Genomic DNA, 57,671 nt, shown 5'->3' with positions numbered 1-57,671 from the left:
TCATTCTTTTTTATATAATAAAAGACCAACTTTTTAATTCATAGAACTAACAGTTACAAAGATAATACCATAATACCAGTAACAACACCTAAAAAAATCATAAATGAAGAAGAAATAATCAATAATAACGAACTAGCAATTAATATTAATTTATTAGATTTTTAATTTTTAAAATGGTAGTAAAGTAAAAGACTATAAATAGTAGAAACAAACCATATTGTTAGACCGTAAGGAGTCGTTATTTTCTCCCAATCGAAGATCCAAAAGTAAAAGATGACTATATGGCAAGTTAATAGTAGAAATATTGATAGAAGCGTTATTTTTTTATTATTTGTTTTACCTCGCTTATGTAAACATTTCCAAAAGAGTGCGAAGTTTAACATATAATAAGGAAGAAATACATTTTTAATTAAGTTATTAAACGGAAAAATCCCTTATAGAAAAATCTATTTCTACAAGGGATAATCATGTTTTTATTAGAAAGACTGATTTTGCGCAGGTTTAATAAATTGTTCAGGGTTTTCAACAAGTCCGCATACAGCACATTGGACACGGTATGTAGGTCCTTGATAGGCCATATGAAAAGCATTCATCGTTTCATTTGTGTATTCTTCTTCTACTTGACCAGTTTGTGGATTTATTTTGACTGGTTTTACTTGTTGCTCAAGAATATTAAAGCGAGTACGATTCGTTTTACAGCTTGGACATAGCATTGGTTCCATATGTATACACCTCCATTTGTATCATTTCTTAAAATCTTTAATTTTATGCAAGCAAAAAACTTTCTCAATATAAATAGGTGTTTAATGTATTTAAAATTCAGAAAAAATAAAATATAATAAAAGTACGAACTGGTTATGTCCAAACCAAATCTCCTGTTTTATGCCAATAAGCTGGGGGGCCGAGAAATCGGCCTCATTTTTTTTGCTCATTACTACAAGGAACAAGGTTTTTGTGAGACTTTTGTCGAAATTTTAGGGATAGATACAAAGGGGGATGTAAAATGGATTTGAAAATGAAGTACATCATTTTATATGTAGAAAAGTTTGAGGAATGTTTAAAATTCTATAAAGATATTTTACAGTTACCTATAAAAGCAGAGCACGGTACATATATTGAATTTAATACTGGAACTACCATTTTAGCGATGAATACGCGGCAAGATGTGAAAGAATTAACAGGACTACCGCTTACAGAAGGTAAATTACAGTCTTCTCATTTCGAATTAGGATTCGTTGTTGAGAATGTATTAGAAACGATTGAGCAATTTAGAGGACAAGGTATTAAGGTTTTAGTTGAACCAATTGTAAAACCGTGGGGGCAAACAATTGCCTACATTGCTGATCCAGATGGAAATTATATTGAAATTTGCAGTTCATTAGAATAGAGGGAGAAAGAGAGATGGGATTTCCGAAACTAGAAACAGAACGTTTACGATTAAGAGAACTTACACTATTAGATGCAGAAACGATGTTCCAATATTTTTCGAAAGAATCAGTTATACGTTATTTCGGAATGGATTCTTTTGAAAATATTGAGCAAGCGAAAACAACGATTCAAACGTTTAAAAATCGTTATGAAGAGGGCAGTGTATTTCGCTGGGGAATCGAGAAAAAAGGGACGGGCCAATTAATCGGAACGTGCGGATTTCATTTAATTAATAATAATCATAAACGAGCTGAAATTGGTTATGAATTAGATGATACATATTGGGGACAAGGATATGCATCGGAAGCATTACAAGCGATTTTAGCTTACGGATTTGAAATGCTGCAACTAATAAGAATCGCAGCGGTTGTATATGTAGAAAATAAATCTTCTCAAAAATTGTTAATAAAAGCAGGATTTCAAGAAGAAGGATTACTTCGAAAACATATGATTCAAAATGGAGTTGCTCATGATACTATTTTATATTCTTTATTAAAAGAAGAGTGGAAGAAGTAATGAGCACAAACGAACTTATAACGATTATGAAGAAGCATAGGGAAAATAGATTCATTTTAGGTATAGATGGTTTAAGCCGATCTGGAAAAACAACATTCGTAACCAATTTAAAAGAAAATATGAAACAAGAAGGCATTCCGTTTCATATTTTCCATATTGATGATCACATAGTGGAGCGTAATAAACGATATCATACTGGATATGAAGAATGGTACGAGTATTATTATTTACAATGGGACATTGAATGGCTAAGGCAGAAATTTTTTCAAAAGCTACAACATGAAACAAAATTGAAATTACCTTTCTTTCATGAAGAAACAGATATATGTGAAATGGAAAAAGTACAGATTCCTATTGTAGGGGTAATTGTTATTGAAGGAGTTTTTCTGCAGCGAAAAGAATGGAGAGATTTCTTTCATTATATGGTCTATTTGGACTGTCCAAGAGAGACAAGGTTTCTACGTGAGAGTGAGGAGACACAGAAAAACCTTTCAAAATTTGAAAATAGGTATTGGAAAGCAGAGGATTATTACTTAGAAACGGAATTGCCGAGGGATAGGGCGGATTTAGTCATTGAATGATTTGAAAATAGAAGGTGAATAGAATGAATATTTTATGGGATTTTGATGGGACGTTATTTGATACGTATCCTGCATATACAATGATGCTTTCTGAAATATTAGGTGACTCAGTAGAAAAACAAGAAATATACAAAAACTTAAAAATATAATACTCTCATGCAATTCAGTATTATAATATTTCATGCGAGCAGGAAGAAAAAATTAAAGTTTTGAAGGAGAAATTCACGCCAAAAGATATGAAACCTTTTGCAGGTGTCGAAGAGGTTTTGAAATTTGCAGATAAAAATGTGATTATGACCCATAAACATAGGGCAGGGGTTATGAACATTTTAAAATATTACGGCTGGGAAAAATACTTTGTAGATATGGTTACAATTGACGATGGCTTTCCCCGAAAGCCCAACTCTTTAGCTTATAATCATTTACATAAAAAACATAATATTGATTTAGCTATTGGAGATAGAGAATTAGATTTATTACCTGCAAAAGAATTAGGTATTTCAACATGTATGTTTCAAGGTGATTGTGATGTAGCGGATTATTCTTTATCACATTACTCGGAGTTTTTTAAGATAGTGAGTGATAGAGAGTTTTCTTTATAAAAAAAGTTATTAATAAAGACTGAATCTTTCATTTTAAAGGTACAGTCTTTATTTTTTAGAACTCTTTCATTTTATTCCGCAATAACGGGCAGCCTGATTGCTTCAACTAATAATCAGTGGAGGGTGAACAAAACCTCCACTGATTAAAGTTTCACTTTATTTTCTGTATATAATAATTACTAGAGGTTAAAGGATAATCGTCCATCTTTAATAAGGAAGTGGCCAGTTTGTTTTAACCAAATTATGGTTATTCATGTTAATATGAACTCATAGCTATATAGAAGGGGTGGGGTTAGTATGAAAACTGAAATAGTTCCTAAAAAGAAGTATAGTATAATAAGTTATGTATCTTTACTCATCGGCATTTTGTGTTTTCTATTCGTTTTTATAACGCCAACAAGGATAGCCAATGCAGGTAATATAGTTGGAGATTATATTACAATTGCCCTGACAGGTGTAGGTATCATGCTTTCAATAATCACAATGACGAAAAGAACAGAGAAGAAGGGAATTGCTATTCTTTCATTAATACTGTCCTCATCATTTTTTATATTTTGGATCATAGCAATTATCCTATTGTTTACTGGTCAAATTAGTTTTGCGCCGTAATGTGTAATAAAAAGAGTCCTTCTCGTATGATATCGGGTTCAGTTACGGGAGAGAAAATATAAAATAACACACAAATTAGGGATGTAAATCACATATGATTTAGCACCTTTTTTTTATTGTTATTATAGTGTTTAAGCACTTTTATATAGTTAAATAGTGTTCTAAATAAAAAGATAAATGGAAAATTTATGTTAAAATAGTTGTAGAGATTATGAAAAAATGTTCTTAAACTAACAGTCAGGTTACTTTAAGAAGGTTTTTTCAAAGGAAATGGTAAATATCATATTTTGAAGGGGTGATTGCAGTGGAGTAAGTGATTTTTTTAATCTTAGTTAAATACTTTGAAGGAAGGCATTTATAACTATGAATACAAAACTAATAATAGTAGAAGGGTTACCTGGATTTGGAAAATCAACCACTGCAAAGCTAATAAATGAAATTCTAAGCCAAAATAAAATTGAGGTTGAACTATTTTTAGAAGGAAATTTGAACCACCCAGCCGACTATGATGGTGTATCTTGTTTTAATAAATTTGAGTTCGATAGATTATTATCTAACAGTGGGGATTTTAAAGAAGTGCTCCTTAAGAAAGTTCTAAAAAAAGGAAGCAATTATTTATTACCATACAGAAAGATAAAAAATGAGTTTGGTGACCAGTTTTCGGACGAATTATTTAACATTATTTTAAAAAATGATATATACGAATTACCATTCGATAAAAATGTTGAATTAATTGCTGACAAATGGAATGACTTTGCTGAAACCGCTCTAGAAGACAATAAGGTTTATATCTTTGAATGTTGTTTCATACAAAATCCATTAACTATTGGGATGATTAAATATGGTGAACAAAAAGAAAAAATAATAAATTATGTAATGAAAGTTGCAAAAATCATAGAGAATTTAAATCCAATGTTATTGTATGTAGAACAAGATAATCTTGAATTTTCATTTAGGAAGGCGTTAAAAGAAAGAACTCCAGAATGGTCCACAGGAATTATTGACTATTACACTAACCAAGGCTATGGGAAAGAACATAACCATTCAGGTGTAGAAGGAGCGATAAAAGTTCTTGAAGCTAGAAGGAATTTAGAATTAGAAATATTCGATATGTTAAAAATGAAAAAAGAAAAAATCAATAATACAAAATATGAAATTGACTCATATAGGTCAATGTTAAAAGATAAGTTAGCCATACAAATGGTGAAATAGCTTTTTACACTAACTGGTGCTTTAGTTGAAGAAGGAAATAAAAACGCTCAGAATATCTTCTGAGCGTTTTAGTTTGTTATTCCTAATGGTTATTAGCATTTTTCTCTTCCTACACTGAACCCATTACTCATATGAAGGACTCTTTTTACTCGGTATCTTCAGGTTGATATTCTAAAATATCCCCCGGTTGGCATTCTAATGCTTTACATATTGCTTCTAAAGTTGAAAAACGGACTGCTTTTGCTTTTCCATTTTTCAAGATAGAAAGGTTAGCCATTGTAATTCCAATCTTCTCCGAAAGTTCTGTTACACTCATTTTTCTTTTTGCTAACATTACATCAATATTAATAATAATTGCCATATTATTCACCTCAGACCGTTAAATCATTTTCTGATTTTATATCTATAGCATCTTTTAATAGTCTTTGGAGAACGGCAGCAAAGACCGCGATTACCATTGAAGCAAAAATCATAATCATTCCGATAATAATAATGCCAGGGGCGTCATCTCTCTCTGCCACGAGATAGAAAAGTGGCATACCTAATACATATAATACACTAATTGCCAATGCGCTGTACTTAATATTTTTTAAAGCTTGAACAGATAGCTCTGAGAATGCGTTATTTTTATCAATATAGTTTAAAAGCTTAAATGTTTGGTACAGTGCGAAGTAATAAGGTATTGCTGTTGCGTATAAATTGATAAATACAAGATATTTAATATATGCAATATCTGGATATAATTCTGCGGCAAAATTTCCTATTTTAGGGACTAAAAAAATGCACATAGCAAGAACGGGGATTCCGATCAGAATTACAACGGTCTTTAAAAAGAGTGTGGATCCTTGTTTCATAAAAAGCACCTCATTTATTTAATATCTTATTAATTTAACATGAAATTTATTGTTTAACAATAAATCTTTATTTCTTTTAATCGAGGATTTATTGTTAAACAAGTAATTAATGAAAAGGATGTTAAATCTTTTTTATAAGATAAATGATACATATCGATATTTAATTAAAGAAAGAGAAAGTAACTATTGTTAGCTTTATGAGAATTGGGAACTAATAAAACATATGTAGGTTTTGGTATGGAAAAGGAAATAAGGTGTATTGAAATGAATGCAAAGTTTATGGAGGAACAATCATGTTGAATTATGGTGTGAAGATGAAAAAGTTACTATTGGTGGGAGCTATAATAGTAAGCGTATTAAGTATGGAAAGTATGATGAATTATCATGCGGCCAAAGCTAAGGTGAAAAAAGTAGAACACCAGCCTAAAAATATAATTATGATGGTTATGGACGGAACGAGTTCAACGGCGACAACATTGGCTCGCTGGTATAAAGGGGCACCGCTTACGTTAGATCAAATTGTAACAGGAGGTGTTCGTACGTTTTCGGCGGAATCAGCTATTACAGACTCAGCGCCAGCAGCAACAGCTTTAGCAACTGGAAATAAATCGAATTCAGGATATGTAGGTGTATTACCTTCTATTGTAAGTTCGCCTAGCTTACAGCCAATAAAAGAAGAAGAAAAGTTACGGCCGGTCGCAAACGTATTAGAAGGCGCAAAATGTACTGGTCGTGCAACTGGCATTGTTGCTACATCTGAAATTCAGCATGCTACTCCGGCCGGATTCTCCGCTCACCATGTCAATCGCAAACATTTTGACGTAATTGCGAAGCAGCAAGTATATCAAAATATAGATGTCGTATTAGGCGGGGGAAAAGCGGCGCTGTTACCTATGAAAAGTAATGGAATCCGAAAAGATGGTGAAAATTTAGTAAAGGTGATTCAAGACAAAGGATACGATTTCGTTGAAACGAAAGATGCGTTATTGAACTCCAAATCTAATAAAATTTGGGGCTCTTTCTCACATCATGCTCTTGCGTTTGATATGGATCGTATAGCAACAAATCCAGAACAACCAACACTTTCTCAAATGACAGAAAAAGCAATTCAAACATTATCAAAAGATAAAGATGGCTTCTTTTTATTCGTAGAAGGTAGTAAGCCTGATTGGGCAGCTCATGCTAATGATCCAATTGGGATGATTAGTGATGTATTGGCATTTGATGAAGCGGTAGCAAAGGCGTTACAATTTGCGAAGAAAGATGGGGATACGATGCTCATCGCTTTAACTGATCATGGTAACAGCGGCATCTCTATAGGGAATAGGAATACGACAAAAGGATACAATACTACACCGGTTTCTGCATACATTGATCCATTGAAAAAGGCGAAAATGACACTTGAAGGAACTATAAATAAACTGAAATCTGATTTATCAAATGTAGAAGATGTAGCTAAACTATACGGTTTGGATAATCTAACTCATGATGAAAAAGAAAAATTAAAAGTGGCAAAAAAGAAAATGGATGTAGGACGAATTCTTACTACATTGTTGGCTAATCGTGCAAATATCGGCTTTACGACAGGAGGACATACAGGTGAGGATGTATTCTTACATTCTTATGGACCTCAAAAACCAGAAGGCTTAATCCAAAATACAGACATTGCGAAGACGATGGCGAAAGCGATGGGCTTTAACTTAGAAGAAGTAACGAATAAAATATTTTTAGAGAGTGAACAAGCCTTTAAGAAAATCGGTGCAACTGTAACAGCCGACAAAATCGAAGGAGCAAACCCGTTACTCGTAGTAAAACATAATAAAGTAGAAGCACAATTATTTGGTAACAAAAATATAATTCGTATCAATGGTAAAGGGTATGAATTAAGAAGTATTATTGTAGAGAGTAATGGAAAGTGCTATGTACCAGAAGAAGCAATTCAACTATTTGTAAAGCATTCTCGTTAAAAAATTGCCAACCAGTTAAGCTAACTGGTGGCAATTTTTTGTGTTTATTCTAAATGTAAGTGTTCGAATTGTTTTGTAAAGTTTTCCATATGAGACTTGTATAAATGTTAAAGGGAAATTATATTTTTTCTTACATTAAAAAATTTCATTTTGTAGAATAAGAAGTTATACATATAGTAAAGTCTAATGTGTTATCAATTAATATTTACGAAAAATATATTAATACTTTAGAATTTCTTTAATGTTCATTATTTTTTATTTAAGGTTATCCGTTATATTTATAATATGTTTATTTCAATTTATTGTATTGAAGCTCAGTTTTATATAATTATAAAGCAATCATCAAAATAAAATCTCCACTAGAGTAAATTTATTATTTTTTTGCGGAAATTATTATGCAGCTAAGAAAACTGTAGTTTATTGGATTAGAAATATATTAGAATTTACTTGAAGAAAGAGAGAGGGAATAAAATGAATATAGTGCACTTACGTCCTAAACAGCGGTCTAAGTATCGCATTATGCTAGGGAAGTGGTATTACTCTACAAAGAGGTACATTCAGTGGTTGGCAGATGGAAAAACATATGCAAAAAGGTTCCAACAAGAAAAGCTACCTTGTACAGCAATTCAGCACCGAACGATATTACTTCGTAAGCTCAAAGATGTAGATATGTGGTATCAACAGAATAAGGTTGTTAATTTGAAAATTGCTGTTAAAAAACTAAATGGTATCGTCATTAGACCGGGAGAAACATTTTCTTACTGGCGTTTAATAGGTAAGCCAACGAGGAAAAAAGGGTATGTAGAAGGTATGGTATTACATTACGGATCTTTTCAAACAGGTATTGGAGGAGGTCTTTGTCAGCTTTCGAATTTAATATATTGGATGACTTTACATACACCACTGACAGTAACAGAACGATATCGTCATAGCTTTGATGTCTTTCCTGACTCTAGGCGAACTCAACCGTTTGGGAGTGGGGCGACTTGTTCCTATAACTATTTGGATTTACAAATTAAAAATGAAACGGACCAACCGTATCAACTTCACCTTTATATGACAGATGAACATTTAGTTGGTGAATGGAGAACAGTCTATCCGCAACTTTATCAATATGAAGTGTATGAGAAAGAACACTCAATTCAACCGGCATACTGGGGCGGTTATATACGACATAATGTGATTCAACGTAAAGTATATAATCAACAGAAACAGTTAATAGAAGATCAATATGTAACAGAGAATCACGCTATAATGATGTACGAACCACTATTAGCTTGTGATAATGAGAATAGTGAGTAATATGGTAACCTATAGATTAAATAGTATTGAAAATATTTAATTCTTATTTTTATAAAAAAGTATGAATCCCAGATTTACTGGATTTTGATTGTAACTAAGAACATATAAAAGTTCACTGTTATTTATAGGAGAGTCTGTTTGTTTTTATATCTTATGTATTTCACCCTGCATAAAAAAATATTTCTCAACATTTTATTTGTTGAAAAAGATTGAATATTCGTATTATAACGAATATTATGTTGTTATCGGCAAAAAACGATAATTTGCAGGCACTGGGGAGGAAATACATTGAAAAAGAAAAAGAAATTAAAACCATTAGCGGTATTAACAACAGCAGCGGTACTAAGTAGTACGTTTGCTTTTGGAGGTCACGTAGCGTATGCTGAGACACCAACATCATCTCTACCAATAGATGAGCACTTAATACCGGAGGAGCGTTTGGCTGAAGCGCTAAAACTACGGGGGGTAATTGATCAATCTGCATCACAAGCTGAGACTTCAAAGGCTGTCGAAAAATATGTTGAGAAAAAGAAAGGGGAAAATCCTGGGAAAGAAATCTTAACAGGAGATAGTCTTACGCAAGAAGCCTCTGACTTTATGAAAAAAGTAAAAGATGCAAAAATGAGGGAAAATGAACAGGCGCAGCAGCCTGAAGTAGGCCCAGTAGCTGGACAAGGTGCAGTATTGAACCCTGGGAAATTAAATGGAAAAGTACCTACTACATCAGCGAAGCAAGAAGAATACAATGGAGCTGTTCGAAAAGATAAAGTACTTGTTTTACTTGTAGAATTTAGCGATTTTAAGCATAACAATATTGATCAAGAGCCAGGATACATGTATTCTAAGGACTTTAATCGTGAACATTATCAAAAAATGTTATTTGGTGATGAACCATTTACTTTATTTGATGGATCGAAAATTAACACATTTAAGCAATATTATGAAGAACAATCTGGTGGTAGCTATACAGTTGATGGGACTGTAACAGAATGGCTTACTGTTCCAGGAAAAGCATCAGATTATGGTGCTGATGCGGGTACTGGGCATGATAACAAGGGGCCTTTAGGACCAAAAGATTTTGTGAAAGAAGCATTAAAAGCAGCGGTAGCAAAAGGAATCAATTTAGCAGACTATGACCAATTTGATCAATACGATCAAGATGGTGATGGAAATAAAAATGAGCCAGATGGCATTATTGATCATTTAATGGTTGTACATGCTGGCGTTGGTCAAGAAGCTGGCGGCGGTAAATTGAAAGATGATGCGATTTGGTCACATCGTTCAAAACTAGGTTCAAAACCATATGCAATTGATGGCACGAAATCTTCTGTTTCGAACTGGGGCGGAAAGATGGCTGCATATGATTATACAATCGAGCCTGAAGACGGAGCAGTTGGTGTGTTTGCACATGAGTATGGCCATGATTTAGGCTTACCAGATGAATATGATACAAAGTACTCAGGACAAGGTGAACCTGTTGAGTCATGGTCTATTATGAGTGGTGGTAGCTGGGCTGGAAAAATTGCAGGAACAGAGCCAACGAGTTTCTCGCCACAAAATAAAGAGTTTTTCCAAAAGAATATGAAGGGGAACTGGGCGAATATTCTTGAAGTAGATTATGACAAACTTAGCAAAGGAATCGGTGTTGCAACATATGTAGATCAAAGTACTACAAAATCTAAACGACCTGGAATTGTTCGTGTTAACTTGCCGGACAAAGATATAAAAAATATCGAATCAGCGTTTGGTAAGAAGTTCTATTACAGTACAAAAGGAAATGACATTCATACAACACTTGAGACACCAGTATTTGACTTAACAAATGCAAAGGATGCTAAGTTCGATTATAAGGCATTTTACGAACTTGAAGCGAAGTATGATTTCCTTGACGTATATGCGATTGCAGAAGATGGAACGAAGACACGCATTGATAGAATGGGCGAAAAAGATATAAAAGGCGGCGCGGATACAACTGATGGTAAGTGGGTTGATAAATCATACGATTTAAGCCAATTCAAAGGAAAAAAAGTAAAACTGCAATTTGAGTACTTAACAGATATTGCAGTAGCTTATAAAGGATTTGCGTTAGATAATGCAGCCTTAACTGTAGATGGAAAAGTTGTTTTCTCTGATGATGCAGAAGGTCAGCCAGCAATGACGCTAAAAGGCTTTACTGTGTCTAATGGATTTGAACAGAAAAAACATAATTACTATGTAGAGTGGAGAAATTACGCTGGGTCTGACACTGCGTTACAACATGCACGTGGCCCAGTGTTTAATACAGGAATGGTTGTATGGTATGCGGATCAAAGCTTTACAGATAACTGGGTAGGCGTTCATCCAGGTGAAGGGTTCTTAGGAGTAGTAGATTCTCATCCAGAGGCAATTGTAGGGACATTAAACGGACAACCTACTGTGAAGAGCAGTACACGTTATCAAATTGCCGATGCGGCATTCTCATTTGATCAAACGCCAGCATGGAAAGTAAATTCACCAACACGCGGTATCTTCGATTATAAAGGATTACCAGGAGTGGCAAAATTTGATGATTCTAAGCAATACATCAACAGCGTTATTCCTGATGCAGGACGTAAGTTACCGAAGCTAGGACTGAAGTTTGAAGTGGTAGGCCAAGCTGAAGACAAGTCTGCAGGTGCAGTTTGGCTTCATCGATAAAATAAGGTAAAAAGAAGAGAAGCTGCGATAAGTCGGTGAAACTGACTGATTGCAGCTTTTTTCTTCTTGTGAAAAAACTCGCTGTTTTTTATGTACTTATTGGAAAAATACGAAGTTTCTTTGATACATAAAATGTTCCGTCTGTCCAATTATAGAAGCTATTTTGGACGTAAGAAATTTGTAAGTAATGAGTAAGAAAAAAGAGATTTTCATAGTATAAAATATTTATTATAGCTACTTTTAACACCTGATACTAATAGTGTGCTATAATATGAATTAGCAACAAAAAGGAAAGGAATTAGAACAATGACCTTAGAAAATACTAAAAATTTAAAAAAACAAGTTGCTCCTTTTGAAAAATCAACGATTAAAAAAAGTGTTTGGCAACTGATTAACACAATCGTGCCATTTATTATTTTATGGTACCTTGCTTATAAAAGTTTGTCAGTTTCTTATTGGTTAACATTAGTTCCAGCACTGTTAGCCGCTGGATTTATGACAAGGATTTTCATTATTTTTCATGATTGTACCCATTATTCATTCTTTAAAAGTCGACGTGCAAATAGAATAGTTGGAACGTGTATGGGTGTTTTAACATTATTCCCATTTGATCAGTGGGGGCATGAGCATTCTATTCACCACGCTACGAGTGGTAATTTGGATAAGAGGGGTACAGGGGATATTTGGACGCTTACAGTAGATGAATATGTAGCAGCACCATTTAGACTCCGTTTAGCATATCGTTTATATCGCAATCCATTCGTTATGTTTGGGTTAGGCCCGATTTATGTTTTCTTGCTTAAAAATAGATTTAACCGAAAAGGTGCTAGAAAAAAAGAACGTATGAACACTTATTTAACGAATATTTTAATCGTTGCTATTATAGGGATGCTTTGCTGGGCAATTGGATGGCAATCGTTTCTTTTAGTACATGGTTCTATATTTTTAATAGCAGGTTCAATAGGGATTTGGCTGTTTTACGTACAGCACACATTCGAGGATTCTTATTTTGAAGAAGATAAAGAGTGGGAATATGTGAAAGCGGCAGTGGAGGGAAGTTCTTTTTATAAACTTCCAAAAATTTTGCAATTTCTAACGGGTAATATTGGATTTCATCATGTTCACCATTTAAGTCCAAGAGTACCTAACTATAAACTAGAAGAGGCACACAACAATACCCTTCCTTTAAAAAATGTACCAACGATTACGCTTGCTACAAGCTTGCGTTCACTCCGTTTCCGTCTTTGGGATGAGAAAAGTAACAATTTTGTTAGCTTTAAAGATGTCAAAAATATAATTAAAAATAATGTTTCTGTTCGGGTGAAATCTGAACTATAATTGCATCGTATATAAAATTCCCCTTAATCATTTTCGATTTAAGGGGAGTTTTTGTTTCAAAAGTAGATGCCAGATAAGAAGAAAAATTAAATGATTCAAATTATAATTGAAGCAGATTAGGAATTGCTCGTACGTAAGTACAAATGCAAGATGACAATAAATGCATTATGTTAACAAGTGGAGTTATCATGAATTTTCTATTACGATAACTGTTCATAAATCCGACGAAAATTAATAGCAAAAGGGGGATCGTACAACAGTATATCTAAAAAATTAGAAAAGACTTGAACGGAAATTTCATTCATTTTTCTTGGTGTTCCGCATTCCATACACTTAAATAGGATGCATATTCTAATTCATCTGGATTGTCATGTAACATAGAAATGAATTCTAATTTATTTCTATCACAATCTAGAAAGTATACACTTGCAGCGGGCATCCACCTTTGGACAATTGGCTCTTGATTTCCTTTTCCTTGACTTCCTATCACTTCTATTCCACGCTCCTCTAACCACGCTTTAGAAGTCATTAAAAACTCTAAATTTACACCAAAAGCAAAATGTTTCAGCTCAAAGTCTTCGATATTATTTACTTCCCATAGTCCAAGCATTTGTTTTTTATTTTCTCCGACCCAAAAGAAAGCCACTCTTCTTTTGGAGAGTTTTCTTGCTAACGTTAATCCTAGCTTGTTTTGATAGAAATTTATCGCTTTTTCTAAATTTCTTACATGTAAATGAGTCTCGTATATGTTCTGTATCATTATGATCATTCCTTTCTTTCTTGGTAACTACCAGTTGAGTAATGAATGTAATTCTAATAATGTACAGCTATATCTGATATACCTATTTATTATTATATCGAAATTGAAATACGATAAATCCAACTGAGGTAGCAAGTTCAAATGAAATTTTTACTACTTTTGTAGGAGAAGAGAAAAATCCATTAAATTCAGGTGAACTCATATTTAAATAATGAAAAAAAGACCACACATGAAGTGAAACGCCACGTGTTGTCTTTTTTGTATCGTGCAATATTACGAAGTTTCGCTAATTTTAGTTTCACTTTGAGTGTTAGTTGCAATTCTTTTCTTAACTTTAAAGTGATAGTAGGTATAGCAAAAGATGATAAATGGTACAGTACAATAAATGCCTAGTCTTTGATCTGGGATAAAGATAAGACTTACTAATATAATGCCATACAATCCAAAACCAAGAATTGGTACAAGGGGATAGAGTGGAGTTCTGAACTTCAAGTCTTCTAATTTTCCACCTTCAGCTAAATAGTGTTTGCGGAAAAAGAATTGAGAAACACAAATTGACATCCAAACAATGATTGTTATGACTCCAGAAATGGAAATTAACCATAAGTAAACCGTTTCAGCAGCTACGACGCTTGTTAAAAGAGAAAAAGCAGAAATAGCTATTGTCATGATTAAAGCGTTGAGAGGAATCCCACGTGATGATAATTTCTTTAAAAATGCTGGAGCCATTTCGTTTTTTGATAAAGACCAAAGCATTCGAGTAGCAGCGTATAGTCCTGAGTTTGCAACAGAAAGAACAGCAGTAAGAATAACAAAGTTCATAATATCAGCTGCATATGGAATACCGATATTATCAAAAACAGCAACGAATGGGCTCTTTGTGAGTCCTGCTTCTTCCCAAGGAATTAAAGCAACAAGAACAAAGATTGCTAAGACGAAGAAAAACATTGTGCGCCATATAATATTTCTAATAGAACGAGGTAAAGTTTTTGCTGGATCTTCACTTTCACCTGCTGCGATTCCGACAAGCTCTGTACCTTGGAAGGAATAATTGACTGTAACCATTGTTAATAGAATAGCTGCAAGTCCATTCGGAAATAAACCACCATGATTTACGAAATTTGAAAGGAGTGGAGCTGGTTCGTCGCCTTTTAAATCAATAAAGCCGAACATAGCGGCGCCACCAAGAATTATAAAAGCTATAATGGCAGATACTTTTATACTTGAAAACCAAAATTCTGTTTCTGCATAACTACGAGCAGATAATGCGTTAATAGTAAAGATTGTAACGCCAAATATTAAACACCAAACCCAAACAGGAATATCAGGAAACCAGCGCTGCATTGTAATACCGGCAGTTGTAAATTCAAGACCGGTCGTATTCGCCCAGCTTAACCAATACAACCATCCGATTGTAAAGCCAGTTGCAGGATTGATGAATTTAGTGGCATATTCCTGGAAAGAACCCGAAACAGGCATGGCTACAGCGAGTTCACCAAGACATAGCATAACGAAATACATTAATAATCCACCGGCCATAAAGGCAAGTACGGATCCACCAGGTCCAGCTTGACTTATTATAAAGCCAGATCCGTTAAATAACCCCGTTCCAATCACACCACCGAGTGCAATCATGAATAAGTGTCTACTTTTCATCGTACGTTTTAATTCATTGTTTGTATTGTTTACTTGCGCCATTGTTTTCCTCACTTTCGTAGTTGATAGAATAAAGTTTGATGTTTTTCCGTATTATGGAATGTATTCCGTGATGTGAAATCTTGTTATAATTTTCAGATAATTAAAAAGAAAAGTCAATATTTTTTTGTTTGCGTTTTCAATTCGTTGTTAGTGATATATTTTTATTGTTAGAAAATTGAATAAATAGATTGATTTCATTTCGAATGTTTGCTAAATTGATAGTTAATTAAACGTACTAACATACTACGAGTAAAGTTGAGGCGAGTTATGGTACAGTCCATTGATCGAGCGATAAGTATTATTAAATTATTGAATTCTACAAATGAAAAAGAGTATTGGGCTATTTCTGATATAGCAGATGGAACACATCTCCCAGTTAGTACAGTACATAGATTACTTAACTCTCTAATGGAGCATGGGTTAGTTACACAAATACCAGAGACAAAACAGTACAAAATTGGACCAATGTGGATGGAAATAGGGTTACGTCAATTGGAGAAGGTAGACTACAGATCAGTTGCAAGAGAAGTGATGAAGCGGTTGGCCTTTGAAGTCGAAGAAAGTGTCTATTTAAATATTCCAAACGGAACACATTCTATTATCATTGAAAGAATTGATAGTCCTTTAAAAATTCGAGTTATCGATAATCTAGGGGAACAAATTCCACTTTCAATTGGTGCCGCAAATAAAACGATGCTTGCCAATATGAAAACGAATGAAATGGAACATATTGTAGAACATTTACTTTCTTCATTACCAGAACAAAAGCAAATTCTTCTTAATCAAATAAAGCAAATAAAAAATGAAGGATATGCTGTCAGTTATGGTGAAAAAACAGAAGGGACAGCTTCAGTAGCTGCACCTATTATCGGATTTAATCATAAAGTAGTAGGAGCATTAAGTGTTGGGTTAATTAGTCATCGTATTAATGATGATCGACTATCTTTTCTTATTAGCAAGGTAAAACAAGCAGCTCATGAAATATCAATAAAAATCGGCAGTACATCAGAACTATAATTTTGATAGCTGTCGTCATTTTTTATTCATATACTGGAATTCGTTTTCATAATGCGGAAAAATAGGGGGATTTATATGTCAAAGTGGCAATCAAAAGAACAATTGATTCAATTATTAAGCAGTCTTGTTGAAATTCCTAGTATTACCGGTTCAGAAGCTGAAGTAATATTGCCAGGCTTTGTTGTGGAACAATTATCTGAATTACAGTATTTCAAAGAAAACCCGCATCATTTACAAAAAAATCCGACAGGGGACGGACGATATTTTGTTACAGCACTAGTAAAGAAAAAAGATAGTACAAAAAATACTGTAATTCTAGTAAGTCACTTTGATGTTGTAGATGTACAAGATTACGGAGTGTGGAAAGAAGATGCATTTAATCCTAAAAAGTTAACATCTATGTTTTATTCTCATAAAGATGAACTTCCAGACCATGTGCGTGAAGATATAGAACATGGGGAATGGCTGTTTGGTAGAGGAACAATGGATATGAAATGCGGTCTAGCATTACAAATGGCAATGATTGAACAAGCATGTGAAGGAAGATTCGATGGGAATGTTCTTTTATTGGCTGTACCAGATGAAGAAGTGAATTCTGTAGGGATGAGGGCCGCTGTTCCGAGACTGTTAGATTTAGCTAGAGAGCATAACTTAGATTATAAAACGGTCTTAAACTCAGAGCCTATGTTTTCAAGACATCCTGGTGACCAAAATAAGTATATTTACACTGGCTCTATTGGTAAAGTGTTACCTGGTTTTCTTTGCTATGGAAAAGAGACACATGTAGGTGAACCTTTTGCAGGCTTAAATGGGAGTTATATGGCTTCATTAATAACAGCAGAATTAGAGTTAAACACAGACCTTTGTGATATTGTAGAAGGGGAAGCGAGTCCTCCGCCAACTAACTTACTTCAAAGGGACTTAAAGGAGGATTATTCTGTACAAATTCCGCATCGTGCAGTTACATTATTTAATTTGTTTTTATTAGAAAAATCAATGATAGATGTAGTTTCATTGTTACGTCAAAAAGTAACGAAAGTAGCAGAGAAAATAGAAGAGTCGTATGAAAAACATGCATATCGTTTTTCTAAATATAATCCATTTATACCACCTAATCTCAAAGTAAATGTATTAACGTATGAAGAGCTTATCACATATGCAATTGAGCAACATGGACAAGAAAAAATAAATCATATTCAATCTAATATTATAAAAAATAGAGAAGATAAAGATGATCGTGCGGTAACGATTGATTTAGTAGATAAATTAGCGATTTTATGTAAAGAAAAGGCACCGATGATTGTACTTTTCTTCGCTCCGCCGTACTATCCAGCTGTGAGTTCACGCAACAATCCTTTAATAAAAGAGGTAGTTGTAGAAATGGAAAAGTATGCACACTACAATCATAAGATTACATTTGAAAACCAAAATTATTTTGGGGGGATTTCAGATTTAAGCTATGTAGGCTTGCAGTATCCACTAGATTCAATGAGTTCGCTTGTAGACAATATGCCATTATGGGATAAAGGTTATTCAATTCCGCTTCAGGAATTAGAAGAGTTTGATGTTCCAGTATTAAATATGGGGCCGGTAGGAAAAGATGCACATCAATGGACAGAACGTCTAGATGTAAACTACGCATTTGAAACACTATTAGATATGTTACCGAAATGCATTGAAAAATTATTAGTTTCTAATAAAATTACACAATCATAGTAGGGAATAGGTAAGGGATAAAACAGAACCTTTAAAGAAAATTCGAATGAAATTATTTTAATATAATTAAAAAGTGGAACGGCCAAGCTCAATTTTATATGAGTTTGGCCGTTTATCATGTAGTGAATTTTTAATTAAAATTATGTGAATTCATAGCTAACGTAATCTCTTTTATAGTTTTATTTTTTAGTTTGACCAGATAGTTCAACAGACTTTTGCGTACAACGCTGCATAGCTGAAATAATCGCTGTTCGTAATCCTTTTTCCTCTAATGTTGCAACAGCTTCTATTGTCGTTCCGCCAGGAGAACAAACCATATCTTTCAATTCACCTGGATGTATTCCTGTTTCTAGTACCATTTTTGCAGAGCCTAACACAGCTTGAGCAGCGAATTTATATGCTTGATTTCTTGGCATACCATCTAGTACAGCAGCATCTGCCATCGCTTCTATAATCATATATACATAAGCTGGTGAAGAACCACTTACAGATGTTACAACATCCATTAATTTTTCACTTACGATCTCTGTTTGACCAAAACTATTGAAAATGTTTAGTACATCTTCTAAATCTTTTTCTGTCACCATTTCATTAGGGCATAATGCAGACATTCCTTCTCCAACAAGAGCAGGAGTATTAGGCATTACTCTTACAACCTTTACTTTTTTATTAAATGCATTTTCAGTACTTTCAATACTTTTCCCAGCAGCGATCGTAACGATGATAGCATCGTTTTTGATTACTTCTTTTATTTCATTAATTATTGATGCGTATAGGTCTGGTTTGATTGATAAAATTAAAATATCAGCATTTTTAGCTACTTTATTGTTGTCGGTAGTTGTAGTTAGCCCATATTTTTCACTAGCATTTTTTAAATTAGCAGTGTTTAAATCTGAACAAATAATTTGATTTGAAGACACTATATTTTTGTTTATCATTCCGCCAATCATAGCCATTCCCATATTTCCGCAACCGATGAATCCAATTTGTTTATCCATAATAACTCAATCTTGCTCCTTTTATAATCAATTATATCGGTTTGATATTATTTTCTTAGAATAAGAATAACATCCCTGTGCAATATAAAGAAACATTCTAAGAGAATATATTCCTTTTTGCAACACTAAAAGATAAAAATTAATTATATTCGACATTATGTAAATATATACACTATAATGTAAGGTTTTATGTTTATGAATATGAGTTAAACTTATATCATTTTGTATTTTCATTCAGTAGGGCGATAATTTCATACAAATAACTTGTGGCTCTATTTATTTTTAAAAATACCTCTTGACACCGAATCGAACTATATCGCATAATATAAAAAAATTAGATTGAAAATCGTTGAAGGGAATTAGTACATATGTCTTCTTGCGAAAGAGAGTGGAATTCACCGGCTGAAAGATTCCTCGTATAGAATATATCGAACCTATCCCTGAGTCTTAAATGAAAGTTTAGGCGTTCGCCTGCGTTATAGGCACCAAGTGGATATCTATGTATATCAATTAAGGTGGTACCGCGGAACAATGACCGTTTCGTCCTTTTTATTTTATTAAGGGCGAGGCGGTCATTTTTATTTTGCTCTTAAATACTTCAGTGCAGCATTGATGAGAATAGATATAGTTACAAAGTGAATGAAGTGTAATTTATAAAAAACTTTGATTTTAGACTTGGGGGATAAAAAAGTGAAAAAACAACGAGTTGTTGTAAAGATTGGGAGTAGTTCCTTGGCAGATAGTCACGGAGGCATCTCTACAGAACAGCTTTCAGATCACGTTGCCGCATTGGCTCGGTTGAAAGAAGATGGGCACGAGGTTGTGTTAATTACATCTGGAGCCGTCGCTGCAGGTTTTTCAGCGCTAGGATATCCTAGCAGACCTGTAACGATTAAAGGGAAACAGGCTGCAGCAGCTGTCGGACAAAGTTTGTTAATGCAGGCGTACACGGAGGAATTCCGTAAATATGGCATCGTTACTGCGCAACTTTTGCTGACGAGAAGTGATTTTTCTAGAAAAGAACAATATAGTAATGCTTACGCTACGTTAGGAGAATTATTAAACCGTGCCGCTCTTCCAATTATTAATGAGAATGATTCCATCTCTTTAGAGGAGCTAACGTTCGGTGATAATGATATGCTATCAGCTTTAGTAAGCGGGCTTGTTTCGGCGGATATGCTTATGATCTTTACGGATGTGAACGGGTTATATGACAAAAATCCTCAGAAAAATGCGGATGCAAAAAAATATTATTTTCTTCCTGAAGTTACGGAAGAAATTTCTTCTCTTGCAGGAGATGCTGGCTCAAAACTTGGGACTGGCGGTATGAAATCAAAAATCGATGCTGCAAAGACAGCACACTCTCTTGGTGTGAGTGTATTTATCGGAACAGGACGTGGACAGGAAAAGTTTGTAGATGTTTTGAAGGGTAAGGGTGATGGAACGTATGTTGGTAATGCTCCTCAAAAAGAAATGAAGATGAACAAGCAATGGATTGCCTTGCATTCGCTTGTTAGTGGACAAATCGAAGTAGATGCTGGGGCAGCTACTGCCATCATTCAGCATGGGAAGAGTTTACTTCCAGCTGGTGTTACGAATGTATCAGGATTTTTCCAAGTGGGTGAAGTTGTAGAGGTTGTAACGCAACAAGGACGCGTAATAGGAAAAGGACAATGCACATATAGTGCAGAGGAACTAAGAGATGTAAAAGGTATGCAAAGCCAACATATTCAAGTAAGAGGCGAGAGACATAGTTATGAAGTCATCCATAGGGATCATTGGGTTTCACTTTAAAAAGGAGGAAATAAAAATGAATGAAGTGTTGGCAAAGGGGATAAAAGCAAAAGAGGTTGCTAGAGAACTTGTGCTTAAAACTACAGATCAAAAAAATGAAGCACTTGCTGCAATTGCTAATCAGCTGATAGTAGAAACAGCTTATATTTTAGAAGAAAACAAACGGGATATTGAAGAAGGTAAGGAGAAAGGATTTTCTCATTCACTCCTTGATCGCCTTATGCTGAATGAACAGCGTATTGTTGATATGACAGAAGGGATTAAGCAGCTAATTAAATTACGTGATCCTGTAGGAGAATGTGTAAGTGCATGGGAAAGGCCAAATGGACTATCTATTCAGGAAATGCGCGTACCACTTGGTGTTGTTGGGATGATTTACGAGGCAAGACCGAATGTAACAGTGGATGCTGCTACAATTTGTTTGAAGACAGGAAACGCAGTCATATTACGTGGTAGTTCTTCTGCTATTCATTCTAATAAAGCCATCGTTGCCGTTATTCACAGAGCGCTCAAACAAACAAGCTTACCTCAAGAAAGTGTACAGCTTATAGAAGATACAACGCGAGATAGCGCGAAGCAGTTGTTTACAATGAATGATTATCTAGACGTTCTTATTCCAAGAGGTGGCAAACAATTAATCGATACTGTTGTGAGGGAAGCGTCTGTTCCAGTACTTGAAACAGGTGCGGGGAATTGTCATATTTTCATTGATGAAACAGCGGATAAACAAATGGCATTTGATATTATTATAAACGCAAAAACGCAGCGTCCATCTGTATGTAATGCAATTGAAACGATTGTACTTCATGAGAAGTGGGCAGAGCACTATGGTAGCGAGTTGTTTTCTTCCTTGAAGGAAAGAGGAGTGGAGCTACGTGGTGATAATAAAGCAGTGGAGATTGATCCTTCTATCTTACTTGCGACAGAAGAAGACTGGGAAACTGAGTTTTTATCTCTCACACTAGCAGTGAAAGTGGTTTCCACTGTTGAAGAAGCGATTCATCATATAAATACGTATGGATCTATGCATTCTGAAGCAATTATTACTGAAAACGAGGAAAACGTCAGCAAGTTTTTTACTTCTGTAGATGCCGCGGCACTTTATCATAATGCATCGACTCGTTTTACAGATGGATCCGAATTTGGATTCGGAGCGGAAATTGGTATCAGTACACAAAAGTTACACGTAAGAGGACCAATGGGGCTTCCAGCATTAACTTCTACAAAATATGTGATTCGTGGAAATGGGCAAATTCGAAAATAATAATAAAAGACACTCAATTGGCTGATATGATCCCCTTATAGTAGACAGAAAAAAGAAAGCACATTAATCTGTTTACTATGGAGGGGATTTTTCTATGGGTAAAATTCGAGTAACTTATGATATGGAATTCAAGAAGAAAGCAGTAGATTTATATATAAAAGAAGGAATGGGCTATAAAACTGTTGCCAAGGAATTAGGAATTGATCACTCGGTCGTAAGGCGTTGGGTGAAACACTTTGAAGCCGAAGGAATCAAAGGGCTAGAAGAAAAACGTGGTAAAGCGAAAGGATCCGGTTTAGGCAGACCAAGAACGAAGCCAGAAGATCCAGAAGCAAAGATAAAACGATTAGAAGCGGAAAATGAAATGCTAAAAAAGCTCTTAAAGATGTAAAAGGAGGAATGGAAGCTGTATCCAAAACGAAAAAATTTGAAGTTATCCATGAGATGATAAACACAGGGCACACGGTTACCATGTTATGCGAGATTGCTGGTGTAACCAGAGGTGGATATTACAAATGGGTAAAGCGGTATTCAGCACCTTCTGAAAAACAATTGGAGGATGCTGAAATCAAGAAAAAGATTGTAACGTGCTATAAAAAACTGAAAGGAATTTATGGCTACAGAAGAATACAAGTTTGGTTGAAAATCACCTATAATCTTCATATTAATCATAAACGAGTACAGAGACTTATGAAGGAATTAGGTATCAGATCCGTTATTAGGAGAAAACGTCCTTATTACGGAAAGAAAGAAGCCTATGTGATTTCAGATAACCATCTAAACAGAGATTTTCAAGCTTCCAAACCGAATGAGAAATGGGTAACAGACATTACTTACTTAATTTTCAATGGACAGAGACTATATTTATCCGCGATTAAAGATCTATACAATCATGAAATTGTCGCCTATGAAATCAGCCGTAGAAACGACTTGAAGCTTGTGTTAGATACCCTGAAAAAGGCAAGAAAAAAACGAAATGTAAAAGGAATTCTTTTACACAGTGATCAAGGGTTTCAATATACATCTCGACAATATAACCAATTACTAAAAAAATATCAAATGAAGGCAAGCATGTCACGAAAGGGAAATTGTTGGGACAATGCTTGTATAGAAAACTTCTTTAGTCATTTCAAGTCAGAGTGTTTCCATTTATACTCTTTCCGTAAGGCTGATGAGGTGAAAGTTGCCGTGCGCAAATATATGTACTTTTATAATTATCAAAGATTTCAAAAGAAATTAAATAACCTGAGTCCATATAAATATAGAACTCAGGTTGCTTAATTGTGCTTTTTAAAGACTGTCTACTTGACAGGGGTCACTTCAGGCTTGGGTGTCTTTTATTATAAAAATTATTTACCATACAAATAGCCCAACGAGCATAGCACTTAATAAAGAAACAGCCATCCCGCTAACAAGAAGCTTCCAAACATTTTTACCGATGACTGATGATTTTTCTCCGCCAAATAATGAATTGTAAGTTCCGTAAATCATACCTACTGTACTAAAGTTAGCAAAAGAAGCTAGAAATGTCGTTGCAACCGCAACCGTATGCGGTTGTAACGACTTTAAGTTTGATTTTAAATCCATCATTGCAACAAATTCATTCGTCGTTATTTTGATCCCCATTAATTCAGCTACATACATAGCATCACTGCCTGATAAACCGAGTAAAAATGCAAAAGGACTAAAGATAATGGAGAAGATTTTTTGAATTGTTAACCCCGTTACAAAAAATCCTAAAATCCCATTTAAACATGCTGTTAAAGCTACATAACCAATTACCATAGCTAAAATAACGATAACCATATTCATCCCAACTAACATACTGTTTGAAATAGTAGAAAAGAAATCCTTTTTTTCATGTTTTGAAGGTGTGTAAACAACGTCTTCTTCTTTCGAAACTTCCACAGGATTTAATACATTGGCTAAAATTAATGCGTTAATACAATTTAATGGAATGGCGCTGAAAATATATGTTGCTGGCACCATTGATAAATAAGCGCCAAGAATGGATCCGCTTACGCTACTCATACTCATAATTCCAAAAGTTAATAATCGATTTTCTTTTAACACAGATAATTGATCACGAACAACCGCAAGTGCTTCGGTGTTTCCTAAAAACATCATTTGAATCGAAAAGAAACTTTCTAACTTTGGTAAACGAGAAATCTTTGAAATAACTGCACCTACTTTATCAATAATCCAAGTTAAGATTCCGAAATAAGATAGAATATCGAAAAAAGTAATAACAAAAATGATAGGAAGTAACGCACTAAAGAAGAAATCAATGTGCTGACTTTCCATAGCTGAAGGAAATGCAAATCGAATACCTTCATTCGCACATGCTAGTAGCCAACTGAAAAATGACGCAATTTTATTAATGATAATACTGCCGAGCTTTGTGCCTAACATAAACCATGTAATAAAAAGCTCCAATAGGATGAGAATTACAATTGGTCTCCATTTTATATGTTTTTTATTAGGCGAACATAAGAAAACGATTAATATGACAACGAAAATCCCTAACATATTCAATATGAAATACATGTCAACAACTCCTTGAGGCTTATTATTTGTATATAAAAAAGCCTCTATTCTTCCAAATTTGGATTATGATCAGAAGTTATGAAGAGGGTAAATGATGTTTGGGATTCACGTATTTTAATTTGCTTTATTTTGAGCAATCGCAGTAATTACAAAACAAGTAGCTATTTTCAATTGCTTTGTTGGATATTAAACGTATGCGATTTTAAACATCGTTTATCTCGGATTAACGGGCAGTAAGACTTTTACCTCAAAATTCAGGGAAAGCAAAGAAGTTAGGTGGGAGTGGGCTGCCCGCAAAATCCCGATTGGTAAGAGCTGATTAAAGTTTCACTTTATAAATAAGAACGGTGAGTTGGCCATGAACCTTGAAGTTTCCGAAGCTGTATAATTTGTCCTGTATGATAAGCATCATGCAAAAGGATATTCATATATTGTTGCCAAACTGGTAGAGAAGGACTTAGTTGATCTAGTTCTGCTTCTTGAAGGGCGGTTAATGAAGATTGTAAGGCATCATGTACTTGAAGTGTTCGCTTTACTGTTTGTTGCCAAGCGTTATCATCATTAGGCTCACCTTGGATAAAGGTTTCATCATTATTTTGTGGAGCAACAAATGTATTATCTTCATGTAAGCGGGAAAGTAAGCGCTCTTTAAAAATTAATAAATGGTTCACATTTTCCCAAATCGTATTACTGGCAGCACCTTCTGGTTTCCAACATGCTTGTTCAGCAGTAAGATTTTTTAACGCTTCAGATATCGGTGGGTACCATTCTTCCTCGTAAAAAACTTGTTGGACTCCATTTTGCAACATTTCTTTTCTTCCCATTCTTATAGCCTCCTGTTCATTTTTCTTAATAAAATCAATTCGCTTTTCTCTTCAATAAACCTTCTCTATAGTTGAACAAGAGAGTGAAATACAACTTATAACAGAGTCATTAAAAAACTTCATTTTTAATAATCAAGGCTTTCATTGAGTCAGAATGAAAAGAGTATAAACCTTTTTCTGTTTGCTCATTGATCAAAGTTTTTTTAAAATTGCAAAACGGTTCTAAAAATATAGAAGGTAAAATTCGATAAAAATAGAATATGTTATATAGCAAACAAGGAGGGGATAAAAATGGAGGTCTATCACATAACGAGCAGAAAAAGGGAAACATACAACGTTCAGGTGAAATATTCGATACTTTTCGAATGTGCACTTGGCATTGCTGCGATTACTCATAAAAGGTTAATTGATACACTTGAAAAGACTCAAAGTGAATGGGAAGAAATTAAGGAAGCATTAACAGAAGAAATGAGAGAACACTTACAGTTTGTAGAAGAACATAATACGTGGAAAGCATTACTCCAGTTATTGTATGAAGAGGATTTTCAAGATTTATCGCAGTTTAAGTTTAAAATTGATTCACTTTCAGAAGAAGATTTGAAATTTATATGTTTACCGTTTTTAGGAAAGAAGTATGAAGAGAAAAGACGTTTAGCTGCAACGGGAGTTGTATGTGCAATACACGAACTAAAGGAACTAACAGATAATCATCAGTTTTTTTCTACTTATATTAGCTTTATATGTAATGTAGATGTACAAGTGCTGAAATCGCATTTAATCGCTGTTATGACAGGTTGGTATGAGAGTGTTATTAAAAGAGAGGAAGAACAAATACTTTCTATATTAAAACGAGATTATGAAGCAAAAAATGAAATGAATAAAAAGATGAAACCAGAAGAGTTTGTTGAGTGGGCTACTGGTGGCATTAACTATATGCCAGAACCAAGTGTTCATCACGTGCTTCTTATCCCGCAAATGACGTACAGACCGTGGAATATTGAAGCGGATATTGATGATACAAAAGTATTTCATTATCCAGTTGCGAATGAAAGTATTCATCCTGAAGATCCGTATGAACCGAATTATTTTTTAGTTCAAAAACATAAGGCTCTTGGAGATGAAGCGAGATTGCGAATTGTAAAAATGTTGTTTGAAAAAGAACGTACATTACAGGAAATAACGGAAAGATTACAGCTTGGTAAATCGACTGTACACCATCATTTGAAATTGTTACGTGCAGCGAAGTTAGTTGATATACATGACGGAAAATATGTATTAAGAAAGAAAGCAGTACAGTCTTTAGCGAAAGAATTAGATATGTTTTTGAATAGATAATTAACAACGGGAATGTACATAAAGGGAGGAATATAAAAGAAAAGTTGGTGTGTGAAATTGAAAAATATATTGAAAAATCGTTCTTTCTTTTTCATGTGGATTGGTAGTGCAATCTCAGAATTAGGAGGGGCTTTCGGAACGTTATGTAATTCAATTCTAGTATATGAGTTAACAGGATCGGAAATGGCTTTAAGTAGTATGTGGCTATTATATTTCATCCCATCACTCATACTGCAATTAATAAGTGGCCCATTTATTGATAAATGGAGCCGGAAGTGGATTATGATTTTTTCACAATGGATACGGGCATCCGTATTCTTATTACCTTTGGTGATGCTAGTTACAGGTAGTATAGAAGTTTGGCACATTTATGTTGTTCAAATTGTAGTGGGACTTATTACACCTCTTTATACACCTGCGAGTCAGGCAATTACACCGAGCATTGTAAGTCAAGGACAACTTCAAGACGCAAATGCGTATATTGATGGAATGACTCGTCTCATGATGTTTCTTGCGCCAGTATTAGGTGGAGTAGTAATTCATTTCATTGGAACAGAACTTACATTATCTTTCGTATGTATTTGTCTATTTGTTAGTGGTGCTTTCTTACTTTATATAAAAGAAAAGAGAACTACAACAGATATACGAAAAACGTGGCTAGAACAATTTCTTCAAGGTTTTACATATTTTTTTACAAAACCAATCATCGTTTGGCTCGGTATATTTCTTACTTTCGTGCAGTTTGGAGTAGGGGTAACGATGGTCACAAATCTTCCTTATATAAAAGACGAGCTGTTAGCGGGATATGCAGAGTACGGCTATTTTATGGCAGGTTTTCCACTTGGCTACGTAATTGGATCAGTAGTAGTCGGAAAAGTAACATATAAAAGCCGGCGTATACTTATGCTTGGAGGATTGTTTATAGGGGGGCTCACATACATTTCATTAGGGTTCAATCATAGTATTATCATTGCAATAATAATTGAAGTAATAGCAGGGATTTGTATTGCATTTTTCAATGTTCATAACACAACAATATGCCAACAAACCGTGCCGAATAATATGATAGGACAAGTATTTTCAGTGCGTTTATTTTTCATACGATCCGCTATGCCGTTAGGTGTGTTAGTAGGGGGAATATTGAGTGAAATGTGGGGAGTAAGAGTGCTATATTTAATTATCGGTGCAATTATATGTGTCACCTCTTTAATAGGGATGTTACTTCCATATTTCAAATTTTTAGATGAGGCGATAGAAAAGAAATCAGCATAATTCAAAAAATTAAAACTTTACAATTGAAAATAATTATCATAATCAATTATAATAGAAGAATACTAGTATTCGTATTACGAAGAGGGAGTGGGATATATGTTTATCGAAACGAAAACATTTACAGTAAAAGAAGGTACATCAAATATAGTTGTAGAACGTTTTACTGGAGAAGGCATAATTGAAAAATTTGAAGGATTCATCGATTTAAGTGTTCTCGTTAAAAAAGTAAGACGCGGTGACGAAGAAGTTGTCGTAATGATTCGCTGGGAATCGGAAGAAGCATGGAAAAACTGGGAAACAAGTGAAGAACACTTAGCTGGACATAGAGCGGGACGTGGTAAACCAAAACCAGATCATATTATTAATGTGGATCATGCGGTTTATTATGTGAAATCATCGAAATCGGCTTATCAACGTTTCAAAGCTTAATAGTAATCATCAAGAGTAATCATTTGAAGGTGTATAGAATTTAAGTATGTATCATATTAGAAGAAGGATTATGAAAGTTTCACTGTAAAGTAAAAAAGACAGACTAATAAATAGTCTGTCTTTTCACATTAATTCTTCACATCATCATAAAGTTCAAGTGCCTCTTTCACATTCAATCCATTTTTTACAATGCCATGTATTGCTTGGATCATCGCAGCTGGGTGCTCGGATTGCCATATGTTTCGGCCCATGTCTACTCCAATTGCGCCTTCTTGCAACGCATTGTACGTAATGTTTAATGCGTCTTCAATTGAATCTAGTTTGGGGCCGCCCGCGATGACTACTGGGGCAGGGCATGTGCTCGTTATTTTTTCGAATCCTTCGCAGTAATACGTTTTAATAATATCAGCACCCATTTCAACACATACGCGGGAAGCAAGTGCTAGAAAGCGAGCTTCACGTTTTTGTAATTCTTTTGCGACTGCGGTAATGCCGAGTACTGGCAGGCCGTAATCATGAGCTTCAGAAACTACATTTGCGAGATTTGTAACAGTTTGTGTTTCATAGTCTGATCCAATGAAAACAGAAACGCCAACGCCAATTGCGTTTTGTTTTACTGCTTCTTTCACAGGTGTAACAATTGTTTCATTCGCTAAATCTTTACCGACGACAGTAGCGCCGCCAGATACACGCATAACCATCGGTGTGCTGCAGTTTTCAGGAATACAGGAGCTAAGTACACCACGCGTTAAAAAGAGAGAATCCGTGTAAGGAAGTAAGTTTTTTACTGTTTCAAGTGGTTGTTCTAGCCCGTGAATTGGCCCTAAAAAGTAGCCGTGATCTATCGCTAACATTACCGCTCTGCCATCAGGTAAAATTGTATTTAATCGATTTTTAAATCCCCAAGTCATTCCAAATCACTCCTTCGTTAATGTTGGATTTTCCATTTGTACTGTATCTTTATTTGGTAAATGTGGTGACTTAATAAAAACTGCTTTAAAAGGTTTGTCAGAATGGTTAATCAGATAGTGAGATTCATGAGGGCGAACTTGCAGGACATCACCTTGTTTAATCGGAACTCTTTCGTTATTTACATAGAAGTCTATTTCACCTTCTAACGCATAAAAAACTTCTTCACACGTTGTATGGTAATGATTTTGAAACTCTTGCCCAGGCTGAATGACAACAAGACCAAGATCAATATTCGGGCCTTGTATTAAATATTTCGGCCCGTTATCACCGAAGCGATAGGAGAAATCATTTTCATTCGCTTTTAACATACAGTTCACTCCTTTATGTAAATGTGTTACAGTGCACCAGGCGCAATCCACATATGTGTTGTAAGTCCTTTATCAGCTAATACGAGTTGACTGCTATACACGGTTTTCCATGTTTCATAGAATTCCTTGTATAGCTCGTGATTTTCAGTGATTGGTTCAAATGTATTTTCCCACTGTACAAATTGTTCGGCAGTCTCTTCCAGAGATGTATATATTCCAGCGCCAACTCCAGCAGCAATCGCAGTTCCTAAAGAAGCTGCTTCTTTCACAACGGGTACTTTTACAGGAATACCAAGGACGTCCGCTAGAATTTGTGGCCATAGTTTTCCTTTAGCAGCACCGCCAGCAAAAATGACTTCAGAAGGGAATGTTCCTGTGAGATTTTCTATTAATTTTAAGTTACCAAGTGTAACGAAGGCAGCATTTTCTTCAATAGCACGAAACAGTTCTTTTTTTCCGCATTTGTCAGCGTCTAAACTTAAATTTAAAAAAGAAGGTGCGGCATGACGCCAAGAAATGTAGTTCATAACGTTTGAAAAAGTAGGGATAATACCATATGAACCGACAGGTACGTCTTTCGCTTGTTCTTCTAATAATTCATAAGCATCTACACCGAGTTTGTCAGCAAGTTTCTTTTCTTCTTGGCAAAAAGCGTCTCGAAACCAGCGCATAACGAGACCTGGGAAAAAGGCGATTGTTTCATATTGCCATAGGTTCGGAACGACGTGACAATTTACTCGAATTGCAGCATGTGGATCTGTTATTGGCTCAGTAACATTCACTTCTTGTTGCCAAAAGCTGCCGCCGCATATTAAAGTTTGATTTGGGTTTACGACTCCAGTCCCGAGTGCTGCCATTTGAGCATCACCGCCGCCAGCGACGACAGGAATCCCTTCAAGTAAACCAGTTAGTGTTGCACACTCTTTTGAAACATTACCAATCACAGTGCCAGCTTCATTTACTTTTGGTGAAAATGGCAAATTTATACCACACTCTTTAGCGACATCGTTATCCCAATTCCTATTTTGTAAATCAAAGATTCCGGACGTACAACCGTTGGAAGGGTCGATTTGCAGTACGCCGCTTAATTTATACAAAATCCAATCATTTAACATCGTAAAGGAGTGAATATTGCTATAGACGTCTGGTTCATGTTTTTTAATCCAAAGTAGACGTGGTAAAGCACCCAATGAAAAAGTTTGCCCAGATTTTCTGTATAAATCTTTTTCAAGATGTGAGCGGATTTCTTTTAGCTCACTAACTTCAGCGGATGCACGGCCATCAACATTTGCACATGCCCATATTTCTTGCCCATGTTTATCATATAAAACAAAACCTTCTCGCATACTTGTAGCGCTAATAGCAAGAATAGAAGAGGCAGGGGTATTGCTTTTTTGAAGAACCTCTTTCGTACATTCTTGTACTAGCTTCCAATTTTCTATTACATCAAAGTTCATAGAGCCTGGATAACGAGGGTCAGATTTGTGAATCCATTCTTTTTGACTTACTGCAATTTGATTACCATGTAAATCAAAAAGAACTGCTCGAATGCTCCCTGTACCAGCATCGAAAGCTAATAAATGGGACATTAACAATCACCATCCTTTCGTAATAAGGAGAGGGCAGTTTCCTCATCGGTAATTAATGAATGAATAAACTTTCCTTTTAAGGCACCATAAATTGCATCTATCTTTTCAGTACCTCCAGCAACACCGACGACATGATTCATATTGCGTAAAATAGAGAGGGGCGTGCCAATTAGACGATTGTGATGCGAGAGCTCTAATAACTCACCATTTGTATTATAAAACTGTCCTAAAATATCGCCAGCACCGTTTTGATTACGAATATATGTCATCTCACGTAGTGTTAATTTTTCTTCTTTTACAATCGTAGCGTCTTGAGATAATCCCCCAATACCGACAACAGCCGTATGAGCAAGTGAAGCGACTTGAAGCATATCTTTTACACTCGGTTCTGATAGAATACTTTGTGCCATTTCGGTTGTAGACGCTAGAAACGGCGTAGGGATAATGTGAAGTTCGCCTTGCATGTAGTGTAAATAGTTTTGTTTTCTCGGGAGATAGTGATTTACCCCGCCTGTTAGCGTTACGATTGAAAGGTTGATAGAACTTTCAAAATGAATGTTTTCTAGCATTTTACTTATCGTTTCACCCCAGCCGATGCCGAGTAAATCACCTTGTTGGAGATGAGTCTCTAAATATTGTGCAGCGGCTTTTCCGAGAGAAGTAGCATAATTGTTTATTGGAGTAGGGATAATGAAAGCATCTTTTAAGTGGAACTTTTTCATTAAGTCACGTTCAATGCTCAAGCAATGCAAACCGGTTCCTTTTACGTGAAATGTAACGATACCTTCACTGCGTGCCTTATCTAATAACCGGACGACTTTATTTCTTGAAATATGAAGAAGTGACGCGATCTCCTGTTGTGTTAATTGGTCTTTATAATAGTACCAAGCTACTTTAGTTAATAAATTTTCTTCAAAGTTCAGCTGAGTCATACTCTTCATCCCTTTCAACAATTGACCACAGCTTAAACATATGTACCATATATTTTGTTTATTCCAGTTGGAACGATTAATAGTACGTAGAAAAAAGTGTTCTAGATATAAAAAAAGGAATATACAATGCTACAAAACAAGTAGAACAAATAATCATTTTCTTAAAAAATGTTCTGGGTAAAGGCAGGTGACATCATGTGGAGAATGTGCCCTTATTACAAGTGAAGAAAATGAGTAAGGCGTTTTCGAATCAACTTGTGCTAAAGGAAGTGAACTTACAAGTAGAGCATGGTGATATATACGCTTTAGTTGGTGGAAATGGCGCCGGGAAATCGACATTAATGAAAATATTAACGGGGTTATATTCGTATGATGATGGAGAGATGTATGTAAAAGGAAAGAAGCAACAGTTTTCAAATCCATCAGAAGCACACCGAAAAGGTATTTATTTAATACCGCAAGAACCACTCATTTTTCCGCATATGACTATTGAAGAAAATATATGTATCGGGTTAAAAGAAAAGAAAAAGAAACTAAAAGTACAGATTCAGCAATTGATTAGCAGCTTAGGATGGGATATTGCCCTTAATAAACTAGGAGGAACATTATCGATTGCGCAACAACAGTTAGTAGAAATCGTTAGAGGATTAATAAGAGAAGCTGAGATTCTTATTCTAGATGAGCCAACATCGACATTAACAACACACGAAATTAAGAGTCTTTTTGTGTTGATGAAAAGTTTACAAGAAAAAGGAATTGGGATGATTTATATTACGCATCGTTTTCCAGAAATATTTGAAATTGCCAACAAAGTAGCAATACTACGTGATGGAATGGTTGTAAGCCAAGGTGATGTATGTGACTATACATATGACATGCTGATGGAGGGACTATTGCCAAAAGGATATAAACAGAAAGAGAAAATAGAAGTAGTTCAAGAGACAGCAAAGACGAAAAAAATATTAGAAGTGGTTGATATAAATGGTCACGCATTCGAAAATATATCATTCACTGTACATGCGGGTGAGGTTGTAGGTGTTGCTGGCATTATAGGATCTGGCAGAACGGAATTAGCAGAAGCGATATTTGGATTGAAAACTATAAAATCAGGGTCTATCTTATTGGGTGGAAAATCAATTGATACGTGTTCTTTGCATAAAAGGCTAGACGAAGGCCTAGTTTATGTGCCAGAGGATAGAGTGAGGAATGGAATTTTCTCAATTGCTTCTGTTAAAGAAAATATTGCAGCAGCAAGTTTATATCAAAATAATCGCTTTTTTATAAATCAAGAAAAAGAAAGCGCTTTAGTTAATTCGTTTATAGAACAGTTCCGAATTGTTGTACAGAATATGAATAAAGAATTGGCATCTTTATCAGGAGGTAATCAGCAGAAGGTCGTGCTTGCGAAGTATCTTGCATGTAATCCTAAAATTATTATTCTTGATGAGCCGACTCGCGGAATTGATGCGAAAGCAAGGCTTGAAGTGTATGAGACGATAAAAAAAATGAAAAGGGAAGGACTCGCAATTTTATTAATCTCTTCAGATGTTGAAGAAATTATCCAATTAGTAAACCGTGTATATGTAATGAGAAATGGGCGATTTGTTTCTCATATGGAAAAAGAACAACTGAGTGTGAATGAAGTTACACGCCTTGCATACGGAGGTGTAACGGAATGAAACGTATGTATAAAATGCACGAAACGTCTATCATAATGTTACTACTAATTTATATAGCTATTGTAGGGATGATAAACCCTAGTTTTATTCAATTTACCTCGTTATCTTTACTGATGAAATCAAGCGTTATTTTAGTCGTGCTAGCAATCGGTCAATCGTTCGTCTTATTTACGAAAAATATAGATGTATCAGTTGGTTCAAGCATGGGATTAAGTGCAGCAGTTTGCGGAATGATGTTAACGAATGGGTATAGTGCATTCTTGTCGATATTTGTAGCTATTATACTTGGGGCCATTATCGGTTTCGTAAATGGTATTGGAGTTGCGAAGTTTCGGGTACCAGCCATTATTATGACATTAGGCATGTTAGGAATTGTTAGAGGTGCAATGTTAATTTTCACAGGCGGGAAGTGGATTGAAGATATTCCAAACGATTTTAAGCAGCTGTCATCTATCATCATTCTTGGTTTACCTATAACTGTATGGTTCGTTCTTATTATTTTACTACTACTATACTTCTTTTTAAGAAAAGTGCCATTGGGAAGATACTTTTATGCGGTAGGTGATAATGAAGATGGCGCGAGGCTTATTGGTATACCTGTTAATAAAGTGAAGATATATGCGTTTATGATTTCAGGCATAAGCGCTGCGCTCGCTGGTTGCATATTTGTTATGAATATCGGGTTCGTTCCAAATCAAACTGGTACAGGAATGGAACTACAGGTGATTGCAGCTGCTGTGCTAGGAGGAATTCATCTAAAAGGAGGAACAGGTTCTATATTTGGAGCTGCACTAGGAGCATTGTTTTTAGAAGTGATAAGCAGTTCACTTATCTTTTTAAAAATACCAGCATTTTGGAATAATGCTATTTCAGGTTTTTTACTATTACTTATTATCATATTAGATAGCGTCATGAAGAAGTGGAAAGCAGAAAGGAGAATGAATCTATGAAGTATTTTTACAGATGGGAAGGTGTGTTAATCATATTACTTCTTATAGAATTCATTCTCTTTAGTTTTATAAACAGCAATTTCTTAAATATTAGTAATCTCCTTTTTAGTACAAATGATTTTCTATTCATAGCAATCGCGGCAATTCCAATGACTTTCGTTATTGTAACAGGAGGAATTGACGTATCTGTAGGATCAATTATGGGGCTAACCTCGATTTTAATTGGTGTGTTTTGGATGAATGGAATTCATATTTTACTAGCAGTAATAATGGCACTTATAGTCAGTTGCTTAGCAGGAGCTTTAAATGGGCTTATTATAAAATTGACAGATGTAGAACCACTAGTCGTTACACTCGGAACGATGTTTTTATACGGAGGAATTGCACTCGTTATTTCAGGAGGGGCAGGTGCTTCTGGATATGAAGGGATAAGCGGTTTACCTGATACTTATGTACAACTAGCAAATGGTAGTTTTATAGGAATACCCAATTTATTATGGCTACTTATTTTATTAACAATTGTATGCACGATTTTGTTTCACCGAACGATATATGGGCGCCACGTAAAATTAACAGGCGCGAATGAAAATGCAGCAAAATACACCGGGATTAAGACGAAGAAAGTAGTAATCATTGCTTACATACTTTCTGGGTTAGGAGGTGGATTAGGAGGAGCTTTCTTAACTGCATATTTCGGTTCTGCACGTGCTGATATAGGAAGCGAAACAATATTACCAATCATTACAGCAGTAGTATTAGGCGGGACACTTATTACAGGTGGAAAAGGAAGTATTTTCGGTACTGTACTGGCGAGTATTTTCATTGGGCTCATGCAGTATGGCTTGCAAATGACGGGTTTAACAAATGAACAATCCAATGTAGTAATAGGTATTATCCTTATTCTTTCAGTTATTATGAGACATTTCAAATTACATCAATTTTTAGCGGGGAAAAGACAGAGTTTGCATAAGGGGGAAATGTCATGAAGAGAAAACTAGGGATTGTATTGATTGTATGTATTTGTTTAATCGGTTTAATTGCGTGTTCTAGCCAAACGGCAGATAAGAAAAAGGCTGATGATGTGAAATTTGCATTTATTCCGAAATTAACAGGAGTTGGTTTCTTCACATCGGGAGGTGAAGGAGCAGAGGAGATGGGAGAGAAGCTAGGCGTACAAGTGAAATATGATGGGCCGTCTGAAGCGAGTGTATCAGGGCAAGTAAAGTATATAAATAATTTTATTAACCAAAACTATGATGCACTTATGGTTTCCTCTACATCAGTTGATGGTTTATCGCAATCACTACAACGTGCTAAGAAAAAAGGAATGACCGTCTTAACATGGGATTCTGATGTGAATCCGAAAGATCGTTCTTTTTATATAAGCCAAGGAACACCAGACCAACTTGCTAACTTATTAATAGAAATGACTTCTAAGCAAATTGGAGATAAAGGAAAAGTAGCATTCTTTTATTCTAGCCCGACAGTAACGGATCAAAACCAATGGGTAACGAAAGCGAAAGAAATTATTAAAAAGAAATATCCGAACTGGGAAATTGTAACGACGCAGTACGGTGAAAATAATGCACAAAAATCTTTATCCGTAGGGGAGAACATATTAAAAACGTATCCAGATATTAACGCAGTTATTTGTCCAGATGCAACAGCACTCCCAGCAATGGCGCAGGCAGCTGAAAACTTAAAAATGGATAAAAAAGTAGTGGTAACTGGATTTTCTACACCGAACGTTATGCGTGATTATGTAAAACGAGGAACAGTACAACAATTTGGTTTATGGGATGTAAAACAACAAGGTGCTCTCGCAACGTATGTAGCAAATGAAATTGTTGTAAAAGGTAAGAAGTTAAAAGTAGGGGATAGCTTCGAAGTAAAAGGAATTGGAAAAGTGAAAGTAGAGCCAAACTCCATTCAAGGATATGATTATGAGGCAGAAGGGAACGGAATTATCGTATTACCAGAACGAGTTGTATTTACGAAAGATAATATTGATAAGTATAATTTTTAGTAGACAAAAAAACGTCCGAATATATCGGACGTTTTTTTATTTCTGCATTAATTATGAACAGTTTCTTTTTCGTTTAATCCAAGTGTACGACCAGTAGAAGTGTGAAGGTCTTGGAACAATCTTGGATTTTCAGTTAGTGAAATGCCATATGAAGGAATCATTTCTTTTATTTTTTCTTCCCATTCTACCATGCGGCTTGGGAAACATTTTTCTAATACTTCGAGCATGACGTGAACAGCAGTAGAAGCACCTGGTGATGCGCCTAGTAATGCGGCGATTGAGCCATCAGCTGCACTTACTACTTCTGTACCAAATTGAAGTGTTCCTTTACCGCCAGCATCAGTATCTTTAATTACTTGTACACGTTGTCCAGCAACTACAATATCCCAATCTTCACTTTTCGCGTTCGGAATGAATTCGCGTAATTCTTCCATACGTTTTTCATGTGATAACATAACTTGCTGAATTAAGTATTTTGTAAGTCCCATTTCTTTTACACCAGCGGCTAACATCGTTAAGACATTATTCGGTTTTACAGAACCGATTAAGTCAAGATTTGAGCCAGTTTTTAAGAATTTAGGTGAGAAGCCTGCGAATGGTCCAAACAGTAAAGCTTTTTTATTGTCTATATATCTCGTATCTAGATGAGGTACAGACATTGGCGGAGCGCCAACTTTAGCTTTACCGTACACTTTCGCATGATGCTGCTCTACAACTTTTTGGTTTTTACATACCATAAATAGTCCACTTACTGGGAAGCCACCGATATGCTTTGATTCAGGGATACCAGTCTTTTGAAGTAGAGGTAGGCTACCGCCACCGCCGCCAATAAAGACGAATTTAGCAGTATGATGCTCAATTTTACCACTATTCATATCGTGTACTTTTACTTCCCACAAACCATTTTTCGTGCGCTTAATATTTTCGACACTATGCTTGTAGTTTAGCTCGACATTTTTTGTTTTTAAGTAATCAAACAACATACGTGTTAATGCACCGAAGTTAACATCTGTTCCAGAGTCAATCTTCGTTGCCGCCATCGGTTCATTAGATGTGCGACCTTCCATAATGAGTGGAAGCCATTTTTTTAATGTTTCAGGAGCATCAGAAAATTCCATTCCTTGAAACAGTGGATTTTTTGAAAGCGCTTCAAAACGGTTTTTTAGAAACTCAACATTTTTTTTCCCTTGTACTAAACTCATATGAGGTAGTGGCATAATAAAATCTTGTGGATTACGAATTAATTTGCTCTTTACAAGATATGCCCAAAATTGTCTTGAAAGCTGGAATTGCTCATTCACTTTTACAGCCTTACTAATATCTATAGATCCGTCAGCTTTTTCGGAAGTATAGTTCAGTTCGCATAGCGCAGAATGCCCTGTACCTGCATTATTCCATTCGTTAGAGCTTTCTTCCCCGGCACTTGCGAGTTTTTCAAAAACTTTAATTTCCCATTCTGGTGCTAATTCTTTTAGTAATGAGCCTAACGTTGCACTCATAATTCCTGCACCAATTAAGATAACGTCTGTTTTTTGCTGCATGTTGCTCATGATAATCTCTCCATCCCCTATATTGGCAAAAAAGTGTAGGTGTTTTCTATGTCTAAGCCGTAAAAGAGAAACACCGCCTAGGCCCCACCTAGGTGTATACCTTTTTTGTCTCAATTATATAACCATCTCATACTCTATTATAATAATTAATAGACTAAAATATCTAGTGTTATCTGATAATTTTAAACTATTTAACGTTTTATTCGCTAAAAATCTTATTTAACAAGCTCTTTTAAGGTGGTAAATAGAAAAAAATTACAGTTTGAAATTATCTCGAAAAAGCTTACGTATCCTTAAGTGACTAAATCGAGTACCTTTTTATGGGATTATTCTTTTTGTAATGGTAAGATTATTCTGAAAAATAAAAAGGAGGGACTCTAATGTGTACAAAAGAACAAATTTCAAACTTATTTCGAAACTTTTCAATAAAGGAATGTAAAGGATCAAGTGATTTATATGAATATTTATCAATGAAAATTGCTGAAGATGAGGAAGTACTTACACTATCGTCCTATGCTCAGGTAGGTCAACCAGTCCCAAACTTACTATTAGGTGCAGTACATTATTTATTGCTAGCAGGGAAAGAACATCATTTAAAAACGTATTATAGTAGTTTAGTTGAAAATGCTGATACAAATTTAGATAAAGCTTTTAATCATTTTAAAGATTTCTGTAAAGAGTACCGCGAAGAAATCATTACTTTGTTACAAACGAAACTCGTTCAAACAAATGAAGTAAGACGGTGCGCATACTTATACCCAAGTTTCTGCTACATATTTAACAAAGTGAAGAAGCCGTTAGCGTTAATTGAAATTGGGACAAGTTCTGGGTTGCAACTGTTCTGGGACCAATATCGTTATTCGTACGGGACGGATGAAATGTACGGAAATATAAATTCAAATGTGCATGTAACTTCTGAAATAAGAGGGACGAATGTACCGCATTTTCTAAAAGAAAGCCCATCTGTCGTAGAAAGAATTGGACTGGACTTACATGTGAATGATTTACATAATGAGGAAGATTATTTATGGTTACGTGCTTTAATTTGGCCAGAACATAAAGAAAGGCTTGAGATGTTTGATCAAGCTGCATCTTTAGTGAAAAATGAATCTGTCCAATTAATAGAAGGAGACGGTGTAGAGCTATTATCATCTATTATTGAACAAATAAGTGAAGAAGCTGTTATTTGTATTTTCCATACACATGTTGCAAATCAAATACCAGAACAAGTAAAACATAAGTTAGAAAAACAAATACAAGAAATTGGCGCAAAACGTGATGTATTCCACCTGTATAACAACATGTGGGATCGTGACCTTCATATTGATTATTATATTAACGGAAACGAATATCGTGAAACGGTTGGAGAAACAGAAGGACACGGGAGATGGTTTAGCTGGAAGATTGGAAACGAGACGCTTATTTAGATTAATAGGGGCGCCCTCACTTGTAAAAGAAGGGACCATAGGCTCAAGCATTGACTAAATGGTTAAGGAATAAATGTATTAGTAACATACAAAAAATGCTTCGGAGAAATCCTAAGCATTTTTTGAATTACATTTAAACCCCATAATGGATCATGTACTTCTGTTCTGCTGCAGCTTGTACAATGTAAGTTAAATCGTAATTTCTATTTGATTGCCTTCTGGATCGCCTATTACACTTTCATAATAGCCATCTCCAGTAAAACGTGGTCCATTTAATAAAGGATAACCAGCATCTTTTATCACCTTTGTCAGTTCATTCACTCGTTCTTCACTACCGACAGAAAAAGCCATATGAGCATAGCCGGTTATGTTTAAATTAGGCTTATTTTCAATCCCTTTTTTACGCATAAGTTCAAGTCTTGCTCCAGATTCGAACGTAATAAAATAAGATTCAAATTGTTTCGTTTTATTATGATATAAAGAGTTTGCTTTACCATTAAAGTATTTCATATAAAAATCACGCATACATTTTAAGTCATTTACCCAAATTGCAATATGTTCAATTTTCATAGGTTTCACCAATCCTATCTGTATCAATTAGGCTTCCACTGTATTAAATTTGCATTTGCATTACAACAATTTTGCTTCGCTATTAAAGCTAGTTGTTAATTTTTGATTGTGTACGTACATACAATATGTAATTAAGTGAATGACCATCATAGTAATTACAGAAAAGGGTGAATGAAGCATATGAATCAATTTGAGCAAATGATGTACGTTGGTGTCATCATGTCTATTGTACTATCCGTAATGATTTTAGGGTCCTTATATTATAATCCTCGACTTTCGTTAACTGATTATCCGAAAGATATTCAAAAAGTAGTTTTTCCAAAATCGATTCATGAAAAAAAGCAAACCATTTATTTTAATATTGTATATAATACTATTCTTTTCGGTAGTCCTTTCGTTTCTACATATATACTACATAAGCATGAAAAGTTAATGTATATGGATGCCTATTTACACAATTTTGGTATTTTAATGATTTTCAATTTAGTAGATTTACTTATAATTGATTGGCTAATTTTTTGCTGGATTACTCCAAGGTTTGTTGTGATTCCTAGTACGGAAGGTATGAAAGGATATAAAGATTATAAGTTTCATTTAAGAGGGGCTATTGTCGCTACTCAAATTTTAGCAATCGTAAGTTTATTTTTGGCGGGAATTGCTACAACTATTTAGTGTGAAGAAGAGCATGGAGCTTTTATAAAAGATAAGGAGATTTATAATATATAGAATTAGAAATGAGAATTTGATAGTATTGGAGTAAGGAGTTTTAATAACGGTATATTAAACAATATTAATATACTGTTGCAAATGTTTTGATATTATGTAAAATTATACAGTTTTACGGAGACATTTGATAAAATTCGAAAAAATATAATGGAGGCTAATATGAAAAAAGTAATTGGCGCAGCAACAGCAACTATTTTTGGATTGGGGGCGTTTACCTCAACTGCTACCGCAGAAACAATCGTAACAGCAGATGTACTTAACGTACGTGAAAAACCGACTACAGAATCAAAAGTGGTCGAAAAAGTAAAGAATGGGCAAGAGTTAAAAGTCATAAATACCGAAGATGGCTGGTCAAAAATTGAGTTGAATGGTAAAGAAGTGTTTGTAAGTTCGGAGTTTACAAAAGATGTATATCATGTAACGGCGAATTTGTTAAATGTACGTACTGAAGCAAACACGGATTCAGAAATTCTTGGCAGACTAAAAAAAGATGATGTAATTGAATCAACGCATCAAGTAAAAGACGGATGGCTGCAATTTGAGTATAAAGGAAAAACTGCTTATGCAAACGTTTCTTTCCTATCAAGTACAGCACCAACTGAAAAGAAAACCGAAGAGAAAACGAAGCAAGTAGCGAAAGTACAAAAATCAGTTAAAGAAAAGAAAGAAGTAAAGACGCAGAAAGTAGCAAAAGCGAAAGAAACAACGAAAGCACAAGAAATAGTAAAGCCTAAAGAAGAGGTAAAAGTCAAAGAAGAAGTAAAAGTTAAAGAAGAAGCGAAAGTGCAAGAAATAGTAAAGCCTAAAGAAGAAGCAAAAGTCAAAGAAGAAGTAAAAGCGCAAGAAATAGTAAAGCCTAAAGAAGAGGCAAAAGTCAAAGAAGAAGCGAAAGTGCAAGAAATAGTAAAGCCTAAAGAAGAAGCAAAAGTCAAAGAAGAAGCGAAAGTGCAAGAAATAGTAAAGCCTAAAGAAGAAGCAAAAGTCAAAGAAGAGGCAAAAGTCAAAGAAGAAGCGAAAGCGCAAGAAATAGTAAAAGCTAAAGAAGAAGAAAAAGTACAAGAAATAGCAAAAGCTAAAGAAGAAGAGAAAGCAAGAGAAATAGCAAAAGCTAAAGAAGAAGAGAAAGCAAGAGAAATAGCAAAAGCTAAAGAAGAAGAGAAAGCAAGAGAAATAGCAAAAGCTAAAGAAGAAGAGAAAGCAAGAGAAATAGCAAAAGCTAAAGAAGAAGAGAAAGCAAGAGAAATAGCAAAAGCTAAAGAAGAAGAGAAAGCAAGAGAAATAGCAAAGGCTAAAGAAGAAGAGAGAGTAAGAGAAATAGCAAAGGCTAAAGAAGAAGAAAAAGCAAGAGAAATAGCAAAGGCTAAAGAAGAAGAGAGAGCGAAAGAAGTATCTAAAAACAACATACAGTCTGCTAAACGTGAATTAACGGTAGTAGCGACAGCGTATACTGCTGATCCAAGTGAAAATGGTACATATGGTGGACGCGTTTTAACTGCGATGGGGCATGATTTAACGGCAAATCCGAATATAAGAATTATCGCAGTTGACCCGAAAGTAATCCCATTAGGATCTAAAGTATGGGTAGAAGGTTATGGAGAAGCTATCGCTGGTGATACTGGAAGTGCAATTAAAGGTAATCGTATTGATGTTTTAATGGGTTCAAAAAGTAAAGCTATGAATTGGGGAAGACAAACTGTTAAAGTGAAAATTTTATAATAACAATAATTATCCAAATAGAAGTCAGTTCTCTTTATTGAGGCTGGCTTTTATTTTTTTAGTAGACGGATAATAGGATTTTTAAATGGCTTATTACTAAATCTGTAATTAAGTTACCAGCTTCATTACCAAAAACAACGGTAAAGCTTATAAATATGAAAAATGAAGATATACCTACAGATGAAGATAGTTACTGGGAAGCTTTTGACTTGTTCGGTTCTGAATATGTATGTAGATTATTAGGGGTACCGTTATATGATGATCTTCCAAAGGATTTGGCGTGTCCAACTTGTGCGAAAGAGATGAAATATGTTGCTACAATTACTCAAGATATTGAGGAACGTGGACTTATTTCAGTAGTTGATTTCCAGTTTGGGGAAATGAATATATACTATTATTTATGTATAGATTGTTTAATTATAAAAACTGAAATACAAAATACATAACAAGCCTAACATATTATGTTAGGCTTGTTTTTTGATCGCAACATCATTAAGAATTGCATCAAATATATCTTTTTGCGTAAAGTTATCTGTAAAAATAGTTTCTCTGGCAACCTTAATAGTATCGTGCGAATTATACCATTTTTGTAGGGAATCTTCACCAAATTCGTGTCGTTTGTCCCTTGTGTTATGTCGTCTAATAGTTTCCTCTAATGATAAATCAAAGTAATATGCAAATGCATTTTCATCAAAATAACGAATTAATTCTTTTAACATCTCACCATACCTATGACTGTTCAATATACCTTCTAAAATAACAAATTCACATTTTCCTTTTCCGTACTTCGTAATTTCAAATAGTAAATCATGTGATAAATTACCCATTGTGTCGTGTACTCTAAGCATATCTCTACGTACAACATCCTGTGATACTAAAAGTGTCCCTTGTCCGAAATGTTCTTGTAGTTGTTTTGCAATCGTTGTTTTACCACTTGCGGAGTTTCCTCTAAGAATGATTAAAGTGGATGTAAATATAGGATTAGACATAATGTATTCCCTCCAACATTATTAATTATATAGAAAATTTTAACAAATAAAGTAAGGAAAGTGTATAATCAATATGATGGATATTTAAGGAGGGGGTAAGATGGGGGATATATTAAAAAATGCACAACCTATATGGAAACGGACTTGGTTTCGTTATCTAGGGGCATTTTTTATTGTTCAGTTACTGTTTATCCCGCATTAACGGGCAGTAAGACCCCCACCTCAAAATTCAGCCAAAGCGAAGAAGTTAGGTGGGGGATCAACTGCCCGTAAAAGCCCGATTGGTGAGGGCTGATAATCAGTGGGGGATGAACAAAACCCCCACTGATTAAAGTTTCACTTTATTTTGTGTGAAATCACTGCGTGGGCGCCAAACTTTAGGCCAGGCGGAGAGTTTTTTAATAGAATATTAAATTCTCAATTTTTCACTGAATGGTTCACACTCTATACAATCCCGCAATTTAACGTATTTACAGCATTTTTTGCGATTACATTACTACCATATGCATTAGTAGGTGCAATGAAAGATGTAACAGCAAGAAAAAATATAAAGGAATAATAGAGGTATAATATGCTTTTTCAAAAAGAAGGTTTATTGATTAGATACGTAATGGAAGATGATGCATCTATCATTTCTAAATGGTTAATGGACCCAGCAGTCCTGCGGTATTACGAAGGACGAGATAATCCGCAATCTGTAGAAAAGGTGCTTGATCATTTTATACATAGTCCAAACAGTAATGAAAAAAGATGTTTAATAGAATTTGATACGGTTCCGATTGGTTACATACAAATGTACCCAGTGGATTCAGAGTGGAAAGCGTTATATGGCTATAAAGAATCACAAAATGTATGGGGTATGGACCAATTTATCGGTGAACCAGCCTATTGGGGAAAGGGAATTGGAACAAAACTCGTTCAGGCAGCAATTACATATATTATGGGTGAAATGGGAGCAGAAGCAATTGCAATGGATCCGAAAGTAAATAATGAACGAGCAATAAAGTGTTATGAAAAAAGTGGATTTAAAAAAGTAAAGATTTTAAAGGAACATGAGTTGCATGAGGGGAAATTAGAAGATTGTTGGATGATGGAATATAAACAATAATAATGGCTTATACAAACAAAGGGGGATGTGTGAAATGAAAAAAGCATTAATCGTAATTGATGTGCAAGCGGGTATGTATACAGCTGGAATGCCAGTACATAATGGGGGAAAGTTTTTACAAACATTGCAAGAGCTTATTATGGAATGTCGTTCAAATGATATTCCAGTTATTTATATCCAACATAACGGTCCTAAAGACCATCCGTTAGAAAAAGGTACGGATGGATGGCGAATCCATGCGGCCATCGCTCCGCAAGAAGGAGATAATATAGTTGAAAAGACGACTCCAGATTCATTCCATAATACAAACTTAAGCGAAGTGTTACAAGAGAAAGGAATTGAACACGTTATTCTTTCGGGAATGCAAACAGAGTATTGTGTAGATACGACAACGCGCAGAGCATGTAGTGAAGGATATAAAGTAACGTTAGTGAGTGATGCACATAGTACATTTAATACAGAAGTGTTACGTGCTGAAGATATTGTGAAACATCATAACGCAGTATTGGAAGCGTTTGCGGATGTTGTTGAAGTAAAAGACTTAAAAGTGGCTGCCTCTAAATAAGAGGCAGTTTTTCATTAGAAAAAATAGCGTCAAATATTGTTAGTAAGTCGGTATTTTGAAATAATCGATTATATAATTTCACGTACCATAATGAAAAAATACAAAAAAGGAGCACCACATAATTAAAAAGGGCGCTCCTGCATCAAAACGTTACTTTTTTTTATCTTTATCTAATATATTTTGTTCTTCAGCAAACTCTGTACCATATGCAAAGCGGCGATTAATACGAATGTTATCATTGTTGTGCCTTGTATGAGAGTTAGAGAAGCGATGAACGATTACTTCAGATAAAGTGAAGACGATGGCAGAAAGGATACTGCCCCATGCAATTTGCATATAGTTGTCTAATAAAATATTACCGAAAATCCATACGCTTAAATATGTTAATAAGAAATCCGACATAATGGCACCAGTATTGCCAATTCGATTTAAAATGATTTTATCAACGAACATGTAGGATACGATTGTAACAAAGAGACTGAATGAAATAATTTGAACAAACGTTGCAGGGAAAAATAAAGCAAGCCCAATGCTAAATGCGATAATGCACGATATAAACTTGATAAGCACTACTGTGAAATCATTCAAAATTTACACCTCCGATTTATACATAGTTTTTCAATAAATTCTGGAGTTCATACATTGTAACGGATTTATTTACATAAAACTTTTTCATGTTCGGAATTTAGTCTAAATATTATAAAAACAATGAAAAAATGTTATAGTAAAATGAGAGTGTATGACATTTTTAGGTAAGGGGGAATCCAGGATGTGGATTACTTCAGAAGTAGAAATTCCAGATGAGTTAATTGATCACCTTGAGCAAGGAAAGTTAGTGTTATTTGTTGGAGCGGGAGTTTCCATGAAAGGGAAATCAAACTTACCGAATTTTGATGATTTAGTTGATGAAATTGCAAAAACGTTATATGTCGAAAAACGTGAAATAACAGAACCACATGATTATTATCTTGGTAAAATTGCGAAAACAAAAGATGTACATCAAGTCGCAAGAGATCTTGTTCATATAGAGAAATCAAAACCGAATCCATTGCATTATGCAATTCCAAGGCTATTTCCTTTAGATACAGATATCCGCATTGTAACAACAAATTTTGATCAACATTTTACAACAGCAATTAAAGAAATAAATAGAGATATCAATGTTTATTACGCTCCAGCTTTACCGACTGGGAGAGCTTTTAAAGGTCTTGCTTACATACATGGTAATGTAGAACAGGAGAAAGAGGCTTTAATTTTAACAGATGGTGATTTTGGAAGGGCTTACTTAACAGAAGGGTGGGCGAGAAGATTTTTAGTTGATCTATTCTCAAATTACACCGTTTTATTCGTTGGATATAGTCATAATGACCCAGTAATGAAATATTTAGCAACTGGTTTACCACCAAGTACAAGACGATTTGCTTTTGTCGCACAAGGGGAAAATACGTACCACTGGGAACATTTAGGGATAAGACCAATTGTGTATCCGAATAAAGTGAATAATCATCAATCCCTCGTAAAAGCGGTAAAACGCTGGGCGGAATTAATGGGCGATAATTATATTACGAAAAGAATGCGTATTCGGGATATTGTAACGGTTCCCCCGTCAGTAGAACAGGAACAATTATCATACATAAAGCAATCGATTAAAAAAATTGAAACAGTTCGTTACTTTGTGGAATTTGCTCATGATTATGAATGGGTCGAATGGTTAGAAGCAGAAGGTAAATTACAAAATTTGTTTATGCTTACGCCAAACTATAATGAAGTAGATGAATTACTTGCAGAATGGTTAGTGGAACAATTTCTTTTTAGTCATCAGAAAGAATTATTTCAATTAATTTATAAAAACTACTCTAAAATATCACCGTTATTATGGAGAACAATTTGTAACTACTTAAACGAAACGAAGAGTAAGATGGACCCGTTGTTGTTTGCAAGGTGGACACTCCTTTTATTAGAAACAGCTGAAAAAGATAGTAGCTCTATAGAAAAGATTTCTAAGTTACTGCAAAAATGTTCTTTTCCTGAGCATAAAGAAATTGCCTTATTGTTACTAACTTTTATTTTAGACGGAAAACTGAAGTTGAAACGTGTAAGAAAATGGGGAAATGATACGCAAGAATCAATAGAACTCGAGGAATCGAGTCGCTTACCAGTATCTACATTTTCTCATGTGGAGCAAATTTGGAACGAAAAGATGAGGCCATATATCGCTTATTATGCTGTTCCAATTATGATGATTGGATTAGAAAAATTGAGAATGTTGTCGTTAAGACAAACGGCACTGAAAAAAAGAAATAAGGAAAATGTAGAGAAAGAGTTTCATCAAAATGATCTTGCATTTTTAATACGAATTGTAAAAGAGTGTCTAACTTATTTATGCGAAAACAATGAGAAAAAAGCGGATTATTATATTACAGAAATGATAGAAGCAAATAGTGTACTTCAAAAGCGAATTGCAATTGATGCGATGAATAAAAATATTTTTGTTCGTGTAGATGACAAAATGAAATGGTTGTTACATGAAGGACTTCTTTTAGATTTCACTTATAAACACGAAGTTTTTCAACTTTTAAAAAGGCATTATGCACATTGTTTAGAAAAAACAAAAGAAGAAGTCACTCGAACTGTAATAAAGCATCTTACAGAAGAGAGGGTATTTGATGCATGTCTCGTATTAGACTTATTATTCAAGTGTGATTCGAATAGCCCATCTACGGCAAATGGGTATGAGTTAATGAAGCAAAAGCATCCTCATTTTCATTCTGAACGATACAGTGTACAAAAGAAAGAAGATACAGCAGAAAGCATTACTTGTAATGTAACTGCTGACGGATTATTGCAGCTGAAAGATGTTGAAATTATGAAGCAAGTTCAGCAATTTTCGCAAGATGGTGTTTTTGAACAACGCCATTTTTTAGAGATGTTATCAAAAGCGTGTAAATTAAACACAGAGTGGAGTATTTCATTTGCATACCAATTAGTAGGAGTGCAAGAAATAAGTAATGAAGTATGGTTTGTTTGTATTAGAGAATGGCGAAATAATCGAGGAATGACGAATGAGCAAATCCAAAAAATTATTCCGCTATTGCAGAAATTTGTTAGAAATACTGCTTTTCATTGGTTAATTAGTAGTTTTCTATATGAAATTAGTAATCGACTAGAAGAGTTAGAAGAGAATAGTATACGTGTTGTAAAACGATTTGCTTTTTCAGTGTTTCCTCAAGTTATGAAGAGTGATACAGACTTTAAGCTTGGGAAACAAGATTTTTATAATGAATCAATTCAGCATCCAGTTGGAAAAATGACGGCTGTATTATTAAAGTTGTTATCATATGATCATTTATACGATCGTAATGTATATGAATATTTATTTTTATTTGAAGAACAAGTAAGAGTTAATTCGGAACGAACAAACTTTATGTTTGCTCGTTTAATAGCAGATATTACATTTCTATATCATATTGAAAAACAATGGTGCCGAAAATATTTGTTACCATACTTAGATTTAAAAAAACAAAATGAGATTACGGAATATGCATGGGCCGGCTTATGTTACACGCAAATAAATCTACCTTTATTTACAGAAATGAAGCGATTTATTAAGTATGCGATAGAACATTTGGAAGTATTACATCCGCATACGAGAGAAGCTTTCTTGAAGTGGCTTAGCTTTGTATTTATTAAATGTGTACTATATTGGGAGCAAAAAACAGATTGGTTATACCCGTTACTCATACTAGAAAATGAAGAAAATAAAATTAAGTTTATGCAGTTTTTATGCTATTACGTCAAAACATTAAGTGTAAAAGAACAACAAAAGTTTTGGACAGCTTGGCTCAGTGTATTTTTGCGAGAACGACCAAAAATGGGTGAGATAACTGCGAGAGAATATGTGATGCTTTTACGTATTATTTTATACATGGATGAAATATTAGAAAAAGGATTATGTATTATGTCTCGTGCATTTTCAAGTGTACATGGTAAATGTACAGGTGAGGAAATGAAGCAGTTATTGATTGAAATGCTTCATAAAAAAGAAAGTATGAAAGCGCATAAAGAAATGTTTGCAAATGTGTTTTTTATTTTACTACAAACATGTCACGAAGCCGTTTTATTTGAAAAAGAAATCATACAAATAAAAGAATTATTAGTTCAGTATGAAGTAGAGGAATATGTTTTACATTTACTAGAAAATGAAATGATTCGCATAGGAATTGTAATGGGTGATTTACAAAAAGAATTATAGGACGAAAGTGGAATTTTAAAAAATATATAAAAAGTTGTTGACAGTGTTTTGAAAAGCGTTCTATAATACGAATCATACTTATTCAATTTCAAAAACATTTGAATAAACAAAGTGCAATGAAGAGATCACAGTAGTGGTTAGTCTTACTGTAACAGAGAGCTGGTGGTTGGTGTGAACCAGTACAGGGATAATCATGAATTACAGTCTTGGAGCATCTTTTTCGTAATAAAGATAGTTTGTCTTTATGAGGAAAAAGCGGTCAATTGATCGTTAACAGTGAAGAGAGGTAGACGGAAAGTTAGTCTACAACTAGGGTGGTACCGCGATAAATATCGTCCCTACTGATTTATTCAGTAGGGACTTTTTGTATTTTAGTGGTTCAACTTGAAAATTAAATAGTCATGCATTGAAAGGAAAAGCAGTAGTTGTTGTTTCCCTGTAACAGAGAGCTGGTGGTTGGTGCAAACCAGTACATAAACAAGAGCGAATTACAGTCCTGGAGCATCTTTTTCGTAGTAAAGATAGTATTGTCTTTATGAAGGGAAAGACGGTCAGATGATCGTTAACAATGAAGAGAGGTAGACGAAAGAAGTCTACAACTAGGGTGGTACCGCGATAAATATCGTCCCTACTGATTGGATCAGTAGGGCTTTTTTGTACAAAAAAGTGGGTTTTTAACTAGTAGTTCATGTCTTTGTACGAATTATTAGTTTAAAATAAGAAGAGGTATCGATTCCACTATAAATTTGTATAATTAGTCAGTTCAGAAAATAGAGAATCTTTTATTCTCTTACTATACTTTTAAAACATTAGAGGAGGATTTCCAAATGGCAAATCATGAATTAGATCAATTACGTAAACAGGTAGATGAAATTAACTTACAACTATTACACCTTTTAAACAAACGTGGTGAAATTGTTCAAAAAATTGGAGAGCAAAAGCAAGTACAAGGCACGAAACGCTTTGATCCAGTACGTGAGCGTGAAGTACTTGATATGATTGCAGAGCATAACGAAGGACCATTCGAAACATCAACAGTTCAACATATTTTCAAAACGATTTTCAAAGCAAGCTTAGAGTTACAAGAAGATGATAACCGTAAAGCGTTACTAGTATCACGTAAAAAGAAACAAGAAAATACAATCGTTGATGTAAAAGGTGAATTGATTGGAAACGGAACACAAACGTTCATCATGGGACCTTGTGCAGTAGAAAGTTTAGAACAAGTTCGTCAAGTAGGGCAAGCGATGAAAGACCAAGGCTTAAAATTAATGCGCGGTGGTGCATTCAAACCGAGAACTTCTCCATATGATTTCCAAGGTTTAGGAGTAGAAGGACTTCAAATTTTACGTCAAGTAGCAGACGAGTTTGACTTAGCAATTATTAGTGAAATTTTAAATCCGAACGATGTTGAAATGGCATTAGACTACGTTGATGTAATTCAAGTTGGCGCACGTAACATGCAAAACTTCGATTTATTACGAGCTGTAGGTAAAGTTAACAAACCAGTATTATTAAAACGTGGATTAGCAGCAACAATTGATGAGTTCATTAACGCAGCGGAATACATCATTGCGCAAGGTAACGATCAAATTATTCTTTGTGAGCGCGGTATCCGCACATACGAAAGAGCAACACGTAACACATTAGACATTTCTGCAGTACCAATTTTAAAGAAAGAAACACATTTACCAGTTATCGTTGATGTAACACATTCAACTGGACGCAGAGATTTATTATTACCAACAGCGAAAGCGGCACTTGCAATTGGTGCAGATGCAGTAATGGCTGAAGTTCATCCAGATCCAGCAGTTGCATTATCAGATTCTGCACAACAAATGGACATTCCAGAATTCCATAGATTCATGGATGAGTTAAAAGGTTTCAAAAATAAATTATCTTAATTCCATATCATATATGCGTTGAAGAGGAAACAGTAGTGCTTATCTCACTGTTAAAGAGAGCTGATGGTCGGTGTGAATCAGTACAAAGGTAAGCATGAATTACAGCCTTGGAGCATCTTTCCCGACAACTTTTGGAGGGTAAGACGGTCGAACGATCGTTAAAGAAGAAGAGAGGTAGACGAAAGAAGTCTACAACTAGGGTGGTACCGCGATAAATATCGTCCCTACTGAGCGCTCAGTAGGGACTTTTTTGTACAAAAAAATAGTAAAGGGGCAAGAGAAATGAGATACATTACAGCTGGAGAATCACATGGACCGCAGTTAACAGTTATTTTAGAAGGTGTACCAGCAGGTTTGACACTTACGGCGGAACATATTAATAAAGAATTATTAAGAAGACAAAAAGGTCATGGACGCGGAAGACGTATGCAAATTGAAACAGATACAGTTGAAATTGTAAGTGGTGTTCGTCACGGGATGACACTTGGATCACCGATTACGTTAATTGTAAAAAATGATGATTTCAAACATTGGACGAAAGTAATGGGTGCAGAGCCAATTTCGGAAAAAGAAAGTAAAGACATGAAACGTACAATTACAAAACCACGTCCCGGACATGCAGATTTAAATGGAGCAATTAAATATGGTCATCGTGATATAAGAAACGTATTAGAGCGGTCATCTGCAAGAGAAACGACAGTTCGTGTAGCTGCTGGTGCAGTTGCAAAACAAATTTTAAGCGAATTAGGCGTGGAAATTGCAGGACATGTTCTTGAAATTGGTGGAGTAAAAGCAAAACATATTTCAAACTTATCGATTGAAGAAATTAAAACAATTACTGAAAACTCACCAGTTCGATGTTTAGATAAAGAAGTAGAGCAAGAAATGATGAATGCGATTGACAACGCAAAAAGTAGTGGAGATTCAATCGGTGGTATTGTGGAAGTCATTGCAGAAGGTATGCCAATTGGAGTTGGTAGTTACGTTCATTACGATCGTAAATTAGATGCAAAACTTGCTGGCGCAATTATGAGTATAAATGCATTTAAAGGTGCTGAAATCGGCGTAGGTTTTGAAGCCGCACGACAACCGGGAAGCAAAGTGCATGATGAAATTCTGTGGGATGAAGAAAAAGGATACACGAGAAAAACGAATAATGCCGGCGGTTTAGAAGGCGGTATGACAACAGGTATGCCAATTATCGTAAGAGGCGTGATGAAGCCAATTCCTACTTTATACAAACCGTTAGCAAGCGTTGATATTGATACGAAAGAAGCATTCCAAGCGAGTATTGAAAGATCTGATAGTTGCGCAGTACCAGCAGCGGGTGTAGTAGCTGAATCTGTTGTGGCATGGGAACTTGCAGATGCACTAGTCGAACAATTCGGAAAAGATCGTATGGAATTATTAAAACAAAACATTATGCAACACAATAACTACGCAAAAGAATTTTAATAAAAAGGTGGGTTTAACGTGCAAGTAAAAGATCAACTATCATCATTACAACCATATAAACCAGGTAAATCACCAGAACAAATGAAAGAAGTGTACGGAGATCATTCGTTTGTGAAATTAGCATCGAATGAAAATCCATTCGGTTGTTCACCGAGAGTTTTAGAAGAGTTGCAAAATTCTTGGTTGGAACATGCTTTATATCCTGACGGAGGTGCTACAACGCTCCGTCAAACAATCGCAGATAAGTTGCATGTGCAAATGGAACAAGTACTTTGTGGTAGTGGTTTAGATGAAGTCATTCAAATCATAAGTCGTGCAGTACTCAAGGCAGGAGATAACATCGTGACAGCTGGTGCGACATTCCCGCAGTACCGTCATCATGCAATTATTGAAGGTTGTGAAGTGAAAGAAATTCCTTTAAATAACGGTGTATACGATTTAGACGAAATTTCATTAGCAGTAAATAATAATACGAAAATTGTATGGATTTGTAATCCGAACAATCCGACAGGCACATATGTGAATGATCGAAAATTGAATCAATTTATTGAAGGTATTAGTGAGAATACGTTAATTGTCATTGATGAAGCGTACTATGAATACGTAACAGCAAAAGATTTCCCTGAGACATTATCGCTTTTAGAAAAACATAAAAACATTCTTGTACTTAGAACGTTTTCTAAAGCGTACGGATTAGCTTCTTTCCGCGTTGGATATGCGATTGGACAGGAAGAGCTAATTGAGAAATTAAATGTCGTACGTTTACCATTTAACGTATCTTCATTAGCGCAAAAAGCAGCTACGATTGCTTTTGGTGATGACGAGTTTATTAAAGAAATAGTTCACGTGAATACAGAAGGATTACAGCAATACGAGAGTTTCTGTAAGGAAAACGAAATACCATTTTATTCGTCACAAACTAATTTCATCTTTTTACCGGTAGATAATGCTGGAGAGATTTATGAAGCTTGTGCACATGCAGGATTTATTATTCGTCCATTCCCAAATGGTGTCCGTATTACAGTTGGAACAAGGGAGCAAAATGAAGGAGTGATTTCAGTGTTAAAACAACACTTTGAAAATAAAAAAAATAAGTCTCGAGATGAGGCCAATGCGTAAAAAGGTAGTATTAATTGGAACAGGTTTAATAGGAGGCTCTCTCGCATTAGCAATTAAGAAAGAGCACGATGTAACAATAACAGGGTACGATATATTTAAAGAGCAAGTAGAGCGTGCAAAAGAATTACACGTAGTAGATGAAATAGCAGGTGATTTACAGGGTGCATGTGAAGAGGCACATTTAATTGTTTTTGCTTCTCCAGTTGAAGAAACGAAGAAGCTATTACACAAACTTGCGTCATTCCGTTTACGAGAAGATGTTATAGTGACTGATGTTGGTAGTACAAAAGGGTCTATTATGAACGAAGCGGAAGCTTTATTTTCAAAGGATGTTTCTTTCATTGGTGGACATCCGATGGCGGGTTCTCATAAAACGGGAGTTGAAAGTGCAAAGGCACATTTATTTGAAAATGCATTTTACATTTTAACACCGATGAATCACGTGCCAAATAAACAAGTGGAAGACCTTAAAGTATGGTTAAAAGGAACAGGGTCACATTTTCTTGTTTTAAATACGGAAGAACATGATTATGTAACAGGGATCGTTAGTCATTTTCCGCATCTTATCGCAGCAGGTTTAGTAAAGCAAGTTGAGAAACATGCAGGAGATAATCCGCTCATTCATCAACTAGCTGCTGGAGGTTTCAAAGACATTACACGTATCGCATCTAGTAGTCCAAAAATGTGGAGTGATATTGTAAAGCAAAATCGAGAGCATTTAATGGTATTATTAAAAGAGTGGATCTCTGAAATGGAAGATTTATATAAAACAGTTTCTACCGGAGATGCAGGCGAGATTCAAAACTATTTTGCAGATGCGAAAGAATACCGTGATTCTTTACCAGTAAGAAAGAGAGGGGCAATTCCTGCCTATCACGACTTATACGTCGATGTATTAGATAAGGTGGGGGCATTGGCTCATATTACGAGTATTTTAGCGCGCGAGGAAATTAGTATTACGAACTTGCAAATATTAGAAGCGCGTGAAGGACTGCTTGGGGTATTACGTATTAGCTTCCAAAGGGAAGAAGATCGTATGAAAGCAAAGCTAGCGCTTGGAGAAGAAGAATACCAAACTTATGAAACAATTTAAATGAGAAGGTGAAAAACGTGAAAGAAAGAACAATACAACCTGTTAATAACGGATTGAATGGCAATATTACAATCCCAGGTGATAAATCCATTTCACACCGTGCTGTTATGTTCGGTTCTATTGCAGAAGGGAAAACAACAATTAAAGGTTTCTTGCCCGGTGCAGACTGTTTAAGTACGATTTCATGTTTTAAAGAAATGGGAGTAGAAATTACGCAAAACGGTGATGAGGTTACTGTAGTTGGTAAAGGATTAGAAGGTTTACAAGAACCGAAAGCTGTATTAGATGTTGGTAATTCTGGTACAACAATCCGATTAATGTCAGGTATATTAGCTAACACACCATTTTTCTCTTGCGTACAAGGTGATGAATCTATCGCAAAAAGACCGATGAAGCGTGTAACAAACCCATTAAAACAAATGGGCGCAAACATAGACGGCCGAGAAGAAGGAACATTTACACCGTTAACAATACGTGGCGGAGATTTAAAAGCAATTGAATATATTTCTCCTGTTGCAAGTGCACAAGTAAAGTCGGCTATTTTACTTGCAGGTCTTCGTGCAGAAGGTGTAACAGCTGTTACAGAACCACATATTTCACGCGACCATACGGAAAGAATGCTCGAAGCATTTGGTGTTAAAGTAACTCGCGAAGGGAAAACAGTGAAGTTGTCAGGTGGACAAAAATTAACAGCAACAGACATTCAAGTGCCAGGTGACGTATCATCAGCAGCATTTTTCTTAGTAGCAGGTGCAATCATCCCAAATAGTAAACTAGTATTACAAAATGTAGGGATGAATCCAACCCGTACAGGTATTATTGATGTTTTAGAAAAAATGGGTGCTACGTTCACTGTAGATCTAATTAACGAAGGGGCATCAGAACCAGCTGCAAATATTACAATCGAAACATCTTCATTAAAAGGAATTGAAATTGGCGGAGATATTATCCCTAGATTAATCGATGAGATTCCTGTAATCGCATTAGCGGCAACGCAAGCAGAAGGAATTACAGTAATTAAAGATGCACATGAATTGAAAGTAAAAGAAACAAACCGTATTGATACAGTCGTTGCTGAGTTAACGAAACTAGGAGCTCGCATAGAAGCAACTGATGACGGTATGATCATTTACGGAAAATCAGCTCTAAAAGGCAATACAGTAAATAGTTATGGTGATCACCGTATCGGAATGATGCTTGCAATTGCTGGTTGCCTGGCAGAAGGAAAAACAATTATTGAAGATGCAGAAGCAGTAGGTGTATCATATCCTACATTCTTTGACGAACTTCAAAAATTAGCTAAATAAAAAGGATGGAAAGCAGATACGTGATGTATCTGCTTTTTTTGTTGAAACGTCCTTGTAGTTTCACTTACCGAATTATAATAGTGAGAATTATGATATAATTCAAACAGGGAATGGAGGAGAATTATATGAATGTCATACAATTAAAAGAAGATAAGTTCAGAGAAGCATTACGTTTATCAGAATACGCTTTTCAATATACAGTAGATGAGGAACGATTACAGCAGCAACTTACAAAAATGAAGGAAAGTCATGAAATATACGGCATTATGGAAGGGGAAGACTTAGCTACAAAACTACACCTCATCCCGTTTCATATTTACATAGGTAAAGAAAAATTTAAAATGGGTGGCGTTGCAGGAGTAGCGACGTATCCAGAGTACAGAAGAAGTGGGTATGTAAAAGAGCTACTTCAACATTCACTTCAAACAATGAAAAAAGATGGCTTTACAGTCTCTATGTTACATCCATTTGCTGTTTCATTTTACCGTAAATACGGCTGGGAACTTTGTGCGAATCTACTCAAATGTCATATGAGTAAGAGCGATTTAGTGATGAAAAAACAAGTAAATGGTACTGTGAAACGTTTTAATAAAGAAAATCATCCAGAAGAAGTCGAGAAGCTCTATGAAGCATTTGCAGAACGTTTTTCATGTATGTTAGTTCGAGAGAAGAACTGGTGGTTACAAGCGGTTTAT

Annotated in this window: 51 protein-coding genes, 4 pseudogenes and 4 other annotated features (1 of these 59 only partly in view); of the genes and pseudogenes, 38 read left to right on the top strand and 17 right to left on the bottom strand. The window is 35.0% G+C overall.

Going from position 1 to position 57,671, the window contains the following annotated elements; all coding sequences use genetic code 11:
• Nucleotides 1-33: 33 nt before the first annotated feature.
• Nucleotides 34-383, bottom strand: a pseudogene (locus MHB52_RS15260) (hypothetical protein).
• A gap of 93 nt (nucleotides 384-476) precedes the next feature.
• Nucleotides 477-722: a hypothetical protein gene (locus MHB52_RS15255; RefSeq protein ID WP_000433602.1), complete on the bottom strand. Its 246-nt coding sequence runs from the start codon at nucleotides 720-722 to the stop codon at nucleotides 477-479.
• Between the two features lie 281 nt (nucleotides 723-1,003).
• On the opposite strand from MHB52_RS15255, the gene MHB52_RS15250 reads away from it, so the two are divergent.
• The 6 genes and pseudogenes from MHB52_RS15250 to MHB52_RS15225 all read left to right on the top strand — a co-directional run bounded on the left by MHB52_RS15250 (nucleotide 1,004) and on the right by MHB52_RS15225 (nucleotide 4,948).
• Nucleotides 1,004-1,387 carry a VOC family protein gene (locus tag MHB52_RS15250; protein WP_000364503.1) on the top strand — a complete coding sequence of 128 codons (384 nt, stop codon included), beginning with the start codon at nucleotides 1,004-1,006 and terminating at the stop codon, nucleotides 1,385-1,387.
• A 14-nt stretch (nucleotides 1,388-1,401) separates the two neighbouring features.
• On the top strand, nucleotides 1,402-1,944 hold the full coding sequence (locus MHB52_RS15245) for a GNAT family N-acetyltransferase (RefSeq protein WP_000506678.1): 543 nt from the start codon (nucleotides 1,402-1,404) through the stop codon (nucleotides 1,942-1,944).
• Complete coding sequence (locus MHB52_RS15240; protein WP_000106120.1) at nucleotides 1,944-2,525, top strand: kinase; 582 nt, start codon at nucleotides 1,944-1,946, stop codon at nucleotides 2,523-2,525. The genes MHB52_RS15245 and MHB52_RS15240 overlap by 1 nt, the downstream gene beginning before the upstream one ends.
• A 23-nt stretch (nucleotides 2,526-2,548) precedes the next feature.
• A pseudogene (locus MHB52_RS15235) lies at nucleotides 2,549-3,127 on the top strand (HAD-IA family hydrolase).
• Nucleotides 3,128-3,424: 297 nt separating this feature from the next.
• Nucleotides 3,425-3,736, top strand: a complete 312-nt coding sequence (locus MHB52_RS15230) for a hypothetical protein (RefSeq protein ID WP_000845560.1) — start codon at nucleotides 3,425-3,427, stop codon at nucleotides 3,734-3,736.
• Nucleotides 3,737-4,099: 363 nt separating this feature from the next.
• The gene (locus MHB52_RS15225) at nucleotides 4,100-4,948 is read left to right on the top strand and encodes a hypothetical protein (protein WP_061663391.1); all 849 of its coding nucleotides are present in this window, start codon (nucleotides 4,100-4,102) and stop codon (nucleotides 4,946-4,948) included.
• A gap of 145 nt (nucleotides 4,949-5,093) precedes the next feature.
• On the opposite strand, the gene MHB52_RS15220 is transcribed toward MHB52_RS15225, so the two are convergent.
• Complete coding sequence (locus MHB52_RS15220) at nucleotides 5,094-5,309, bottom strand: helix-turn-helix domain-containing protein (RefSeq protein ID WP_061663390.1); 216 nt, start codon at nucleotides 5,307-5,309, stop codon at nucleotides 5,094-5,096.
• 10 nt (nucleotides 5,310-5,319) lie between these two features.
• Nucleotides 5,320-5,802, bottom strand: a complete 483-nt coding sequence (locus tag MHB52_RS15215; RefSeq protein WP_000809118.1) for a DUF2975 domain-containing protein — start codon at nucleotides 5,800-5,802, stop codon at nucleotides 5,320-5,322.
• 293 nt (nucleotides 5,803-6,095) lie between these two features.
• On the opposite strand from MHB52_RS15215, the gene MHB52_RS15210 reads away from it, so the two are divergent.
• The 4 genes from MHB52_RS15210 (at nucleotide 6,096) to MHB52_RS15195 (ending at nucleotide 13,085) form a co-directional block, all read left to right on the top strand.
• The gene (locus tag MHB52_RS15210; RefSeq protein ID WP_000935920.1) at nucleotides 6,096-7,769 is read left to right on the top strand and encodes an alkaline phosphatase; all 1,674 of its coding nucleotides are present in this window, start codon (nucleotides 6,096-6,098) and stop codon (nucleotides 7,767-7,769) included.
• A 471-nt stretch (nucleotides 7,770-8,240) separates the two neighbouring features.
• Nucleotides 8,241-9,071: a VanW family protein gene (locus MHB52_RS15205; RefSeq protein ID WP_061664935.1), complete on the top strand. Its 831-nt coding sequence runs from the start codon at nucleotides 8,241-8,243 to the stop codon at nucleotides 9,069-9,071.
• Between the two features lie 288 nt (nucleotides 9,072-9,359).
• On the top strand, nucleotides 9,360-11,747 hold the full coding sequence (locus MHB52_RS15200; RefSeq protein WP_061664934.1) for an immune inhibitor A domain-containing protein: 2,388 nt from the start codon (nucleotides 9,360-9,362) through the stop codon (nucleotides 11,745-11,747).
• Between the two features lie 306 nt (nucleotides 11,748-12,053).
• Nucleotides 12,054-13,085 (top strand): fatty acid desaturase, encoded by a 1,032-nt coding sequence (locus MHB52_RS15195; protein WP_000171497.1) that lies wholly within the window; start codon nucleotides 12,054-12,056, stop codon nucleotides 13,083-13,085.
• A 301-nt stretch (nucleotides 13,086-13,386) separates the two neighbouring features.
• Here MHB52_RS15195 and MHB52_RS15190 read toward each other — a convergent pair whose 3' ends face one another.
• Both MHB52_RS15190 and MHB52_RS15185 read right to left on the bottom strand, forming a co-directional pair.
• Nucleotides 13,387-13,845, bottom strand: a complete 459-nt coding sequence (locus tag MHB52_RS15190) for a VOC family protein (protein ID WP_000615638.1) — start codon at nucleotides 13,843-13,845, stop codon at nucleotides 13,387-13,389.
• A 273-nt stretch (nucleotides 13,846-14,118) separates the two neighbouring features.
• Nucleotides 14,119-15,543, bottom strand: a complete 1,425-nt coding sequence (locus MHB52_RS15185) for an amino acid permease (protein ID WP_000079968.1) — start codon at nucleotides 15,541-15,543, stop codon at nucleotides 14,119-14,121.
• 267 nt (nucleotides 15,544-15,810) lie between these two features.
• On the opposite strand from MHB52_RS15185, the gene MHB52_RS15180 reads away from it, so the two are divergent.
• Nucleotides 15,811-16,560 (top strand): IclR family transcriptional regulator, encoded by a 750-nt coding sequence (locus MHB52_RS15180; protein WP_000250746.1) that lies wholly within the window; start codon nucleotides 15,811-15,813, stop codon nucleotides 16,558-16,560.
• A gap of 51 nt (nucleotides 16,561-16,611) precedes the next feature.
• Nucleotides 16,612-18,276, top strand: coding sequence for a M20/M25/M40 family metallo-hydrolase (locus tag MHB52_RS15175; RefSeq protein WP_136986281.1), 1,665 nt, complete (start codon nucleotides 16,612-16,614; stop codon nucleotides 18,274-18,276).
• Between the two features lie 179 nt (nucleotides 18,277-18,455).
• On the opposite strand, the gene proC is transcribed toward MHB52_RS15175, so the two are convergent.
• A complete protein-coding gene (gene proC / locus MHB52_RS15170) occupies nucleotides 18,456-19,274 on the bottom strand; it encodes a pyrroline-5-carboxylate reductase (protein WP_000360727.1) in 819 nt (272 codons plus the stop codon).
• Nucleotides 19,275-19,614: 340 nt separating this feature from the next.
• Nucleotides 19,615-19,825 (top strand) — a binding site (T-box leader).
• Nucleotides 19,826-19,964: 139 nt separating this feature from the next.
• Between proC and proB the strand changes: the two genes are divergently transcribed.
• From proB to MHB52_RS15150, 4 genes are all read left to right on the top strand, one after another.
• Entirely contained in the window at nucleotides 19,965-21,068 is a 1,104-nt protein-coding gene (gene proB, locus MHB52_RS15165) for a glutamate 5-kinase (RefSeq protein WP_016118119.1), read from the top strand.
• Between the two features lie 16 nt (nucleotides 21,069-21,084).
• Nucleotides 21,085-22,332: a glutamate-5-semialdehyde dehydrogenase gene (locus tag MHB52_RS15160; protein WP_061664933.1), complete on the top strand. Its 1,248-nt coding sequence runs from the start codon at nucleotides 21,085-21,087 to the stop codon at nucleotides 22,330-22,332.
• 94 nt (nucleotides 22,333-22,426) lie between these two features.
• Nucleotides 22,427-22,723: a transposase gene (locus MHB52_RS15155; RefSeq protein ID WP_046955285.1), complete on the top strand. Its 297-nt coding sequence runs from the start codon at nucleotides 22,427-22,429 to the stop codon at nucleotides 22,721-22,723.
• An 8-nt stretch (nucleotides 22,724-22,731) separates the two neighbouring features.
• Nucleotides 22,732-23,613, top strand: coding sequence for an IS3 family transposase (locus MHB52_RS15150; RefSeq protein WP_061663695.1), 882 nt, complete (start codon nucleotides 22,732-22,734; stop codon nucleotides 23,611-23,613).
• A gap of 72 nt (nucleotides 23,614-23,685) precedes the next feature.
• Here the strand turns inward: MHB52_RS15150 and MHB52_RS15145 are convergent, their stop codons facing one another.
• Both MHB52_RS15145 and MHB52_RS15140 read right to left on the bottom strand, forming a co-directional pair.
• Entirely contained in the window at nucleotides 23,686-24,879 is a 1,194-nt protein-coding gene (locus MHB52_RS15145) for a NupC/NupG family nucleoside CNT transporter (RefSeq protein WP_000273603.1), read from the bottom strand.
• 332 nt (nucleotides 24,880-25,211) lie between these two features.
• Nucleotides 25,212-25,703 (bottom strand): DinB family protein, encoded by a 492-nt coding sequence (locus MHB52_RS15140; protein WP_000532722.1) that lies wholly within the window; start codon nucleotides 25,701-25,703, stop codon nucleotides 25,212-25,214.
• Nucleotides 25,704-25,994: 291 nt separating this feature from the next.
• On the opposite strand from MHB52_RS15140, the gene MHB52_RS15135 reads away from it, so the two are divergent.
• The 3 genes from MHB52_RS15135 (at nucleotide 25,995) to hmoA (ending at nucleotide 28,739) form a co-directional block, all read left to right on the top strand.
• A complete protein-coding gene (locus MHB52_RS15135) occupies nucleotides 25,995-27,038 on the top strand; it encodes an ArsR/SmtB family transcription factor (protein ID WP_000454577.1) in 1,044 nt (347 codons plus the stop codon).
• A 51-nt stretch (nucleotides 27,039-27,089) separates the two neighbouring features.
• A complete protein-coding gene (locus tag MHB52_RS15130) occupies nucleotides 27,090-28,310 on the top strand; it encodes an MFS transporter (RefSeq protein ID WP_000769179.1) in 1,221 nt (406 codons plus the stop codon).
• A 96-nt stretch (nucleotides 28,311-28,406) separates the two neighbouring features.
• Nucleotides 28,407-28,739 (top strand): heme-degrading monooxygenase HmoA, encoded by a 333-nt coding sequence (gene hmoA, locus MHB52_RS15125; RefSeq protein WP_000469499.1) that lies wholly within the window; start codon nucleotides 28,407-28,409, stop codon nucleotides 28,737-28,739.
• 128 nt (nucleotides 28,740-28,867) lie between these two features.
• On the opposite strand, the gene lsrF is transcribed toward hmoA, so the two are convergent.
• From lsrF to MHB52_RS15105, 4 genes are read right to left on the bottom strand one after another with little or no spacing between them, the layout of a single operon-like run.
• Nucleotides 28,868-29,650, bottom strand: a complete 783-nt coding sequence (lsrF, locus tag MHB52_RS15120) for a 3-hydroxy-5-phosphonooxypentane-2,4-dione thiolase (RefSeq protein WP_000219770.1) — start codon at nucleotides 29,648-29,650, stop codon at nucleotides 28,868-28,870.
• Nucleotides 29,651-29,656: 6 nt separating this feature from the next.
• Entirely contained in the window at nucleotides 29,657-30,019 is a 363-nt protein-coding gene (locus MHB52_RS15115) for a cupin domain-containing protein (RefSeq protein ID WP_000909984.1), read from the bottom strand.
• 26 nt (nucleotides 30,020-30,045) lie between these two features.
• Nucleotides 30,046-31,608 carry an autoinducer-2 kinase gene (gene lsrK, locus MHB52_RS15110; RefSeq protein ID WP_000018818.1) on the bottom strand — a complete coding sequence of 521 codons (1,563 nt, stop codon included), beginning with the start codon at nucleotides 31,606-31,608 and terminating at the stop codon, nucleotides 30,046-30,048.
• Nucleotides 31,608-32,540: a sugar-binding transcriptional regulator gene (locus MHB52_RS15105; protein ID WP_061664865.1), complete on the bottom strand. Its 933-nt coding sequence runs from the start codon at nucleotides 32,538-32,540 to the stop codon at nucleotides 31,608-31,610. The genes lsrK and MHB52_RS15105 overlap by 1 nt, the downstream gene beginning before the upstream one ends.
• A 197-nt stretch (nucleotides 32,541-32,737) precedes the next feature.
• Here MHB52_RS15105 and MHB52_RS15100 point away from each other — a divergent pair, with 197 nt between their 5' ends.
• The 4 genes from MHB52_RS15100 to lsrB are packed head-to-tail and all read left to right on the top strand — an operon-like array spanning nucleotide 32,738 to nucleotide 37,195.
• On the top strand, nucleotides 32,738-34,219 hold the full coding sequence (locus MHB52_RS15100) for a sugar ABC transporter ATP-binding protein (RefSeq protein ID WP_061664866.1): 1,482 nt from the start codon (nucleotides 32,738-32,740) through the stop codon (nucleotides 34,217-34,219).
• Complete coding sequence (locus MHB52_RS15095) at nucleotides 34,216-35,169, top strand: ABC transporter permease subunit (protein WP_025117862.1); 954 nt, start codon at nucleotides 34,216-34,218, stop codon at nucleotides 35,167-35,169. The genes MHB52_RS15100 and MHB52_RS15095 overlap by 4 nt, the downstream gene beginning before the upstream one ends.
• Nucleotides 35,166-36,155: an ABC transporter permease gene (locus MHB52_RS15090; RefSeq protein WP_000873530.1), complete on the top strand. Its 990-nt coding sequence runs from the start codon at nucleotides 35,166-35,168 to the stop codon at nucleotides 36,153-36,155. Before MHB52_RS15095 ends, MHB52_RS15090 begins: the two co-directional genes overlap by 4 nt.
• The gene (gene lsrB / locus MHB52_RS15085; protein ID WP_061664867.1) at nucleotides 36,152-37,195 is read left to right on the top strand and encodes an autoinducer 2 ABC transporter substrate-binding protein LsrB; all 1,044 of its coding nucleotides are present in this window, start codon (nucleotides 36,152-36,154) and stop codon (nucleotides 37,193-37,195) included. Before MHB52_RS15090 ends, lsrB begins: the two co-directional genes overlap by 4 nt.
• A 47-nt stretch (nucleotides 37,196-37,242) precedes the next feature.
• On the opposite strand, the gene MHB52_RS15080 is transcribed toward lsrB, so the two are convergent.
• Complete coding sequence (locus MHB52_RS15080; RefSeq protein ID WP_061664868.1) at nucleotides 37,243-38,745, bottom strand: malate:quinone oxidoreductase; 1,503 nt, start codon at nucleotides 38,743-38,745, stop codon at nucleotides 37,243-37,245.
• A 380-nt stretch (nucleotides 38,746-39,125) separates the two neighbouring features.
• On the opposite strand from MHB52_RS15080, the gene MHB52_RS15075 reads away from it, so the two are divergent.
• Complete coding sequence (locus MHB52_RS15075) at nucleotides 39,126-40,172, top strand: DUF2332 domain-containing protein (protein WP_061664869.1); 1,047 nt, start codon at nucleotides 39,126-39,128, stop codon at nucleotides 40,170-40,172.
• Nucleotides 40,173-40,361: 189 nt separating this feature from the next.
• On the opposite strand, the gene MHB52_RS15070 is transcribed toward MHB52_RS15075, so the two are convergent.
• Nucleotides 40,362-40,742 (bottom strand): VOC family protein, encoded by a 381-nt coding sequence (locus tag MHB52_RS15070; protein ID WP_061664870.1) that lies wholly within the window; start codon nucleotides 40,740-40,742, stop codon nucleotides 40,362-40,364.
• A gap of 180 nt (nucleotides 40,743-40,922) precedes the next feature.
• Here MHB52_RS15070 and MHB52_RS15065 point away from each other — a divergent pair, with 180 nt between their 5' ends.
• The 3 genes and pseudogenes from MHB52_RS15065 to MHB52_RS15055 all read left to right on the top strand — a co-directional run.
• Nucleotides 40,923-41,414, top strand: a complete 492-nt coding sequence (locus MHB52_RS15065; protein WP_061664871.1) for a hypothetical protein — start codon at nucleotides 40,923-40,925, stop codon at nucleotides 41,412-41,414.
• A gap of 213 nt (nucleotides 41,415-41,627) precedes the next feature.
• Complete coding sequence (gene entB, locus MHB52_RS15060; protein ID WP_340767730.1) at nucleotides 41,628-43,184, top strand: cell wall-binding protein EntB; 1,557 nt, start codon at nucleotides 41,628-41,630, stop codon at nucleotides 43,182-43,184.
• 110 nt (nucleotides 43,185-43,294) lie between these two features.
• Nucleotides 43,295-43,630 (top strand): annotated as a pseudogene (locus MHB52_RS15055) (hypothetical protein); the annotation flags it as partial.
• Between the two features lie 18 nt (nucleotides 43,631-43,648).
• On the opposite strand, the gene MHB52_RS15050 reads toward MHB52_RS15055, so the two are convergent.
• Nucleotides 43,649-44,173: a kinase gene (locus tag MHB52_RS15050; protein WP_016118109.1), complete on the bottom strand. Its 525-nt coding sequence runs from the start codon at nucleotides 44,171-44,173 to the stop codon at nucleotides 43,649-43,651.
• Between the two features lie 100 nt (nucleotides 44,174-44,273).
• On the opposite strand from MHB52_RS15050, the gene MHB52_RS15045 reads away from it, so the two are divergent.
• The 4 genes and pseudogenes from MHB52_RS15045 (at nucleotide 44,274) to MHB52_RS15030 (ending at nucleotide 45,846) form a co-directional block, all read left to right on the top strand.
• Nucleotides 44,274-44,375, top strand: coding sequence for a YfzA family protein (locus MHB52_RS15045; RefSeq protein ID WP_000502344.1), 102 nt, complete (start codon nucleotides 44,274-44,276; stop codon nucleotides 44,373-44,375).
• Between the two features lie 138 nt (nucleotides 44,376-44,513).
• Nucleotides 44,514-44,732 (top strand): annotated as a pseudogene (locus tag MHB52_RS15040) (YfzA family protein); the annotation flags it as partial.
• Between the two features lie 12 nt (nucleotides 44,733-44,744).
• Nucleotides 44,745-45,281 carry a GNAT family N-acetyltransferase gene (locus MHB52_RS15035; protein WP_016118108.1) on the top strand — a complete coding sequence of 179 codons (537 nt, stop codon included), beginning with the start codon at nucleotides 44,745-44,747 and terminating at the stop codon, nucleotides 45,279-45,281.
• 34 nt (nucleotides 45,282-45,315) lie between these two features.
• A complete protein-coding gene (locus tag MHB52_RS15030; protein ID WP_016118107.1) occupies nucleotides 45,316-45,846 on the top strand; it encodes a cysteine hydrolase family protein in 531 nt (176 codons plus the stop codon).
• Nucleotides 45,847-45,996: 150 nt separating this feature from the next.
• On the opposite strand, the gene MHB52_RS15025 is transcribed toward MHB52_RS15030, so the two are convergent.
• The gene (locus MHB52_RS15025; protein WP_000997702.1) at nucleotides 45,997-46,434 is read right to left on the bottom strand and encodes a YndM family protein; all 438 of its coding nucleotides are present in this window, start codon (nucleotides 46,432-46,434) and stop codon (nucleotides 45,997-45,999) included.
• A gap of 181 nt (nucleotides 46,435-46,615) precedes the next feature.
• On the opposite strand from MHB52_RS15025, the gene MHB52_RS15020 reads away from it, so the two are divergent.
• From MHB52_RS15020 to MHB52_RS14990, 7 genes are all read left to right on the top strand, one after another.
• Complete coding sequence (locus MHB52_RS15020; protein ID WP_016118106.1) at nucleotides 46,616-50,098, top strand: DUF4020 domain-containing protein; 3,483 nt, start codon at nucleotides 46,616-46,618, stop codon at nucleotides 50,096-50,098.
• 107 nt (nucleotides 50,099-50,205) lie between these two features.
• Nucleotides 50,206-50,441: a binding site (T-box leader), on the top strand.
• A 54-nt stretch (nucleotides 50,442-50,495) separates the two neighbouring features.
• Nucleotides 50,496-50,731: a binding site (T-box leader), on the top strand.
• A 194-nt stretch (nucleotides 50,732-50,925) separates the two neighbouring features.
• Entirely contained in the window at nucleotides 50,926-52,002 is a 1,077-nt protein-coding gene (locus MHB52_RS15015) for a bifunctional 3-deoxy-7-phosphoheptulonate synthase/chorismate mutase (protein WP_001273575.1), read from the top strand.
• 9 nt (nucleotides 52,003-52,011) lie between these two features.
• Nucleotides 52,012-52,231: a binding site (T-box leader), on the top strand.
• Nucleotides 52,232-52,284: 53 nt separating this feature from the next.
• The gene (gene aroC / locus MHB52_RS15010) at nucleotides 52,285-53,457 is read left to right on the top strand and encodes a chorismate synthase (RefSeq protein WP_016118105.1); all 1,173 of its coding nucleotides are present in this window, start codon (nucleotides 52,285-52,287) and stop codon (nucleotides 53,455-53,457) included.
• 18 nt (nucleotides 53,458-53,475) lie between these two features.
• Nucleotides 53,476-54,576, top strand: a complete 1,101-nt coding sequence (hisC, locus tag MHB52_RS15005) for a histidinol-phosphate transaminase (protein ID WP_001197277.1) — start codon at nucleotides 53,476-53,478, stop codon at nucleotides 54,574-54,576.
• Nucleotides 54,569-55,669, top strand: coding sequence for a prephenate dehydrogenase (gene tyrA / locus MHB52_RS15000; RefSeq protein WP_016118104.1), 1,101 nt, complete (start codon nucleotides 54,569-54,571; stop codon nucleotides 55,667-55,669). Before hisC ends, tyrA begins: the two co-directional genes overlap by 8 nt.
• Nucleotides 55,670-55,686: 17 nt before the next feature.
• Nucleotides 55,687-56,976 (top strand): 3-phosphoshikimate 1-carboxyvinyltransferase, encoded by a 1,290-nt coding sequence (gene aroA, locus MHB52_RS14995; RefSeq protein WP_000664630.1) that lies wholly within the window; start codon nucleotides 55,687-55,689, stop codon nucleotides 56,974-56,976.
• A gap of 125 nt (nucleotides 56,977-57,101) precedes the next feature.
• Nucleotides 57,102-57,671 carry the start of a GNAT family N-acetyltransferase gene (locus MHB52_RS14990; RefSeq protein ID WP_016118103.1) on the top strand. 588 nt of this gene lie beyond the right edge of the window, so only the first 570 of its 1,158 coding nucleotides appear in the window; it begins with the start codon at nucleotides 57,102-57,104; the stop codon falls past the right edge of the window.

The organism is Bacillus sp. FSL K6-0073 (assembly GCF_038006085.1).
Taxonomy (GTDB): Bacteria; Bacillota; Bacilli; order Bacillales; family Bacillaceae_G; genus Bacillus_A; species Bacillus_A cereus.
The sequence above is the reverse complement of the archived record's forward strand: the minus strand, read 5'-3'. Positions and strand labels throughout refer to the sequence as shown.

What these genes read in the sequence shown, in the direction of transcription:
- MHB52_RS15255 (WP_000433602.1), bottom strand. Translation starts at nt 722, where the DNA reads ATGGAACCAATGCTATGTCCAAGCTGTAAAACGAATCGTACTCGCTTT.
- MHB52_RS15250 (WP_000364503.1), top strand. Translation starts at nt 1,004, where the DNA reads ATGGATTTGAAAATGAAGTACATCATTTTATATGTAGAAAAGTTTGAG.
- MHB52_RS15245 (WP_000506678.1), top strand. Translation starts at nt 1,402, where the DNA reads ATGGGATTTCCGAAACTAGAAACAGAACGTTTACGATTAAGAGAACTT.
- MHB52_RS15240 (WP_000106120.1), top strand. Translation starts at nt 1,944, where the DNA reads ATGAGCACAAACGAACTTATAACGATTATGAAGAAGCATAGGGAAAAT.
- MHB52_RS15230 (WP_000845560.1), top strand. Translation starts at nt 3,425, where the DNA reads ATGAAAACTGAAATAGTTCCTAAAAAGAAGTATAGTATAATAAGTTAT.
- MHB52_RS15225 (WP_061663391.1), top strand. Translation starts at nt 4,100, where the DNA reads ATGAATACAAAACTAATAATAGTAGAAGGGTTACCTGGATTTGGAAAA.
- MHB52_RS15220 (WP_061663390.1), bottom strand. Translation starts at nt 5,309, where the DNA reads ATGGCAATTATTATTAATATTGATGTAATGTTAGCAAAAAGAAAAATG.
- MHB52_RS15215 (WP_000809118.1), bottom strand. Translation starts at nt 5,802, where the DNA reads ATGAAACAAGGATCCACACTCTTTTTAAAGACCGTTGTAATTCTGATC.
- MHB52_RS15210 (WP_000935920.1), top strand. Translation starts at nt 6,096, where the DNA reads ATGTTGAATTATGGTGTGAAGATGAAAAAGTTACTATTGGTGGGAGCT.
- MHB52_RS15205 (WP_061664935.1), top strand. Translation starts at nt 8,241, where the DNA reads ATGAATATAGTGCACTTACGTCCTAAACAGCGGTCTAAGTATCGCATT.
- MHB52_RS15195 (WP_000171497.1), top strand. Translation starts at nt 12,054, where the DNA reads ATGACCTTAGAAAATACTAAAAATTTAAAAAAACAAGTTGCTCCTTTT.
- MHB52_RS15190 (WP_000615638.1), bottom strand. Translation starts at nt 13,845, where the DNA reads ATGATACAGAACATATACGAGACTCATTTACATGTAAGAAATTTAGAA.
- MHB52_RS15185 (WP_000079968.1), bottom strand. Translation starts at nt 15,543, where the DNA reads ATGGCGCAAGTAAACAATACAAACAATGAATTAAAACGTACGATGAAA.
- MHB52_RS15180 (WP_000250746.1), top strand. Translation starts at nt 15,811, where the DNA reads ATGGTACAGTCCATTGATCGAGCGATAAGTATTATTAAATTATTGAAT.
- MHB52_RS15175 (WP_136986281.1), top strand. Translation starts at nt 16,612, where the DNA reads ATGCGGAAAAATAGGGGGATTTATATGTCAAAGTGGCAATCAAAAGAA.
- proC (WP_000360727.1), bottom strand. Translation starts at nt 19,274, where the DNA reads ATGGATAAACAAATTGGATTCATCGGTTGCGGAAATATGGGAATGGCT.
- MHB52_RS15160 (WP_061664933.1), top strand. Translation starts at nt 21,085, where the DNA reads ATGAATGAAGTGTTGGCAAAGGGGATAAAAGCAAAAGAGGTTGCTAGA.
- MHB52_RS15155 (WP_046955285.1), top strand. Translation starts at nt 22,427, where the DNA reads ATGGGTAAAATTCGAGTAACTTATGATATGGAATTCAAGAAGAAAGCA.
- MHB52_RS15150 (WP_061663695.1), top strand. Translation starts at nt 22,732, where the DNA reads ATGGAAGCTGTATCCAAAACGAAAAAATTTGAAGTTATCCATGAGATG.
- MHB52_RS15145 (WP_000273603.1), bottom strand. Translation starts at nt 24,879, where the DNA reads ATGTATTTCATATTGAATATGTTAGGGATTTTCGTTGTCATATTAATC.
- MHB52_RS15140 (WP_000532722.1), bottom strand. Translation starts at nt 25,703, where the DNA reads ATGGGAAGAAAAGAAATGTTGCAAAATGGAGTCCAACAAGTTTTTTAC.
- MHB52_RS15135 (WP_000454577.1), top strand. Translation starts at nt 25,995, where the DNA reads ATGGAGGTCTATCACATAACGAGCAGAAAAAGGGAAACATACAACGTT.
- hmoA (WP_000469499.1), top strand. Translation starts at nt 28,407, where the DNA reads ATGTTTATCGAAACGAAAACATTTACAGTAAAAGAAGGTACATCAAAT.
- lsrF (WP_000219770.1), bottom strand. Translation starts at nt 29,650, where the DNA reads ATGACTTGGGGATTTAAAAATCGATTAAATACAATTTTACCTGATGGC.
- MHB52_RS15115 (WP_000909984.1), bottom strand. Translation starts at nt 30,019, where the DNA reads ATGTTAAAAGCGAATGAAAATGATTTCTCCTATCGCTTCGGTGATAAC.
- lsrK (WP_000018818.1), bottom strand. Translation starts at nt 31,608, where the DNA reads ATGTCCCATTTATTAGCTTTCGATGCTGGTACAGGGAGCATTCGAGCA.
- MHB52_RS15105 (WP_061664865.1), bottom strand. Translation starts at nt 32,540, where the DNA reads ATGACTCAGCTGAACTTTGAAGAAAATTTATTAACTAAAGTAGCTTGG.
- MHB52_RS15095 (WP_025117862.1), top strand. Translation starts at nt 34,216, where the DNA reads ATGAAACGTATGTATAAAATGCACGAAACGTCTATCATAATGTTACTA.
- MHB52_RS15090 (WP_000873530.1), top strand. Translation starts at nt 35,166, where the DNA reads ATGAAGTATTTTTACAGATGGGAAGGTGTGTTAATCATATTACTTCTT.
- lsrB (WP_061664867.1), top strand. Translation starts at nt 36,152, where the DNA reads ATGAAGAGAAAACTAGGGATTGTATTGATTGTATGTATTTGTTTAATC.
- MHB52_RS15080 (WP_061664868.1), bottom strand. Translation starts at nt 38,745, where the DNA reads ATGAGCAACATGCAGCAAAAAACAGACGTTATCTTAATTGGTGCAGGA.
- MHB52_RS15075 (WP_061664869.1), top strand. Translation starts at nt 39,126, where the DNA reads ATGTGTACAAAAGAACAAATTTCAAACTTATTTCGAAACTTTTCAATA.
- MHB52_RS15070 (WP_061664870.1), bottom strand. Translation starts at nt 40,742, where the DNA reads ATGAAAATTGAACATATTGCAATTTGGGTAAATGACTTAAAATGTATG.
- MHB52_RS15065 (WP_061664871.1), top strand. Translation starts at nt 40,923, where the DNA reads ATGAATCAATTTGAGCAAATGATGTACGTTGGTGTCATCATGTCTATT.
- entB (WP_340767730.1), top strand. Translation starts at nt 41,628, where the DNA reads ATGAAAAAAGTAATTGGCGCAGCAACAGCAACTATTTTTGGATTGGGG.
- MHB52_RS15050 (WP_016118109.1), bottom strand. Translation starts at nt 44,173, where the DNA reads ATGTCTAATCCTATATTTACATCCACTTTAATCATTCTTAGAGGAAAC.
- MHB52_RS15045 (WP_000502344.1), top strand. Translation starts at nt 44,274, where the DNA reads ATGGGGGATATATTAAAAAATGCACAACCTATATGGAAACGGACTTGG.
- MHB52_RS15035 (WP_016118108.1), top strand. Translation starts at nt 44,745, where the DNA reads ATGCTTTTTCAAAAAGAAGGTTTATTGATTAGATACGTAATGGAAGAT.
- MHB52_RS15030 (WP_016118107.1), top strand. Translation starts at nt 45,316, where the DNA reads ATGAAAAAAGCATTAATCGTAATTGATGTGCAAGCGGGTATGTATACA.
- MHB52_RS15020 (WP_016118106.1), top strand. Translation starts at nt 46,616, where the DNA reads ATGTGGATTACTTCAGAAGTAGAAATTCCAGATGAGTTAATTGATCAC.
- MHB52_RS15015 (WP_001273575.1), top strand. Translation starts at nt 50,926, where the DNA reads ATGGCAAATCATGAATTAGATCAATTACGTAAACAGGTAGATGAAATT.
- aroC (WP_016118105.1), top strand. Translation starts at nt 52,285, where the DNA reads ATGAGATACATTACAGCTGGAGAATCACATGGACCGCAGTTAACAGTT.
- tyrA (WP_016118104.1), top strand. Translation starts at nt 54,569, where the DNA reads ATGCGTAAAAAGGTAGTATTAATTGGAACAGGTTTAATAGGAGGCTCT.